Source organism: Sphaerothrix gracilis Ecp01 (assembly GCF_030405905.1).
Lineage (GTDB): Bacteria > Cyanobacteriota > Cyanobacteriia > Phormidesmidales > Phormidesmidaceae > Sphaerothrix > Sphaerothrix gracilis.
On sequence record NZ_JASATW010000001.1, the window covers coordinates 164,072 to 220,971 of the forward strand.

The 56,900-nt window shown below is 51.3% G+C and carries 56 protein-coding genes and 1 riboswitch (1 of these 57 cut by a window edge); of the genes, 23 read left to right on the forward strand and 33 right to left on the reverse strand.

Going from position 1 to position 56,900, the window contains the following annotated elements; all coding sequences use genetic code 11:
* Positions 1-585: 585 nt before the first annotated feature.
* Both QJQ48_RS00740 and QJQ48_RS00745 read right to left on the reverse strand, forming a co-directional pair.
* Entirely contained in the window at positions 586-930 is a 345-nt protein-coding gene (locus QJQ48_RS00740) for a hypothetical protein (protein WP_346289258.1), read from the reverse strand.
* 51 nt (positions 931-981) lie between these two features.
* Positions 982-2,112 (reverse strand): TRAP transporter substrate-binding protein, encoded by a 1,131-nt coding sequence (locus QJQ48_RS00745; RefSeq protein ID WP_346289259.1) that lies wholly within the window; start codon positions 2,110-2,112, stop codon positions 982-984.
* 585 nt (positions 2,113-2,697) lie between these two features.
* Here QJQ48_RS00745 and nuoH point away from each other — a divergent pair.
* The 5 genes from nuoH to QJQ48_RS00770 all read left to right on the forward strand — a co-directional run bounded on the left by nuoH (position 2,698) and on the right by QJQ48_RS00770 (position 6,625).
* Positions 2,698-3,816 (forward strand): NADH-quinone oxidoreductase subunit NuoH, encoded by a 1,119-nt coding sequence (gene nuoH / locus QJQ48_RS00750; protein ID WP_346289260.1) that lies wholly within the window; start codon positions 2,698-2,700, stop codon positions 3,814-3,816.
* A gap of 108 nt (positions 3,817-3,924) precedes the next feature.
* Positions 3,925-4,539, forward strand: a complete 615-nt coding sequence (gene ndhI, locus QJQ48_RS00755; protein ID WP_346289261.1) for an NAD(P)H-quinone oxidoreductase subunit I — start codon at positions 3,925-3,927, stop codon at positions 4,537-4,539.
* A gap of 73 nt (positions 4,540-4,612) precedes the next feature.
* Positions 4,613-5,227: an NADH-quinone oxidoreductase subunit J gene (locus tag QJQ48_RS00760; RefSeq protein WP_346289262.1), complete on the forward strand. Its 615-nt coding sequence runs from the start codon at positions 4,613-4,615 to the stop codon at positions 5,225-5,227.
* A 57-nt stretch (positions 5,228-5,284) separates the two neighbouring features.
* Positions 5,285-5,590 carry an NADH-quinone oxidoreductase subunit NuoK gene (gene nuoK, locus QJQ48_RS00765; protein ID WP_346289263.1) on the forward strand — a complete coding sequence of 102 codons (306 nt, stop codon included), beginning with the start codon at positions 5,285-5,287 and terminating at the stop codon, positions 5,588-5,590.
* A gap of 114 nt (positions 5,591-5,704) precedes the next feature.
* Complete coding sequence (locus QJQ48_RS00770) at positions 5,705-6,625, forward strand: NAD(+) kinase (RefSeq protein ID WP_346289264.1); 921 nt, start codon at positions 5,705-5,707, stop codon at positions 6,623-6,625.
* 20 nt (positions 6,626-6,645) lie between these two features.
* Here the strand turns inward: QJQ48_RS00770 and QJQ48_RS00775 are convergent, their stop codons facing one another.
* Both QJQ48_RS00775 and QJQ48_RS00780 read right to left on the reverse strand, forming a co-directional pair.
* Positions 6,646-8,055 (reverse strand): MFS transporter, encoded by a 1,410-nt coding sequence (locus QJQ48_RS00775; RefSeq protein ID WP_346289265.1) that lies wholly within the window; start codon positions 8,053-8,055, stop codon positions 6,646-6,648.
* Positions 8,056-8,225: 170 nt separating this feature from the next.
* Positions 8,226-9,101 carry a prephenate/arogenate dehydrogenase gene (locus QJQ48_RS00780; RefSeq protein WP_346289266.1) on the reverse strand — a complete coding sequence of 292 codons (876 nt, stop codon included), beginning with the start codon at positions 9,099-9,101 and terminating at the stop codon, positions 8,226-8,228.
* A gap of 172 nt (positions 9,102-9,273) precedes the next feature.
* Here QJQ48_RS00780 and QJQ48_RS00785 point away from each other — a divergent pair, with 172 nt between their 5' ends.
* The 6 genes from QJQ48_RS00785 to QJQ48_RS00810 all read left to right on the forward strand — a co-directional run bounded on the left by QJQ48_RS00785 (position 9,274) and on the right by QJQ48_RS00810 (position 15,683).
* Positions 9,274-10,815 (forward strand): pentapeptide repeat-containing protein, encoded by a 1,542-nt coding sequence (locus QJQ48_RS00785; RefSeq protein ID WP_346289267.1) that lies wholly within the window; start codon positions 9,274-9,276, stop codon positions 10,813-10,815.
* 39 nt (positions 10,816-10,854) lie between these two features.
* Positions 10,855-12,474: a helicase C-terminal domain-containing protein gene (locus tag QJQ48_RS00790; protein WP_346289268.1), complete on the forward strand. Its 1,620-nt coding sequence runs from the start codon at positions 10,855-10,857 to the stop codon at positions 12,472-12,474.
* Positions 12,475-12,550: 76 nt separating this feature from the next.
* A complete protein-coding gene (locus tag QJQ48_RS00795) occupies positions 12,551-12,766 on the forward strand; it encodes a DUF2839 domain-containing protein (protein WP_346289269.1) in 216 nt (71 codons plus the stop codon).
* A 318-nt stretch (positions 12,767-13,084) separates the two neighbouring features.
* Positions 13,085-13,429, forward strand: a complete 345-nt coding sequence (locus tag QJQ48_RS00800) for a DUF1815 family protein (RefSeq protein ID WP_346289270.1) — start codon at positions 13,085-13,087, stop codon at positions 13,427-13,429.
* 303 nt (positions 13,430-13,732) lie between these two features.
* Positions 13,733-14,620, forward strand: coding sequence for an alpha/beta fold hydrolase (locus QJQ48_RS00805; RefSeq protein ID WP_346289271.1), 888 nt, complete (start codon positions 13,733-13,735; stop codon positions 14,618-14,620).
* Between the two features lie 391 nt (positions 14,621-15,011).
* Positions 15,012-15,683 (forward strand): FHA domain-containing protein, encoded by a 672-nt coding sequence (locus tag QJQ48_RS00810; protein WP_346289272.1) that lies wholly within the window; start codon positions 15,012-15,014, stop codon positions 15,681-15,683.
* A gap of 81 nt (positions 15,684-15,764) precedes the next feature.
* Here QJQ48_RS00810 and QJQ48_RS00815 read toward each other — a convergent pair whose 3' ends face one another.
* Both QJQ48_RS00815 and QJQ48_RS00820 read right to left on the reverse strand, forming a co-directional pair.
* Positions 15,765-16,304: a DUF456 domain-containing protein gene (locus QJQ48_RS00815; RefSeq protein WP_346289273.1), complete on the reverse strand. Its 540-nt coding sequence runs from the start codon at positions 16,302-16,304 to the stop codon at positions 15,765-15,767.
* Positions 16,305-16,323: 19 nt separating this feature from the next.
* Positions 16,324-17,175, reverse strand: coding sequence for a M48 family metalloprotease (locus QJQ48_RS00820; RefSeq protein ID WP_346289274.1), 852 nt, complete (start codon positions 17,173-17,175; stop codon positions 16,324-16,326).
* A 177-nt stretch (positions 17,176-17,352) separates the two neighbouring features.
* Between QJQ48_RS00820 and QJQ48_RS00825 the strand changes: the two genes are divergently transcribed.
* The 3 genes from QJQ48_RS00825 (at position 17,353) to QJQ48_RS00835 (ending at position 20,326) form a co-directional block, all read left to right on the forward strand.
* Entirely contained in the window at positions 17,353-18,669 is a 1,317-nt protein-coding gene (locus QJQ48_RS00825; RefSeq protein WP_346289275.1) for a hypothetical protein, read from the forward strand.
* 232 nt (positions 18,670-18,901) lie between these two features.
* Positions 18,902-19,171, forward strand: a complete 270-nt coding sequence (locus tag QJQ48_RS00830) for a GlsB/YeaQ/YmgE family stress response membrane protein (protein WP_346289276.1) — start codon at positions 18,902-18,904, stop codon at positions 19,169-19,171.
* 144 nt (positions 19,172-19,315) lie between these two features.
* On the forward strand, positions 19,316-20,326 hold the full coding sequence (locus QJQ48_RS00835) for a YegS/Rv2252/BmrU family lipid kinase (protein ID WP_346289277.1): 1,011 nt from the start codon (positions 19,316-19,318) through the stop codon (positions 20,324-20,326).
* Positions 20,327-20,476: 150 nt separating this feature from the next.
* On the opposite strand, the gene QJQ48_RS00840 is transcribed toward QJQ48_RS00835, so the two are convergent.
* The gene (locus tag QJQ48_RS00840; protein WP_346289278.1) at positions 20,477-21,316 is read right to left on the reverse strand and encodes a Tab2/Atab2 family RNA-binding protein; all 840 of its coding nucleotides are present in this window, start codon (positions 21,314-21,316) and stop codon (positions 20,477-20,479) included.
* A gap of 2 nt (positions 21,317-21,318) precedes the next feature.
* Positions 21,319-23,514, reverse strand: a complete 2,196-nt coding sequence (gene glgP / locus QJQ48_RS00845; protein ID WP_346289279.1) for an alpha-glucan family phosphorylase — start codon at positions 23,512-23,514, stop codon at positions 21,319-21,321.
* A 628-nt stretch (positions 23,515-24,142) separates the two neighbouring features.
* Here glgP and trxA point away from each other — a divergent pair.
* Entirely contained in the window at positions 24,143-24,463 is a 321-nt protein-coding gene (gene trxA, locus QJQ48_RS00850) for a thioredoxin (protein ID WP_346289280.1), read from the forward strand.
* Between the two features lie 134 nt (positions 24,464-24,597).
* On the opposite strand, the gene QJQ48_RS00855 is transcribed toward trxA, so the two are convergent.
* The 8 genes from QJQ48_RS00855 to QJQ48_RS00890 form a co-directional block, all read right to left on the reverse strand.
* On the reverse strand, positions 24,598-25,914 hold the full coding sequence (locus QJQ48_RS00855) for an aminopeptidase P N-terminal domain-containing protein (RefSeq protein ID WP_346289281.1): 1,317 nt from the start codon (positions 25,912-25,914) through the stop codon (positions 24,598-24,600).
* 12 nt (positions 25,915-25,926) lie between these two features.
* The gene (locus QJQ48_RS00860; protein ID WP_346289282.1) at positions 25,927-26,724 is read right to left on the reverse strand and encodes an MBL fold metallo-hydrolase; all 798 of its coding nucleotides are present in this window, start codon (positions 26,722-26,724) and stop codon (positions 25,927-25,929) included.
* Positions 26,725-26,801: 77 nt separating this feature from the next.
* On the reverse strand, positions 26,802-27,437 hold the full coding sequence (locus QJQ48_RS00865) for an anthranilate synthase component II (protein WP_346289283.1): 636 nt from the start codon (positions 27,435-27,437) through the stop codon (positions 26,802-26,804).
* 26 nt (positions 27,438-27,463) lie between these two features.
* Complete coding sequence (locus QJQ48_RS00870) at positions 27,464-27,907, reverse strand: diacylglycerol kinase family protein (protein WP_346289463.1); 444 nt, start codon at positions 27,905-27,907, stop codon at positions 27,464-27,466.
* A gap of 164 nt (positions 27,908-28,071) precedes the next feature.
* A complete protein-coding gene (gene ybeY, locus QJQ48_RS00875) occupies positions 28,072-28,596 on the reverse strand; it encodes an rRNA maturation RNase YbeY (protein ID WP_346289284.1) in 525 nt (174 codons plus the stop codon).
* A gap of 21 nt (positions 28,597-28,617) precedes the next feature.
* On the reverse strand, positions 28,618-28,809 hold the full coding sequence (locus QJQ48_RS00880; RefSeq protein ID WP_346289285.1) for a DUF3285 domain-containing protein: 192 nt from the start codon (positions 28,807-28,809) through the stop codon (positions 28,618-28,620).
* 82 nt (positions 28,810-28,891) lie between these two features.
* A protein-coding gene (gene prfB / locus QJQ48_RS00885; protein ID WP_346289464.1) for a peptide chain release factor 2 occupies positions 28,892-30,020 on the reverse strand; the annotation gives its coding sequence in 2 pieces (ribosomal slippage) (positions 28,892-29,947 and positions 29,949-30,020; 1,128 coding nt in all).
* A gap of 296 nt (positions 30,021-30,316) precedes the next feature.
* Positions 30,317-31,042 carry a Bax inhibitor-1/YccA family protein gene (locus tag QJQ48_RS00890; protein WP_346289286.1) on the reverse strand — a complete coding sequence of 242 codons (726 nt, stop codon included), beginning with the start codon at positions 31,040-31,042 and terminating at the stop codon, positions 30,317-30,319.
* A gap of 105 nt (positions 31,043-31,147) precedes the next feature.
* Here QJQ48_RS00890 and QJQ48_RS00895 point away from each other — a divergent pair, with 105 nt between their 5' ends.
* The 3 genes from QJQ48_RS00895 (at position 31,148) to QJQ48_RS00905 (ending at position 33,928) form a co-directional block, all read left to right on the forward strand.
* Positions 31,148-31,345: a hypothetical protein gene (locus tag QJQ48_RS00895; protein ID WP_346289287.1), complete on the forward strand. Its 198-nt coding sequence runs from the start codon at positions 31,148-31,150 to the stop codon at positions 31,343-31,345.
* Positions 31,346-31,363: 18 nt separating this feature from the next.
* Positions 31,364-32,149, forward strand: coding sequence for an RNA polymerase sigma factor SigF (locus QJQ48_RS00900; protein ID WP_346289288.1), 786 nt, complete (start codon positions 31,364-31,366; stop codon positions 32,147-32,149).
* 186 nt (positions 32,150-32,335) lie between these two features.
* Positions 32,336-33,928: a peptide ligase PGM1-related protein gene (locus QJQ48_RS00905; protein ID WP_346289289.1), complete on the forward strand. Its 1,593-nt coding sequence runs from the start codon at positions 32,336-32,338 to the stop codon at positions 33,926-33,928.
* Between the two features lie 35 nt (positions 33,929-33,963).
* On the opposite strand, the gene smpB is transcribed toward QJQ48_RS00905, so the two are convergent.
* Together smpB and QJQ48_RS00915 are read right to left on the reverse strand one after the other, a co-directional pair.
* Positions 33,964-34,434: an SsrA-binding protein SmpB gene (gene smpB / locus QJQ48_RS00910; RefSeq protein WP_346289290.1), complete on the reverse strand. Its 471-nt coding sequence runs from the start codon at positions 34,432-34,434 to the stop codon at positions 33,964-33,966.
* Positions 34,435-34,453: 19 nt separating this feature from the next.
* Positions 34,454-34,720, reverse strand: a complete 267-nt coding sequence (locus tag QJQ48_RS00915; protein ID WP_346289291.1) for a YciI family protein — start codon at positions 34,718-34,720, stop codon at positions 34,454-34,456.
* Positions 34,721-34,804: 84 nt separating this feature from the next.
* Here QJQ48_RS00915 and thpR point away from each other — a divergent pair, with 84 nt between their 5' ends.
* A complete protein-coding gene (gene thpR / locus QJQ48_RS00920) occupies positions 34,805-35,368 on the forward strand; it encodes an RNA 2',3'-cyclic phosphodiesterase (protein WP_346289292.1) in 564 nt (187 codons plus the stop codon).
* Positions 35,369-35,428: 60 nt separating this feature from the next.
* Here thpR and gifA read toward each other — a convergent pair whose 3' ends face one another.
* The 8 genes from gifA to QJQ48_RS00960 form a co-directional block, all read right to left on the reverse strand.
* Positions 35,429-35,866, reverse strand: coding sequence for a glutamine synthetase inactivation factor IF7A (gene gifA, locus QJQ48_RS00925; RefSeq protein WP_346289293.1), 438 nt, complete (start codon positions 35,864-35,866; stop codon positions 35,429-35,431).
* Positions 35,867-35,911: 45 nt separating this feature from the next.
* A riboswitch (Glutamine riboswitch) is annotated at positions 35,912-35,993 on the reverse strand.
* A gap of 174 nt (positions 35,994-36,167) precedes the next feature.
* Positions 36,168-37,358, reverse strand: a complete 1,191-nt coding sequence (locus QJQ48_RS00930; protein ID WP_346289294.1) for a baeRF7 domain-containing protein — start codon at positions 37,356-37,358, stop codon at positions 36,168-36,170.
* Positions 37,359-37,421: 63 nt separating this feature from the next.
* The gene (locus QJQ48_RS00935; protein ID WP_346289295.1) at positions 37,422-38,945 is read right to left on the reverse strand and encodes a GMC family oxidoreductase; all 1,524 of its coding nucleotides are present in this window, start codon (positions 38,943-38,945) and stop codon (positions 37,422-37,424) included.
* Between the two features lie 54 nt (positions 38,946-38,999).
* A complete protein-coding gene (locus QJQ48_RS00940; RefSeq protein WP_346289296.1) occupies positions 39,000-40,580 on the reverse strand; it encodes an FAD-dependent oxidoreductase in 1,581 nt (526 codons plus the stop codon).
* Positions 40,581-40,998: 418 nt separating this feature from the next.
* On the reverse strand, positions 40,999-42,378 hold the full coding sequence (locus tag QJQ48_RS00945; RefSeq protein WP_346289297.1) for an aldehyde dehydrogenase: 1,380 nt from the start codon (positions 42,376-42,378) through the stop codon (positions 40,999-41,001).
* 208 nt (positions 42,379-42,586) lie between these two features.
* Positions 42,587-43,852 carry a methionine adenosyltransferase gene (metK, locus tag QJQ48_RS00950; protein ID WP_346289298.1) on the reverse strand — a complete coding sequence of 422 codons (1,266 nt, stop codon included), beginning with the start codon at positions 43,850-43,852 and terminating at the stop codon, positions 42,587-42,589.
* Between the two features lie 145 nt (positions 43,853-43,997).
* Entirely contained in the window at positions 43,998-44,741 is a 744-nt protein-coding gene (locus QJQ48_RS00955) for an HAD family hydrolase (RefSeq protein ID WP_346289299.1), read from the reverse strand.
* Positions 44,742-44,924: 183 nt separating this feature from the next.
* Positions 44,925-45,896 carry a 30S ribosomal protein S1 gene (locus QJQ48_RS00960; protein WP_346289300.1) on the reverse strand — a complete coding sequence of 324 codons (972 nt, stop codon included), beginning with the start codon at positions 45,894-45,896 and terminating at the stop codon, positions 44,925-44,927.
* Positions 45,897-46,191: 295 nt separating this feature from the next.
* Here QJQ48_RS00960 and QJQ48_RS00965 point away from each other — a divergent pair, with 295 nt between their 5' ends.
* Positions 46,192-46,587, forward strand: a complete 396-nt coding sequence (locus tag QJQ48_RS00965) for a VOC family protein (protein WP_346289301.1) — start codon at positions 46,192-46,194, stop codon at positions 46,585-46,587.
* A 69-nt stretch (positions 46,588-46,656) separates the two neighbouring features.
* Here QJQ48_RS00965 and QJQ48_RS00970 read toward each other — a convergent pair whose 3' ends face one another.
* From QJQ48_RS00970 to petB, 6 genes are all read right to left on the reverse strand, one after another.
* The gene (locus QJQ48_RS00970; protein ID WP_346289302.1) at positions 46,657-47,472 is read right to left on the reverse strand and encodes a tetratricopeptide repeat protein; all 816 of its coding nucleotides are present in this window, start codon (positions 47,470-47,472) and stop codon (positions 46,657-46,659) included.
* 27 nt (positions 47,473-47,499) lie between these two features.
* Positions 47,500-47,895: a hypothetical protein gene (locus tag QJQ48_RS00975; protein WP_346289303.1), complete on the reverse strand. Its 396-nt coding sequence runs from the start codon at positions 47,893-47,895 to the stop codon at positions 47,500-47,502.
* Positions 47,896-48,021: 126 nt separating this feature from the next.
* Positions 48,022-49,161 carry a glycosyltransferase family 4 protein gene (locus tag QJQ48_RS00980; RefSeq protein ID WP_346289304.1) on the reverse strand — a complete coding sequence of 380 codons (1,140 nt, stop codon included), beginning with the start codon at positions 49,159-49,161 and terminating at the stop codon, positions 48,022-48,024.
* A gap of 47 nt (positions 49,162-49,208) precedes the next feature.
* Entirely contained in the window at positions 49,209-50,195 is a 987-nt protein-coding gene (locus tag QJQ48_RS00985; RefSeq protein ID WP_346289305.1) for a GDP-mannose 4,6-dehydratase, read from the reverse strand.
* 133 nt (positions 50,196-50,328) lie between these two features.
* Complete coding sequence (gene petD / locus QJQ48_RS00990; RefSeq protein WP_346289306.1) at positions 50,329-50,811, reverse strand: cytochrome b6-f complex subunit IV; 483 nt, start codon at positions 50,809-50,811, stop codon at positions 50,329-50,331.
* A 94-nt stretch (positions 50,812-50,905) separates the two neighbouring features.
* On the reverse strand, positions 50,906-51,574 hold the full coding sequence (gene petB / locus QJQ48_RS00995; protein ID WP_346289307.1) for a cytochrome b6: 669 nt from the start codon (positions 51,572-51,574) through the stop codon (positions 50,906-50,908).
* Between the two features lie 528 nt (positions 51,575-52,102).
* Here petB and ctpA point away from each other — a divergent pair.
* Both ctpA and QJQ48_RS01005 read left to right on the forward strand, forming a co-directional pair.
* Positions 52,103-53,338, forward strand: coding sequence for a carboxyl-terminal processing protease CtpA (ctpA, locus tag QJQ48_RS01000; protein ID WP_346289308.1), 1,236 nt, complete (start codon positions 52,103-52,105; stop codon positions 53,336-53,338).
* A gap of 4 nt (positions 53,339-53,342) precedes the next feature.
* Positions 53,343-54,653 (forward strand): HD domain-containing protein, encoded by a 1,311-nt coding sequence (locus QJQ48_RS01005; RefSeq protein WP_346289309.1) that lies wholly within the window; start codon positions 53,343-53,345, stop codon positions 54,651-54,653.
* Here the strand turns inward: QJQ48_RS01005 and QJQ48_RS01010 are convergent.
* On the reverse strand, positions 54,583-55,278 hold the full coding sequence (locus tag QJQ48_RS01010; protein ID WP_346289310.1) for an MBL fold metallo-hydrolase: 696 nt from the start codon (positions 55,276-55,278) through the stop codon (positions 54,583-54,585). The two genes, QJQ48_RS01005 and QJQ48_RS01010, sit on opposite strands and share 71 nt — an antisense overlap.
* Before the next feature lie 318 nt (positions 55,279-55,596).
* Between QJQ48_RS01010 and QJQ48_RS01015 the strand changes: the two genes are divergently transcribed.
* Positions 55,597-56,900, forward strand: the 5' portion of a protein-coding gene (locus QJQ48_RS01015) for a site-2 protease family protein (RefSeq protein WP_346289311.1). 175 nt of this gene lie beyond the right edge of the window; the window shows 1,304 of its 1,479 coding nt (coding positions 1-1,304); its start codon is at positions 55,597-55,599; its stop codon lies beyond the right edge, outside the window.

Genomic DNA, 56,900 nt, shown 5'->3' on the forward strand with positions numbered 1-56,900 from the left:
GACCGACCACCTCAGGAAGTCTCTGTCATCTGCACAACCAATTGAATCGCGTCACCGTTGTCGACGGGCGATTTATGGTCCTACACGAAGCGGATCGTCGTCGCCTCCAATTGAATTAGTACGATAGAGCGATGTTGCGCCGATTACCTCGACGCGAGTTTGCGCAATAACGATTTCCGTGAGTCGATTTCAGAATGTCGGGCCTTTAAGAGCGCCGCCGATTATGCCGCCGCGAGCTTATGATACGCGTTTGCCGACTCCGTTTGAGTCTAAAGGCGGTTTAAATAGTCGTCACCGCCTTCAAGTTTGTTCTCTAAAGAGTCACCTTAGCATAGTTGCTCAAGTCGAAACGACTTAAACGAAAACTCCTGTTAGTCGATAACGTCGAAACTAGTAACCGAAACCGTTTTAAACAACGAGCGTAATCCTTCGGAGTTCTGTGATACTTTGCAGCAGTAAAGCACCCTTGACGATGACGACGATCGCCTCCAAATAACCGTGTCGCCTCGATACGAGTTTTGTTAAGCCGACGGCAACTGCCGAGGCGAGGCGAGCAAGTCACCGCCTACCGGTGCTCGACCGGATTTAGAGAACTATAACAAAAGCCGTCGCAACTACGATAAACAGCGGTGCAGTCGTGCCAGTGCCTACCAGCGAGGCATCCATAACATTTAGGCCAGCCACTATCTCATCTGCCGCATAGGGCGTGATCGTGAAGCGACCATCCGTGACCGTGCTGACGTGGCGACAAATAGCATCAACGCTGCCGAAAACAATATCAAGAGATTTAGGCCAGCTCGTGGCCATCCGCCACTGAACGAGCGGAGCGGAGCCGTCAACGGCAGCCGAATTGTTTTGAGCATAGCTCCGCTGTGCCAATAAACCTCCGCTAGCAGCAGTAGCAGTTCCCACGAAATGACGACGTTTCATAGTGTCTTGAGGCTTCCTAATGCGAGCAACAAATTTTGCCAAAGCCAATGATCAAAGCTGCAATAGCTGATTGTCCTCAAAAGCAAATTCAGCAAAGCTGAACTCGTTGATACGATTCCACTGAGAAATCTCTTGTTTGAACTTCCGCCACTGCTGATAAATTTGGCGGAAATCTGAGTTTGCCTCAGCCGTTTGCGCATAGTATTCGAGCGCCGCCGTATTAGCCGCCGCGAGAATTTCCGGGCTGTAAGACTTTAGCTGAGTGCCTTTAGCAATAACGCGTTTGAGCGCAGCTCCATTAGCCGCGTTGTAGCGAGATAGCATGATTAAGTTAACCTCCGCTGCTGCTAGGCGAAGCACATCCTGGTATTTAGCGGGCAGCTGTTGCCACTGCGCTAAGTTAACCAACACGTCTACTGTCTCTGAAGGACTCCACCAGCCAGGCTGGTAATAGTAGCTGGCAGCTTGGTCTAGTCCTAGACGCTCATCATCGTAGGGGCCAACCCATTCAACCGCTTCAATTTCCTGATTGGTTAAGGCCGCCACAATTTCATCAGCAGCTAGGACAATCACCTCGACTCCCAGCGATCGCATAATTTGTCCGCCCAGTCCTGGAATTCGCATTTTAAGTCCCTGCAAATCCGCTAGACGGTTCACCTCAGTATTGAACCAGCCACCCATCTGCCCCCCGGTATTGCCTGCCGGAAAGTTAATCACACCAAAGCCTGCGTACAGGTTTTGCATAGCCTCCAGCCCGCCGCCCTGAAAAAGCCAGGCATTCTGCTGCTGTGCCGTCAGGCCAAACGGAACACTAGACGAGAAGGCCAAAGCCGGGTTCTCTGCCAGGTAATAATGACTACTGGTATGGCCGCACTCAACTGTCTCAGCCGCCACGGCCTCTAGAACGGCCAGTCCCGAAGTGATTTCGCCAGCGGCGTAAGGCGTAATCGTAAACTGCCCTTCAGTAATAATGCTCACTCGCCGACAAAATAGCTCTGCCGCACCAAACATGATGTCTAGCGTCTTGGGCCAGCTAGTAGCCATGCGCCAGCGGATAGCTGGCGAGTCTGCCTGCGATCGAGAAGACGGTGTGGAGTTTGACCCAGTTTGCTGCTGACATTGGGCTAAGCCAAAACTAGCCACTCCGGCAGCGGCGGCTTGCGTGAATTGACGGCGACGCATAGATTTGACCAGAAACTATTACGGGTGGACTAGACGGAGCAAACCGACCTACTTGTATCTCATACAGAAATAACTGCCACCAACTGGAAATCAGCGAATTTACTCAGCTATAGTTTTCCCAACCATCCTGGGCAAATGACCGCCGCTGAGAAGTTCAGTAAAAACTTCATAGATGACGCTGTAGTTATCAGCTGCGTCTTTTTTACCAAAGTAGGCAAACCTAGTTATCTATTAAGATGGGTAAAGCCCTCTGGGATGGCTGCACTGAAGCGACAGCGTAACCCATGCGGATATTGGGTTTCGGGCCTCAACCGCAACCTACATTAAATTCCTGTTTAACTGTGCCTACCGACTCAAGCTCAGAGTCAATCATAGGCAGTTTATAAAATCTGGCTTGTACGCAAAGCTCTGAATTCTGAATAAAAATCTGATGCAGCAATCAGAGAATCTACGCAGGCAAGCCGACAAAACGTTTATGGCTTAGGCCCAATCTTCTTCCCTATGGCAGCCTTAGAAATACCAATCGGGGGATATACTAGGCCATAGACACAGTAAAAGAAACTTCATAAAGTAACTTTGATAGATATGGAGCAAGGAATTGATCTCCAAGGCACCTTCGTCAAAGCCTTGATAGACCTGGGGTTGCCCGCCGGCGCTGCAAAAGCTTTGTGGCTACCGTTACCCATGTTTTTGATTCTAGTTTCAGCCACCGTGAGCATTTTTGTCACGGTCTGGCTAGAGCGAAAAATTTCAGCGGCAGCTCAGCAGCGCATCGGACCTGAGTATGTAGGGCCGCTGGGTTCACTACAGGCAGTGGCAGACGGCTTGAAGCTTGTTCTTAAAGAGGACATTACCCCGGCGAAGTCGGATCCGCTGCTGTTTACTTTGGGGCCAGCGATCGTTGTCATCCCGGTATTTTTATCCTTCTTGATTGTGCCTTTTGGTCAAAACTTAGTGATCACCAATCTGGGAGTAGGCATCTTTTTATGGATATCTCTCTCTAGCATCACGCCGATTGGCTTGCTCATGTCAGGTTATTCGTCTAATAACAAGTACTCGCTGCTGGGCGGTTTGCGGGCCGCAGCTCAGTCCATTAGCTATGAAATTCCGCTGGCCCTAGCAGTGTTAGCAATCGTGCTGATGTCCAATAGCCTTAGCACGATTGACATTGTGCAGCAGCAGTCGAACTACGGCATCTTAGGCTGGAATATCTGGCGTCAGCCAGTAGGCTTTTTGATTTTTTGGATTGCGGCCCTAGCAGAAGCGGAACGCTTGCCTTTTGACCTACCAGAAGCAGAAGAGGAGCTAGTTGCTGGCTATCAGACCGAATATTCTGGGATGAAGTTTGGCCTCTTTTTTGTAGGGTCTTACGTTAACCTAGTGCTTTCAGCGCTGCTGGTAGCGGTTCTATATTTGGGTGGCTGGGATTTCTTTATTCCCGTAGAACTTATTTCTCGTTGGACAGGAATCAGCGAAAATACGGCTTGGCTACAGATAATTACCGCTTCTCTGGGCGTGATGATGACCTTGGCAAAGGCGTATTTGCTGGTCTTTTTAGCAATTCTGTTGCGCTGGACGGTGCCCCGTGTGCGCATTGACCAACTGCTCGATCTGGGCTGGAAGTTTTTGCTGCCCGTGTCTTTGGTCAACTTACTTTTAACGGCTGCTTTGAAGCTGGCTTTTCCAGTTGCCTTCGGCGGATGATAAGAGTCGTTGAATTTTTTGTTAGGTCAGAGTCTACATGTCAATCGTGTGGCTCAAACCAACAATTTTGTACACTGTAATCCCGTTGCAGAAGGGACTCTTTCAATAATGAATTTTCTTAAGCAAGTCGGTGACTACGCTAAAGGAACGGCCCAAGCCGCAAAATATATAGGTCAAGGGCTATCTGTGACGTTTGATCACTTACGACGGCGTCCGGTTACGGTGCAGTATCCCTATGAAAAACTGATTCCGTCAGAACGCTTTCGCGGTCGCATTCACTTTGAATTCGATAAGTGTATTGCCTGTGAAGTCTGTGTGCGGGTTTGTCCGATCAATTTACCCGTGGTGGACTGGGAGTTTGACAAAGCTTCTAAGAAAAAGAAGCTAAATCACTACAGCATTGATTTTGGCGTTTGTATTTTCTGCGGAAACTGCGTAGAGTACTGCCCAACAAATTGCCTCTCCATGACAGAGGAATATGAGCTGGCCGCCTACGATCGCCACGAACTCAACTACGACAACGTAGCGTTAGGTAGACTGCCCTACAAGGTCACTGAAGATCCGATGGTCACGCCTCTGCGGGAACTGGCCTACTTGCCCAAAGGCGTTATGGATCCGCATGAACTGCCTGGCAGTTCCCGGCGGGCGGGCAAGCTACCCCAAGAGATCTTAGAGGAGATGGAGGCTAAAGCAGGTAAAGAGGAATCTGCGGATACTCAGTAAGCGTAGCCTGACGTCACTTCTAGAGCATCAATTAGCAAATAACTTTCCAGCTATCTGTAAGGAGTCAACGGTTGTGAACTTAGCAGAAGGAGTGCAGATCGTCTCGTTTATGCTGCTAGCGGCAATGATGCTAGTGGCAGCCCTAGGCGTGGTGCTATTAGAAAATATTGTCTATTCGGCTTTTTTGCTGGGGATGGTTTTCATCAGCATTTCGGGCCTCTATGTTCTACTGAATGCGGGCTTTGTCGCGGCAGCGCAAATCCTAATTTATGTGGGAGCGGTCAACGTCTTGATCCTGTTCGGGATCATGCTGGTGAATAAGCAAGAAGCCTTCAAGTCCATGCCAAATGCCTGGGTCGGCAAGCTGACTACGGCTGCTGTTTGTGCTGGCTTGTTTACGCTGCTCAGCTCAATGGTGGTAGCGACACCTTGGGATATTTCTTCAGAAGTTGCAGCCGGCGATCGCTCAGTCATCCTGATTGGCGAACACTTTTTCAGTGACTTCCTGCTGCCTTTTGAACTGGCTTCAGTCCTGCTGCTCATGGCGCTGGTGGGCGCGATTATCCTAGCGCGGCGGGAATACCTGCCCGATGAGCTACCTGAAACAACGGCAGAAGTCTTCAAGCTGCCCGAAAAACCGCGAGAGCTGGCTGCGGCTAGCACCGCTAAATCAGAGCGCAGCAATTAAACTCCATAACTGCTGTATAAACTGCTGTATAGAAGATTAAGGGCTTACAAATTAACCATGACGCTTCAATATTATCTGCTGCTGGCTGCCGCTCTTTTTTGTATTGGCATCTACGGCCTAGTTACCAGCCGTAACGTCATTCGAGTTCTGATGTCTATTGAGCTAATGCTGAACGCGGTCAACCTCAACCTAATGGCTTTTTCTAACTTTTTAGATCCACAAGGGGTGACCGGGCAGGTATTTGCTGTGTTTGTGATCACGATTGCAGCGGCTGAAGCGGCGGTTGGCCTAGCTATTGTGCTATCGATTTATCGCAATCGAGACACGGTTGATATGGAGCAGTTTAACCTGCTGAAATGGTAGGCTGACTGGCCTGGGGAACTAACCTTTCCAGGATCGGGTAGTGCATGACTTACAGTACAGCCCCTGTCAGATCTGATAGGGTCTTGCCAGTGGTGAATTGAAGCCTAGCAAATCGTGCAGTTAAAGCAGGTCATTATTGTTCATAAAGCTGGGAATCGTCTCAGTCAGAGCTGGGCTGAAAAATGTGCTAAGCAGCTAGAGGCACGGGGCTGCAAAATTTTGATGGGGCCTAGCGGCCCTAAAGATAATCCCTACCCGGTTTTTTTGGCCTCTGCGACCCAGCCGATCGATCTGGCCGTCGTGCTGGGAGGAGATGGTACGGCCCTGGCGGCGGCGCGTCACCTGGCCGCAGACGGTATTCCGATTCTGGCCCTCAACATCGGCGGACATTTAGGGTTTCTGACTGAGTCCTCAGACGTTTTTGACGACTTTTCGGAAATTTGGCAGCGGCTGAGTGAAGATCGATTTGCCGTGGAGCGCCGCATGATGTTACAGGCGCAAATTTTTGCGGGCAATCGCACCAATTTAGATCCGGTGAGCGATCGCTATGTAGCGCTCAACGAAATGTGCATCAAGCCCGCCTCTCCCGATCGCATGATTACCTCCATCCTTGAAATGGAAATCGACGGTGAGGTAGTCGATCAGTATCAGGGGGATGGCCTGCTAGTCAGCACGCCCACAGGATCAACCGGCTACACGGTGGCCGCTAATGGCCCCATTGTGCATCCTGGCTTACCTGCCATCATTGTCACTCCAATTTGTCCCCTTAGCCTTTCTAGCCGTCCGGTTGTGATTCCTCCTGGCTGCGTCGTTAGCGTCTGGCCTCTGGCAGATACTGAACTCAACACCAAGCTGTGGATGGACGGGGTCATGGCTACCGCAATTTGGCCAGGGCACCGAGTTGATATTCGCACGGCTGAATGTACGGCTCAGTTCATCATCTTAAGAAAGAATCATTCCTACTATCAGACTCTCCGCAACAAGCTGCAGTGGGCCGGGGCCAGAATCAATTACGCCAACAATCACCGCAACTAGCGCTGGGCTGGCCCTGTCGGTCACCGCTCTCGCAGCTGCAGCAGGATTTCAGTGTGTACCTGGCGCGTGATGGGATAGTAGTAGGCAAAGATGAGGCCAACCGCAATGGCGATCGCTGAAATCGGGCCGATAATAATGCGAATCGTCCAGAGCGCCGAGTCAGGCTGAATTACAGCCGCTTCATCTGCAGAGGTGGCAATATAGCCAGCCCAGGCTAAGACCTGACTGGTAATAAAGATGGCCAGCGCAATCCCCATTTTTTGCAAAAAGACAACTGAGCTATAGAAAAGTCCTTCACGCCTTTGGCCGGTGTTAAGCTCGTCAAAATCCACTACATCGGGCAGCATTGACCAGGGCACTAGATACACGGTAGCGGTGCCGATGCCCGCGAGCACGCCTAGGCCGTACATCCAGCCTATCTGTCCTGGCTGAATTACAAAGAGCCCAATCTGAGCAACCACGATAAAAGGCGCGCCCAAAAAATAGAGCGTCCGCTTATCGCTGTGGCGACCAATCCAGTTCCATAAAAACGTCGCCGCTACGGCAGTTGCTTGAACAACCAGAGCCATCCAGACAAAATGAGACTTAGACAGCCCCATCCAGTCCACCACAAAGTACAGCAGCACCACAACTGAAATTTGCACCCCCGTCCACGAGAATAAATAGAGGCCCGCTACCCATAAAAAAGGGCGATTGCTGGCCGCAATTCGCACCTGCTGCCACAGGGGCAGGGTGGTTGCGGTGGCCATTTGAGGCCGATACTTTTGCACGAGGCGGTAGCGCTTATAGGTGCCCGCTACGCAGCCTAAAACGGCCAAAATCACCAAGACCGCACTGCCCAACCCAAGTAGCTGATACTGCCGCTCTGGCTCAGCTATCTGGGTAAAGAGAATCTGCGCCATAGCCAACGCAAAAATGCTGCCCCCAATGCTAAAAGCAGATTTGAAGCTAATCAGGGTAATCCGCTCATCGTAGCCCTGCGTTAGCTCCGCCGCTAGGGCAGAGAAAGGCAGCATGACGCAGGTAAAGCCAGAATAGGCCAGGATGGAAGCGGCAACGTAGTAAGCAAACAGCCCCCACTGACTAGTAGTCGCTGGTACACGCCAGCACAAGATACAGGCGATCGCTAGGGGAATAGCCCCTCCCAGCATCCAGGGATAGCGCCGACCTAACCGCGATTGGGTATGGTCGCTGAGCCAGCCAATCACCGGATCGCTCAGCGCATCCCACACTTTGCCGAGAAACATAGCGCTGCCTGCCAAAATGGGGCTAAGACCGGCGACGTTAGTGAGAAAAAAGATCAGAAAAAGAGCTGTCGTGCTGGAGGGAATTGCACCGGCAATTTCACCCGTTCCGTAGGCTAGGCGCGTCGTCAGATCGAGCTTTTCGGTAATTGGCTGAGCCGTCCCCTCCAGGCTGGGCGATCCCATATTGGTGTTGATGCTCCGAATAAAACAGGCTAAATACAGTTTGCCCTTCTTCTAGAGTGCCAGAGATAGATGAGATCTTGGCCGTTTGCTTTGAGAAAGTCACGTTTACGCCTAACTGAGTCGCGCTAAGGCTGAGCAAGCCGCTAGTAGCAGAGCTGACATCTGACGGTTTACCTAAGCTGTTTATCGACAGACAGGTCATTGAGAGGCTCGACGAACTGTGGTCGGGCCTGCTGGCTTTGCTGCAGCGCGGCCTGTAGCGCCGTCCAGTTCTGAGCAGTTATATGTTCAATCATTTGATCAAGCTGCTGGCGATAGCCGTGTAGAGCTTGCAGCAGAGCTGACTGGTTAAACTGCGCCATCATCAACCCCAGTTCTGGATTGCCGCCGCCAACGCGGCTAGTGTCTCTAAATCCGGAACTGGCTAGCTGCTGGGCTAGCTGTAGAACGGCAGCATCAGTTTCACTAAGGCAGGCTTGAATCAGCCCTGAACTGATCATCACAGGTAAATGAGAAATCCAGGCCACGGCGCGATCGTGAGTTTCAGGCGCACAGCGATAGGAATAGCAGCCTAAAGCCTCAACCACGTCTAAAACCAAAGCCATCGCTGCGGGCGGGGTGAGAGCCGTGGGGGTCAGGACATAGGGGCGCTGGTTAAACAGCCCCGCCTCCGCTACCGCAAGGCCCGCTGTCGCCTTTCCAGCCATAGGATGGCCGCCCACGAAGTTGGGCCAAACGGCACTAGCGGCCTCAACGATATGCGTTTTCACAGACCCGACATCTGTGATCACTGCCGAATGGGGCAAAACCAGTGCGAGCTGCTGGATGGTAGGGGCGATCGCGGCGATGGGCGTACAGACAAAGATCAGTTCAGCAGCGGCAACCGCTTCTAAAGATGTAGCAGCCGCGTCAACAACCCCTCGCTGCAGGGCCAGATCGCCTGTCTCAGCCCGACGGCTAATGCCAATCACCTCATGCCCCTGCTGCCGCAAATCTAAACCTAACGACCCCCCAATCAAACCCAAGCCAACAATTCCAATCTTCATGAGCAAAAATCCCAAAAATCTAATTCACGCTTCTCAGAAGGGCATGATAAGGCTCAAAGTCTCCGTAAGCACGCCATATTTGGCACAACGAACCCAGTTAACAGCCTCAGGCGATCGCTCCGGCTGAACTTTTCTACTCAGAATTCAGGCTCTACCGTTAATCGCAGGCGTCATGATGAAGGCCGAGGAACTATTAGAAAAATACGCTGCCGGACAGCGTCATTTTGAGGCAGCCCACTTAAACGAAACCCATTTAGTAGGCGCAACGCTAACCGAAATCAATCTCAAACGCGCCCAGCTCAACGTTGCCAATCTCAGCAGCGTTAATTTCAGCCGTAGCGATTTGAGCTACGCTCATATGAACGTCACTCGCCTCAGCGGTGCAAATCTAAGTCAGGCAAAACTGATTCAGGCCAGTCTCAATGTCTCAAATTTGATTCGCGCTATTCTAGTGGGCGCTGATCTCAGCGGTGCCTCTCTAATTCGGGCAGAACTGCTGCGAGCTGAGCTGAGCAATGCCAACCTGTGCCAAGCAAACCTGAGTGAAGCCGATTTGAGAGAAGTACGTCTGCGGTGGGCCAACTTGATGCAGGCAAACCTCGGTCGCGCCGACCTGCGCAACAGTATTTTAACGGCAGCTACGCTTAAGGCCGCTGACCTGCATACAGCCAATCTGAGCCGCGCCGATCTCAGCGGTGCTGTTTTAGTTGAGGCTAATCTCAGACACGCCAATCTGCGCTCAGCTAAGCTAGTCGGGGCCAATCTCAGAGGCGCTAATCTCCGCTGGGCTGATCTAAGCGGTGCCGACCTGCGCGAAGCCGATCTCACTGACGCCAAGCTTAGCGGCGCTAACCTCACGGGTGCTAACCTTTCCCAAGCGGACTTGTATAACACCAGTCTGGTTCACGCAGACTTAAGTCAGGCCAACCTGATTGCGGCCACCTGCGTCAACTCTAATCTGACGGCAGCTACCTTGACCGGCAGCAAGATACACGAAGTTGTTTTTGCTGAACTTAAAACAGCAGATTTGTCCTGCGACTGGGTTGATCTAAGTCCTACAGGCGATCGCAGTCAGCTACATCATTTTGCCAATTCCAGTGAGGCCGAGGGCTTTTTCGATCGGATACCGCCCCAGGTCCTTATCCATCTTGATGCGGCTTTAACACCAGCAGCGCATCTGAGTCTAGCTAAAGCCTACAACACAATTTCTCAACGCTTTCATCTGCTCAAGCAGCCACCCAATATTCTCATTCATAGCCGCAAAACAACCCTGACTTTTCAGCTACAACAAAATAAAGATCTTTTTGCCCTGGCTTATCTAGCGGCTCTACCTTTTCAAGATTATCGGGCGGTTGAAAAGAATCTCACCCATCTGATGCGGGCGGCTGAGCTGGAACTCTCTTCCAGCAGGCCGCTGCAGCCCTATGTGGCCAATCTAGCCCAGGAGTTTACCAATTTGGTGCAGCAGGCAGAAAGTACAGAATTTTTAAGCGCAGCCCAGCTGCCAAACTGGAAAGTACCGATCCAGCTCTGTCTGACAAACTCTAATCGACAGTGGCTGGAAGTTTATCAAAATTCCCGCTTTGGGGTGCGGGGGCCTCAACAAGACGACATGGGCTTTGCCATCTATCCCCGTCAGCATTTAACGCCTGCTTCCCTCAGCGTTATAGCGTTTATCCGGGAGATGCATCAGTCTCTCTCTGCCTGCCATTAACTGTTTCAAAGCCAGCAAAGAGCGCGCCTCAGCGGCTCGGTGACTACCTGCCTGCGAAAGGCTTATGCCACAATGGAGTTCATTGTGCCGTTTAATGTCACTACATTCGTGATTGAAGCAGAGGTCCATCAACGGCTGAGAGCCTTTTTAAGAGAGCAGGGCGAACCTTATTGGCCCCACCATCTGACAATGGCGCGGCTGGTCGCCAGGGCTTTCCGCTTAGGCCGTAGTGCGTTAATCCAAGCCGGTAGCTCATCGGCTTATCATGGACGCCACCGTTTGAGCTATCTCATGCCCAGCTTACTGTGGCCGGGAGCGGCTATTTTGGTCCTGCCAGAGGCGGTGCAGCAGCGCATTCTGATGGTGGAAATTCCGCGTCTGCGCCAGTGGATGCCAGCGACCAAGCCAGTTCAGGTAAGCGATCGCTGGCCTGACGAAAACTATCGGGGATTGTTGATCACCTCACCTGAAGCCTGGCTAAGCGATCGCCTCGGCGCTCAGACTCAGTTCCCTAGCAACATTCCGGTCCTGATTGATGGCGCTGATGATTTAGAAGCCTGGATTCGCCAGCAACTTACCGTCAATGTTGCTGGTGCCGATTGGGATAGTCTGATGCTGGCCTATCCTGACTGCCAAGACACCATTCGCGACATTCGAGTACAGCTTACCCGCACCATTTTCCAGCATCCAGAAAACCCCTATAGCTGTTACCTGCTAGAGCAGCCCGAACAGCAGGCCATCGGCCAGCTTTATCAGAGCCTGCAGCAGTCAATCACAGCTACAGAGCCGCTGCAGGCAGGAATGCCCATTCGCTGGCAGACATTTTGGCAGCAGTACTGGCAGCCCCACAAACTGATTTGGACAACCGTTAATCGGCAGCAAGGACAGTTTTGGCTGCACTGCGGCCCAGCCGAAATTAGTCCAACCCTGATGAAGGTTTGGGATCAGCAGCCTGTAGTGCTCATTGGCGCGGCTATGGATTTAGATACCCAGGCTTCTACCTACCGGCAGCGTCTGGGGTTAGCAGATTTAACCTGTCTCAAGTTTTCCCTAGATCGCCAGCAGGAAGTAATTCAGCTCTATCTGCCCGATCGCCTGCCTTTGCCCAACACGCGAGAATTTCAGTTTGCCCTGCGCCAGGAAATTCGCCAGCTCTTGACCCGCACAGCAGACAGCTCTGGTTTGAGTGTCATCCTGGTAAGCGATATGCCCCTGCAGTATCAGCTCGGAGCAGATTTGGCGGCTGAGTTTGGTTCTAGAGTCCAGGTTGAAAAAACCTGTCTAGATGACAATGGGGTGTTGGTGGCTAGCTGGCAGTTCTGGAAAACACACCAGCATTTGCTGCCTGCTCCCCAGCTCTTAATCATCACTACTTTACCGATTCCGTCATTGGAAAATCCGGCAGTCGCTAACCGAGTGGCCTTTTATAAGCGACAGCGCCAAGACTGGTTTCGGCTCTATTTGCTACCAGAGGCGCTTTCTGAACTACAAAGGGCGATCGCTCCAGTCCGAGAGCGGCAGGGCATTGTCGCGCTGCTAGACAACCGAGTTAACTATCGCAGCTATGGCAAGCAGGTTATTGCCGCTTTAAGCCCTGCTGCCCGCACCAACTATATCGATGTTAGCTGGTTGAATAATAGCTACAGCATCCTAGACTAGAGGTAGGATAGCTAATTTTCTCAGCAATCTTCGGCCTGAGTCGGAGTAGGCACAGATACTAATAGGTTATTTAACTATGGGAGAAGCCAAGCGGCGCCAAGAAAAGCTAGGCGAAAAATACGGTCAAGAGAAAAATATTTTGCCCTGGCTGCCAATTCGTAAAAGTCAAGCCGATCAGTTTGTTAAGTGGTCTACTAGAGGAGCTTGGGCTGGCATTGGCCTGATGATTGTCCTCTGGCTCCTGATTCGCTTCATCGGACCGGGCTTTGGCTGGTGGGAAATTGTTGACTAAAGCATGAGCTTTCTTATCGGTTTGTTGAAGTCTGTCTACAGTCTCAGGTCAAGTCTGTAGTTTTTAGGCTAGAACTAAGTGGGCACTCGCGCAGACAGCAGTGAATCATCAAAATATGATTGTCACACTAGATACTGACCTGACAGGCTATCAAACGTACTTTAAAGCAGAAGTTTTCAAGGAAAACGAGGTCATTGGGTGATCTAAGCAGTACGTTTCAGTGGGTGCACAATTGCAAAGTAACAATGTAAGCCAAAAAATTAAGAAAAAATTAAGCTTAAGGCTTACAATAGAGTGTGGTGATCCAGGAGGACAAGCATGTTCATTCGACTTGCAGAACAGCATCGCCAGCTAGTTCAAGATCTGGTTATGAACTTGCAGGCTCTGGCTATTGTATTAGAGAATCAGGGCTATTTAGCGTCTTGCTATACCTGTGGAGGGCAGATGAACAGCGCTTCCTTCATGGTAAGTCTAGGTGATAATCACCTTATTCGCTTCTTAGTCTCAGACTACGGTATTACTTGGACAGAGATGCGAGATGATCGCGAACTGATGAAGCTAGAAGGGGCAGAAGCCATCAGCCAATTGCAAGAGCTAGCTAATTTAGTCAAGTATCAGATCAATCCCTCCGACTATTATTTGGCAACGCTGCAGCAAGCATAAGCTGCCGTTTAGCGAAGCCAGCATCTTGCCCAACCACCCTAGTCTTTGTCTCTGAGGGCAGCCGCAGCAGAGTTAATCCGCCCTGCTGCCTAAATTGGTGCGTCTTGCTAGCTCACTAGCCGGTGCGGGATCAGCAGACGGGAAAAACGGTATTTTATGATACATTAGATACCTGTGGTTCACAAGTCCGCGCGAGCTTATGCTTGCCGCGCCAATACCCTCCATAGCAATGGTTGGCCGGTTCCTGTGACTGCTTAGACTCTGCTTTGGAAAATTTTCTTTTCTGAGATGAAGTAAAGCTCTATGGCTTACGCGATCAAAGCCGGTACTGGCTGGCAACACCAGTTTGTTCAAACTAATCAGGTCAGGCTCCACTGTGTGACCCAGGGTGAGGGGGAACTGGTCGTTTTGCTACATGGATTCTTGGAGTTTTGGTATTCTTGGCGACATCAGATTCCGGCGTTGGCCAAGCAGTTTCGAGTTGTGGTTCCCGACTTGAGAGGCTATAACGACTCTGACAAGCCTACAGGGGGATACGATCTCGATACCCTGGCACAAGATATTTATGGACTAATTCAGGAGCTGGGCTATAGCCGGGCTCACATCGTAGGCCATGACTGGGGCGGAACGATTGCCTGGCATTTTGCCCATCGTTTTCCCCACGCTCTCGATCGCTTAGCCGTGTTGGGCGCACCGCATCCCGAACAGTTTCGCCAAGCCGTTGTCAACAACTTTGATCAGCTCAAGCGTAGCTGGTATCTTCTGGCTTTACAGGTGCCGGCTCTCCCAGAATGGCTGATTCAGCAAAACCTGCGCAACTTTTTAACCAACGTGTTTCAGCGGCAAGCAGTCCGTAAAGGGGCTTTCTCGACTAGGGATACGGAACTATATCAGGCTGCATTGCAGAAGCCCGGTGCTTTAACAGCCGCTATGAGCTACTATCGTCAGTTCTTTGCGCCGCAAACCTGGCTAAAGCTTTGGCATAAGTCTCCCCTTCCTGTCACATCACCAACCCTAATTCTTTGGGGTGAGGAAGATAACTTGCTGAGTCATTCTCTATTAGAAGGGCTAGAGAAATGGGTTTCTGCGCCGCTACAGCTAAAGCAGGTTCCCAACTGTGGTCACTGGATTCAACAGGAAGTTCCGGTCACGGTCAGCCGAGAGCTGTTCAGTTTTCTGTGCACTGATTAGTCTAAACGGGTATACTGCTCAATATCAATTAACAATTTTGCCTGATATTGTTGATTTAGTTGAGCTAAGCATTTAGGCATCTGCAGGTAATAGTTTTACCCCAGGCTGACATTGGCTATGTAGTTAAGAGTTGTCTGACACCTGCGATAGCTGCAGATTGAGCTGGTAGCTGGTTGAAGCCACATTTAGGGTGCGACCCCGTAGACTGAGGCGAAGAGCTTTTTCAGCCATTTAGCTGAAACTCATCGCTAAAACGGCTGTTTTTAAATTAAGTTTACGGAGTTGATGCCATTGATCAGGAAAGCTTAGTGGTTACTGCTTATGCTTTGGGTCACAGTGAGTATCTCGGTTAATGTCAAACTCCTACTTTTCATCTGATTTTTCAGAAGATATGCGGCTTGCTTCTCAAAGTAATCGAGAAGTCCAAGAACGGCTAGAGCTCTTTCAGATATTCTCGAAAATTTACAGCCACCATCGAACTCTGCTGAACGACATTCTAGACTTAGAAAGCTCTGGTGGTAAGTCTTTGGCTCGATTGGGCCTGTTTTACTACATGCAGGGGGTAGTGCTAGAGCAAGGGGCTTATCTAATCACAAATCTGCTCGATGGTAAAACTCGCGCGCTACAGCAGCCTAGTCATATCTGGACGATTGGTCGCGATCCGCGTCAAGTGGCTATTATTTTGCGCGACAAACGGCTCTCTCGCTGTCATGCTGCCATTCAATACATACCGCAGCGCGGCTTTTTTCTCTCTGATTTAGAGAGCCGTAACGGTTCTTTTATCAATGGAGAACGGATACATCAGCAGCATTACTGTTTGAGCGATGGCGATCGCCTGCGTTTAGGCAGCATCACTTTCAGCTTTTTTATCTGCAATGACTTCCAATCAGTAGATCCGCCCACGGCACACTGCCGTCAGATGCTGCAAAACAGTCCAGGATTGCCTGCGTTATCCCCCAATGCCAGCGATCTTGACGATACAGACGAAGCGACTTTGGAAGGGACTTCCCCCCGTCTGCTAGATGAAACACTACGGCTTCCTTGGGATCGTCCTCTTCAATAACTTGAAACTGCCACAGTTGAAAGTCAACGTGAGCAACGGCCAATTTGGTTAAATTGATTTCAACTGCCAAGCCGCGAAATCTTACAGCAGACTGACCAGCGGCCAGGTTGTTAAAACAAAGATGACAACGGCAGCGATCGCTAGCAAGCCATCTACTAGATTGCCCAGTAGCGACCCTACCACCGTCCCCACGCTGGCCTTCAATGCCACCCGCACCCGCTCGCCTGACTCAAGCTGGCCCCGATGCAAATACTCGCCAATAAAAGCGCCGATAAAAGGGCCAAATAAGGCTCCTAGCAGCGGCCCGCCAAAAGGCAGCGCTGGCAGCAGCCCAACAACCCCTGCCACTAAGCCAATAATCGCGCCGAACATGCCCCAGCGACTAGCCCCAAACTGTTTAGCCCCCCAAAAAGTGGCTAAAAATTCAACTGCTGCGCTCAGAATAAGCAGCACAAAAACCACCACAATGGCCCAGGTAATGCCAGCAAAGTTGGTTGCCAAAGCCCAGACTAAAATTGAAACCAAAATTAGGCTGGCTCCTGGCATTCCCGGAATCAGCTCACCAATCGCCCCCACCAGCATGACGGCGACCAAAATCCAATACAGTAAAGCGAGATCCATCGTCTTACCTCAAAATCGGTTAGGGCAGTCGCGGTTCGACAAATTGGTCAAATTCCTGATCGCCTTCCTCTAGCTCCGGCGGCACGCCGCTAGGAAAATTCTCGTCAATCAGCTCCTCTAACCGCTGGATCCGGTTATCTGGATTTGGGTGGGTGCTCAAAAATTCTGGCGGGCCACCCGCCTCTCTGGCCTGATTGAGAATCGCCATCAGCTCCACAATGCCTTCTGGGTTATAGCCTGCTTCCACCATAAACTGAAAGCCCAAGCGATCGCTCTCTAGCTCATCTTGTCGCCCATATTGCAGGTTCACTAGCTGATTGACCGCCTGGGCTAAAATAGCCGCCTGTCGCGCCTGATCGGGGCTATCGCTGACGGTAATTCCCACCACGTTCACTAGCAATGCTCCAAGCTGCTGCCGAGCCAAATGCTCTGCGCCATGACGGGCCACCACATGACCCACTTCATGCCCCAGTACCCCCGCTAGCTGAGCCTCGTTTTCTAAACGATCCAGCAGCGCTGCTGTAATAAAAATTTGCCCCCCCGGCAGCGCAAAAGCGTTGGTGGTTTCAGTATCTCGCAGCAGGTGAAACTCGAAGGGATAAGGAGACTGATCGGCTTCTGACTGCTGCACTACCGACTGCCCAACTTGATCAATATAGGCTTGCAGTTGCTGATCGGGATATAGGCCGCCATGCTGAGCCATCATTTCCTGGCTGGCCTGCTGTCCTAAAGCTATTTCCTGTGCCGGCGTCAGTTGAATGCGCTGCTTTTCATCAGTAATCGGATTATCCGAAACGTTAGTAAAGTAGTTGAGCAGGCCAAACAGCCCAAAGATCAGACCGATGACCAAGCGAATGAGAAGTCTGCTCACGCCGATTTTAAATTGACACAACCTGGCGCAAAGTATACGACACCCTGCTGCTTCCTGGATCCGTCATAGGGCAGGTCAACCGCTAGGGAAATCTAAGGTCTGTCAAATAGTCGATTCTAGATTGCGCTTAGACTGTTAAGGTCTGGATGTTTCTTTAGCGATCGCTACTTTTTCAGCATGACCACTCGGCTAGACAGAGCCAAACAGCTCAAGCAGGAACTACAAGATTTTGTTTTAGAAGCAGAGGGTGAGCTAGCTGTGGCGCTAGAAACTTTTGCCGCCGAGCAGCTCAGAGGCAAAAGCTCAGATGCCTATCAGCAAGAGCTGGTGATGGATGCGTTTCCTTCTGAGGGGCAAGTGGGCGATCGCACGCCAATCGATCTGTTTATTTCGGAGCGTTCAGAGCTGAGCGCTGAGGATCAAACTCTTTTAGAAAGCTGGAAGCACAGCTTTTTGGGTCTGTTTGAAATCAAAGCCAAAACCGACCGCCAGATGGAGCTAATGAACTGGCTTACAGCCAAGCATTACACCATAGCATTAGCGGCTAACAGTGAGTCGGCCCAGCAAAAACGCTTCAAGCCCGGCGAAATTCTGCTGAGCCGCATTGCTCCCCTCAACGCCGAAAGCTGGATGCTGACTGGCCCCTGCATTCTTAAGGGGCAACTAGGCAAGCCCAAGCTAGCCGTCGTCGTCGGCGAATTCAAAGATAACTATCGCTCTGCTCTTTACAGCGATGCCCCTGATCTTTTAGAGGAAGCCTGGCAGTCGGTGCAAAAGTATCACGATGAGTTTTTAGACTTCTTTAAAGCTGACGAAGTGACCCTTTCTGGCTACGAACTCAATAAAAAAATTCAGGATTTTCAGGAGACAAGTTCCCAAAAGCGGCTAGCAGAGGCAGGGATTGATCAAAATAAGTCATTAGCTGAGATGGCTGACGAAGCTGGTTTAGAGGATGAAGATATAGAAGCCGTGTCTGAGTCCTTGGGAGTTGGCGCCAACGTCGTTGCCAAGACCATCAAAAATACTCAGGCCAGCAAGATGGTTATGCCCAAGGCAGAGCTGCCTTCCCATTTGAAGCGCGCTGAACAGGTGACAGTGCTGGCAGATCCCCGTTGGGGCCAGCAGTTTGTTGTCAGCTATGGCAAGTTTCAAACGCTGCTTAGCTCAGATGAAAACCCGGCAGCGGCTCAGACCCTAGCGCTGCAGTGGCTCAAAGATCCAGAGATTACTGCTTTTGCCTGGCATCGCCTAGCCCAGCGGTATCCAGACTCCCTAGAGTCTACGCTGCAGCAGGCATTGGATCGCCCTGACTTCAAACTGAGCAATCTAGATGCCCTCTTAGAAGAGTTTGGCAAGCGCACAACGCCAGAACTGCCTGAGATTGCTAGCGTGCCGATTCATTTGCATAACCTCTTTCAAGAGGCGATCGCTGAGCTAGAACCGCCCAAATCCAAGAAAAAATCGAAGAAAAGTAAGTCGAAAGGCTTTCAATAAGGGAGCAAACTATCAGGGGCAAAGCTAATATTTCTTACAAAACATCAGCAGCCTAAAACCAATCAGAGACAATAGACATAGAATACCGTTAGCTGCAAAGAAATTCTCTCAAACTCAGTCTTTCGTACAGGTGCAGCTATATCTACTGGCAGACGCAACAGCCCCGTAGATTTCATAAACTAATATCAAGAACGGAAAACAGCATAATTACAGTAGAAAGGAGCCGAAATTTATGAATATTTTAGCTTGGATTATTTTAGGTTTGATTGCGGGTGCTATTGGTAAAGCCATCTATCCTGGACATCAGGGTGGCGGTATTTTAGCGACCCTATTGTTAGGTATTGTAGGTGCCTTTATTGGAGGTACGATTGCAACGCTGCTGACGACGGGCAGCCTGCAGTTGACGGCAGCTTCACTGAGTATCCCAGGCGTTATCCTGGCGATTATAGGCGCTATCATCGCCATCTTCCTTTGGGGCCTTATCAGCCGTCGGACTGCCTAGTCCACTCGATATTGTTCACTAATTTCTAGTTTTTAACGTTTGTAAAAGCTAGTTAGCTTAGAGTCTCTGCTGCTGTTTTTGCAGCGGGGGCTTTCTGCTATCTAGACACTGTCTGAGCTGTTCTATAGACAACTTTGATATGCGATGAGTCAACGAGTTCACCTAATTTTCAATCCGGCCTCCGGTCAGGGTGATGCAGATGCGGAGTTATCCGAAATCTGTTCGGCCTTGCAGACTAAGTTTGAGCTATCAGTTTCCAAAACAACGCCCGAAATTGAGGCTGAGTTTTTAGCTCGCAAAGCCCTAGAACAGGGTGCCGAAATTATTGTTGTCTCTGGGGGAGATGGCACCGTTTCAAGTGTGGCCTCAGCCCTAATTGAGAGTGGAGCCTATTTAGGCATTGTTCCTAGAGGAACGGCTAATGCCTTCGCTAAATCATTAGAAATTCCTGAAAACATTGCTGCGGCCTGTGAGGTAATCTTGGAAGGTGCTCAGCAAAAGTTAGATATGGCGCTCTGCAACGATCGCCCTATGCTCACAATAGCTGGAGTGGGCTTTGAAGCTGAAGCGGTCAACCGTGCCGATCGCGAAGCCAAGAACAAGTTTGGCCCCCTTGCCTACTTCATAGCTAGTCTGCGTGAAATTCGCAATTTTGAACGTTTCCAAGTGGAAATAGAAACTGAATCAGGTCAGATGCAAGCCTCAGCCGCTGCCGTTACAATTGCCAATGCAGCGCCAGTAACTTCAGTATTAGCTCAGGGACCCGATGAGATTAAGGTAGATGATGGCCTGTTAGATATCACAATTGTTGCGCCTGAAAGCGCATCGGACGTTCTAATCGCTTCCTACGAACTGTTACGCTCGGCTATTACGAATGATCATGCTCAGCGAGAGAATATCGGGCACTTCCGAGCCAAACAGATCAAAGTTAGCACTGACCCAGCACAAAAAGTTGTTTTAGACGGTGAAATGATAGGAACAACGCCGATTGAGGTGAAGTGCTTACCTAGCAATTTAACTGTCTTTGTGCCTGCGTCAATAACTGAAACGTCAGACGAAAAATTCAAAAAAAAAAGCACCCGAGTGACGCTAGCGAATAGAATGCACCACTGGTGGCATAGCTGGACAACAGATGAGGCAGCAGATAAGGAATAGGGAGTTTATAACGAACTCAGAAGCAACGGACTCAGAAGCCAGAGAGGGATCAGTTTAGGCAGTAGACACTAGCTGTGAGCGCATTTTGACCCGGTACGGACAGGCGATTCACAAGCAATGTTCTCCTTAGCCTGAGGATGGCTATAGCGCTCAAGGCGGGTCTTGCAATAGCCAAAGTCCCGTATAGGTCACGCCAGAATCGTCAGGACGCACTAGCAGAAAGTGAAGTCCTTGACTCTGTTGCTTGCGCTGTTCAAAAGTGCCAGCCGCGATCGCTACTTCTGCGTCTGCAAAAGTAGCCACCACCCAGCGATTGACTAGGCCAGCCTCCAGGATCAGACCGTCCGGGCTGCCGGGAATATAGCTTAAGGAAACAGGCTGAGCGGTCTCTAGCCAGAGCGCTAGCGGCATTGACTGCCGCCCACCGTCAATTACAAGGCCGGGAATCAGAGCCGTGCTGGCTAGGCCACGCTGTAGGGGCAGTAAGTCGCCGGGCAAGCTGAGGATAGGGATAGGTTCAGCGGCAAATTCTTGAACAGCCTGAGCGGCGATCGCGGCAAACCGCCACTGGTCACCCCAAAGGTTTTCTGGCAGGGGCAGCGGCGGCGGTCGATCGAGCGCTAGCGGCTCATAAGCTTCCTGACTGTAGTTAGGCAAAGTGGGATACCACTGGCGGCGCTGCAGCAGCCAGCGCTTAAGAGCGGGTATATGGCGGGTGGCTATGACTGGAACCTCAAGGGACTCGCAGGCTGTCTGCATCAGGCTGAGACATTGAGGCCGAAAGACAGCGATCGCCTCTGGTTTTTCAGGGGACTTGGTCAGGGCGATCGCCAGTTGGGCCTGCAGCCAGCTAGCAGTGGCCTCAGCCTGCGGACAAGTCGCCCCAAACGTAAAGGAAAAAGCTGCATCACAGATAAGCAGTTCCCACAGCGGCTGTCCGGCTGGGTCGCGCAGAGGTCGGCGGTAAAAGTCGGCTTGCCAAAGGGTCACGGCTAAGACACAGCGCTCGCTAAGATCGGCTCCGACTCTACCATTGTTTCAGGCGCATAGATTTGAGCAACATACTCTGCCACCATGCGATCGCTATTAAAGATAGGAGCACAGGTGCGAATCGAGGCTTTCATCATCCGCAGCCAGCCTTTCGGAATTCCCTGACCGTTGCGATCGTAGTAGAGACGGGCCATATCCTTTTGCAAAATCTCATAGAGAGAATCGGCATCAATTTGATCTTGGGCCACCTGATCGCTGGTGCCAATATCTTTGCCAATTGTCCAGCCATTGATACCGCGACCGCTAGCGTCTTCCTGATAGCCTTCACACCACCAGCCATCCATGACACTACAGTTAATTCCCCCGTTGAGTGCTACCTTCTGGCCGCTAGTGCCAGAGGCTTCCAAAGGCCGGCGCGGATTATTGAGCCAAACATCTACGCCCTGAATTAACATCTTGGCCGTATACATATCGTAGTCTTCGATAAAAGCCACGCGATCGCGCAGCGCTGGGTGGCGGCACCACTCCATCAGCCGTTGAATAATTCGCTTACCCTCATCATCAGCCGGATGGGCCTTACCCGCGAAAATAAGCTGTATGGGCCGTTTGGCATTCGACAAGATTCGCACCGAGCGATGTAGGTCTTTGAAAATCAAATAGCCACGCTTGTAGGGGCTAAAACGGCGCGCAAACCCTATCGTCAAAGTCTCTGGATTGAGCAAACGATCAACGGCGGCGATATCAGCCGTTGCTTCTCCCCGCGCCTGCCGGGACTGACGCGCCTTAGAGCGGGCATAGGCAATCAGGCGCTCTTTCAAAATGCAGTGTCGTTTCCAGAGTTCCTCATCGGGAATAGCGTCAATCTGAGCCCAAATTTCTTTATCAGAGATCCGCTGAGACCAAGCCTCGCCCAAATACTGATCGTACAGATCTGCCATCAGTGGTGCGGTCCAAGTGCGGGCATGAACCCCGTTGGTAATCTGCCCAATCGGGACTTCAGTCTCGTCTTTTTCGGGATAAAGAATGCTCCACATCTGTCGGGAGACTTCTCCATGCCGCTGGCTGACCCCATTGGCCGATCGCGTCATTCGCAGCGCCAGCACCGTCATGCTGAACGGCTCCCAGGGATCTCCTAGCCGCCGCGCTCCCAAAGCTAAAAACTGCTCTCTAGAAAGCCCAATCTGCGGCCAGTAGTCAGCAAAGAAGGAGTCCATCAAATCGGCTGAGAACAAGTCGTTGGCGTTGGGTACCGGCGTATGAGAGGTAAAGACAGCCCGCGATCGCACCAAATCTTCCATATCGTAGAAAGAGCCGCCGCTCATTTCCATCTCAGTTCGCGCAATTTCTAGAAGCGCAAAGGCCGCGTGACCTTCATTGAGGTGATAAACCGAGGGTTCAATCTCCAACACCTGCAGGATGCGAATGCCACCAATGCCCAGCAGCACCTCCTGCGCCACCCGCGTCTCCTGATTACCGCCATAGAGATGCCCTGTCAGTGAACGATCCACCGGGTCGTTGTCTTCGCGATCGGTGTCCAGCAGGTACAGATTGACCCGGCCAATCCGGGCCAGCCAAACCTGCACTCGCACAGTGCGCTGACGAATACGCAGCTTGATTGTCACCGGCTGACCAAACTCATCACGCACCAGCTCCAGCGGCATGTGCTCAAAGTCGTTGTTATCGTAATATTCCTTCTGCCAGCCGCTGCGGTTTAAATGTTGTCGAAAGTAACCCTGGCGGTAGAGCAGGCCAATGCCAATCATAGGCACGCCTAAGTCAGAAGCAGACTTGAGGTGATCACCGCCTAAAACTCCCAGGCCCCCGCAGTAAATCGGCAGAGATTCATGAATACCAAATTCAGTACAGAAGTAGACCACAGGCTGATCTAAGGACAACTGAGGCGCTACGCGATGACACCAGGTATCCTGCTCTGTCAAATAGGCATCAAACTGAGCCGCCAGCGTTTCTAAGCGCTTGAGATAGCGAGGATCTTCTGCCACTTGAGACAGGCGCTCATAGGCAACTGACTCTAGTAGCTCCACCGGATTGTGATTGCAGCGCTGCCAGATAGTAGGATCAACGACGCTAAAAAGGGAAAGACGCTCCGGAGTCCAGCTCCACCAGTAGTTATAGGCCAGATCTGCCAGTCGCCTCAATGGAAATGGCAACCGAGATCTCAGTTGAGAAATTGGATTCATCGCGTCGAACTCCATGAAAGAAGAGGGTGGGGTAGAAAAGTGAGCGCAACTTTCTTCAGCGATCGCTCTGCACTGAGAAAATACTCAAAAAGCTTCAATAGGTAGCAGCTTAATCTGTAAGGCTTGCTCTCAGCTTGCACAGAATAACTCTGCAAAAGCTATCTCGATTATGAACGCTAAGGCAAGCTACCCTACGGAAAGTTCTTGAGATTTCAGGTTTCTAGATGACTTTTTTCAGCTTCAGTAAAGCCTTGCAGGCTTTTTTCAGCTCGGCGTCTAGTTCTAGAGATTTTCAAACCGTTTGAGTAGATCTCTCGAGAGTCGTCTGTAGTCTATTTAAACCTAACGCTTTAATTTTTCCGGCTTAGCAGCGTATCCGACCTCACATTTATTCCTCAACGGGCAAGAGCGCAGCATCTAGACGGGCTGAGCTGGGCAAAACACTTCTATCAGCAGACTCTAATCTCTATCTTGAGTTTGTTGCTGAGTTAGGCAGGTTTTGGAGCTTGAGAACTAAAGAGGCGACTGTAAAGAAGTTTATACAGAATTGTATAGTGCTTGGTGCAGAGGTCGCGGTTTTGGCTATGGTAAGATTCTGAATGGATAGCAGAAGCAAGGATTTCTAGGCATGTCAGCCGCACAAGTTACAGATTCTACGTTTAAGCAAGAGGTACTTGAGAGCGACGTTCCGGTCTTAGTCGATTTTTGGGCGCCTTGGTGCGGTCCCTGCCGGATGGTTGCTCCCGTTGTCGACGAGATTGCCGAGCAGTATGCTGGGCAAGTGAAGGTCGTCAAAGTCAATACTGACGAGAACCCTAGCGTTGCCAGTCAGTATGGTATTCGCAGCATTCCCACGCTGATGATTTTCAAAGGCGGGCAGCGAGTAGATATGGTTGTTGGAGCGGTTCCTAAAACAACTTTAGCGAACACCCTAGAGAAATATCTCTAGTAATCTTGCTTTAGCAGCAGCGCTGCTGGCTCCATAGATTCCGAATCAGCTAAAGCAAAATTTTTCAAATCTAAGCCCTAACCGCTAGCGACTAGGGCTTTTTTGCATGGCCAACAAAGCTGAGAACAATTCCGTTATCGATCGCCTTCCATTGCCGCGACTGACTTGGGTACGTCTGCCGTCAATACCTCATGGCCGGTCTCAGTTACCAGCAGGTCATCCTCAATCCGAATACCGATACCGCGCCAGCGATCGCTTACCTCTGGCTGGCCCTCAGCCGGCTCATAATAGGGAGAAATATAGATACCTGGTTCTACTGTCACCACATTGCCAGGGGCAAAAGGCTTCCAAGTTTTATCAGCATTGCGCAAAATGCCCACATCATGGACATCAAGACCTAAAAAGTGGCCAGTGCCATGCATGAAGAAAGCTCTGTGCTGTTTATTCTCAATCAGCTCATCTACGTCACCCTGCAGTAAGCCTAGGCTAACTAGCCCTTCGGTGATCGTGCGGGTAGCGGCATCGTGAAACTCATTGAAGGCTTTACCCGGCTGTACCTGAGCGATCGCCTTAAGCTGCGCTTCCAGCACCAGTTCATACAAAATCCGCTGTTCTGCAGAAAACTGGCCGCTAACTGGAAACGTACGGGTAATATCAGCGTTGTAATAGCCATAGGCGCAACCGGCATCAATTAGCAGCAGGTCATCTGACTGGAGCTGCCGCTGATTTTCAATGTAGTGCAGAATGCAGGCATTTTCACCAGAAGCCACAATCGACGGATAAGCAGGCCCCATACCGCCTTCACGGCGAAAGATCTGCTCCATTTCCGCCTGAATTTCGTACTCATACAGTCCCGGCTGGGTCATTCTGCGGGCAACGTTGTGAGCTTTAGCGGTAATGGCGATCGCCCGACGCATCAGCGCCAGTTCCTCTGGCTGCTTCACCCGCCGCATAGCCTGTAGCAGCAGCTTGGTATCTGCGATCGCAACCGGGCCCGTACCCCGCTTAGTGTAGGTTGCTAGCAGCCGCTGCCATAGCTGTAAAATTTTCTGATTGAACTCTGTATCTAAGCCCAGATGATAATAAAGGCGATCGGCTTTCTCTACATACTGGGGCAGCTTTTCGTCAAGTTCCTCAATTGAATAGACCTCATCGGCTCCATACAGCTCTTTAGCCCGCTCTACTCCCACCCGGTACCCTGTCCAGGTTTCTTTAGCCAAATCTTTCGGCTGCACAAACAACACAAATCGGTGCTCTTCGTGATGGGGGGCTAGCACCGCAACAGCCTCTGGCTCATTAAAGCCGGTTAGATAGAAAAAATCGCTTTCCTGCCGAAAAGGATATTCGACGTCATTATGCATAACTGCCATTGGCGCACTGCGAAAGATGGCCGTCGCGGTGCCTATTTGCGCCATCAAGTCAGTCCGCCGCTGGGAATAGTCAATCTGCATGGACTCTAAACTCTAAAACCGATACTTAAATACCTGAACCTTAGTTCCTGTGGTGGGTAGAGCACTGGCTCGCACCGTCAGCGAGTCGCCAGTCCCCTGGCTCACCTGCGCGGCAGGGAGAGTTTGCTGCACTAACGCCAAAAAGTTATCTACTGGCTCAATCGGACAGTCTTCTGGATCAACGCCGTCAGCCGCAGCAGTTTGATACTGGGTTGGAATCGCTAGCTTGGGATTGAGGGTCTGAATAACGCTAACCGCTTCTTCAGCGTTATAGGCTTTAGGCCCTCCGCCTACGGGCAGCAGCAGCACGTCCGGTCGTCCGATTAGAATTTGCTCTTCTACACTGATGGGAGCCGCTGCGCCACCCATATGTACAATGTTGATACCGGCCTGATTCCAGCGCCAGACGACATTATTGCCAAAGCGGCGTCCGCCTTCGCGATCGTGATTGGTCAAAATTCCCTGAATTCGCAGCGGGTCTAGCTCATAAATGCCCGGTTCGGCCAGCAAGCGTGGATTGCCGGATAAATCATCTACCCAGCCTTCATCAAACAAGCGACTGCTAATCAAAACTAGATCCGCCGCGGCTTGCACAGACCGATAGCCTGCGGTGCAGCCAACCGGACGAAAAGGATTTACCAGGATGCGCTGTCCGCCACCTGTGAACAGAAAAGCGCTATGGCCTAACCACTGCACCGTCACAGCACCACCAGATTGAGCCTGCCAAGTTTGCCAGTGTGACGTCAGACCCAGTCCAAATGTGGCTAAAAAAGTCGCTCCTGCGTAGCGAACTAGCTGTCGCCGTTTCATAACTCTCTCCTCTCCCAAATTGGCAGACTATTGAAATATAGGGCTATTCTGCAAATTCTCGCACAATCGCTGCTATGTTATTGCCCGATTGCAGACAGTTGCTGATTTGTCTGGGCCTCTGAGGCGGGTAGCGACTTGAGGAAATTGCGCAGTAACAGCTTACCGGGTTCTGTCAAAACGCTTTCAGGATGGAACTGAACACCCTGAACGTGAGAATACTCACGATGACGCACCCCCATAATGGTGCCGTCTTCTACCCAAGCCGTAATTTCTAGCGTTTCGGGGCAGCTCAGGCGATCGATGACCAAGCTATGATAGCGAGTTGCCGTAAATGGATTATCGAGTCCGGCAAAAACGCCAACGCCTATGTGATGCACCTGTGAAGTTTTGCCGTGCATCAAAGTCGGTGCCGCAACCACCTCACCTCCAAATACCTGACCAATTGCCTGATGACCTAAACAAACGCCCAGAATTGGCATTGTCTGGCCCAAAACACGGATAACCTCTGCCGAAATCCCTGCTGCTTCTGGACGCCCCGGCCCCGGTGAAATCACAATACCAGCCGGACTTAGACGCTCAATATCGTCCAGGGTAATTTGATCGTTCCTAAAGACCTGAATTGATTGAGCTAGCGGAAACTCAGCGCTCAGCTCGCCTAAATATTGAACCAGATTGTAGGTAAAACTATCGTAATTGTCGATAACCAAAAGCATGGTTTTCTCACCTAGCTAAAGCTGATCTAAAAACGGGCTAGTAAAGGGGGAACTAAAAGGCACCCAGCGACTAAAACAGAGGCCAACGCTGAAATCAAAACAGCCGCTGCGGCGCAGTCTTTGGCAATTTTAGCTAGCTCATGATAAGCCTGCTGTACTGTCAAATCCACAACGGACTCAATAGCCGTATTGACTAATTCCAAGGTTAAAACAGCTCCGCTGGTCAAGCCCAGAACGGCAATGCTGGTTGCGTCAAGCCGCAGCCAAAGACCTAGCCCTATTGCTAGAGTTCCGACTATAACGTGAATGCGAAAATTCCGCTGAGTTTGAAAGGCATAGGCTACACCGTTCCAAGCAAACCGAAAACTCGCCAGCAGGTTGGAAGCGACCTGCCAAGCCATCTCGCGGTCTGGCTGAGATAGCTTGGATGAACCATCTGAAGCTTGTTCTAGTTCTTGAGACACAGGCATGGGAATAGCATCTGGGAAAATATCTTCAGGCTGCAGAGAATTCAATCACGGTACCTCTATTTAGCAGAGTTGACTGAGAAAGCGTCTGACCGCATCCTGATGAGTTCACGTTACAGTATGTAACCAAACGGCTTGCTGTAACAACTTTAACCTGAAGTTATAGGTTAGCCATGACTAATATCTGCAAGAACTAATGCCTGCAAGAGTTGTTGCTGCTGAAAAAGCATTTGATCTAGCTGTACTTCGTCTGGATGATCCCATCCCAAGAGATGCAGCAGGCCGTGAGTTGCCAGCCAGGCTATTTCCCGAATGAGAGAATGGGCCTGCTGCTGGGCTTGCACCGCCGCTGTCTCCAGGGAAATGACGATATCTCCTAAATAAAGTGGCTGGCTGATTAAAAAATCCGCTGCTAGCGGGGCTTTATCTTCCAGGGCCGCAAATGCCAGAACATCTGTGGGTACAGCTTTAGAACGGTATTGATGATTAAGCTGCTGAATTTGGCGATCGCTCGTCAACTGCAAACCAACTTCATACGCTCCAATAGGCGATCGCTGCGGCTGTAGCTGCTGTATCCAGATTTGAAACCAATCCTGCCAGGGTAAATCTGGCACCGCCTGACCGTCTAAATCCTCGATCTGAACGGCAACTTCAATTTGGATCTGGGACGGGTCGATGAGAGCTGACTCCATAAGCGCGGTATTTCGGGTTAACTATCGAGTCAAATAGGCCAGTCCGACCAGTAGCGACAGTAGCCCTACTGTCGTTAAGGCAAAGTGATACAGCGACTTGCCTCCTTTTTTAACCATATTGCGCATGGCTAGCTTGACGTAGCTGGGAGGCGGACTGGACTCTGAGGCCGGAGCGTGAGTCGGAGTTGGAGAACTGGGTGAAGTGCCACTCATAGATTCAGAAAGTTAGGAAACTGTAGGGACAGGCTCGCGTATTTTTCTTATGCTAACCCTTTCTCAGGTCAACCCTGGGCCGCTAAGCTTCCAGGGCTGGGCTTTCAACTAGCTGATTTTCCTGCCGCAGACTGGCCTGAATAAAAGCGTCAAGTTCACCCGCCATTACGTCATCAACGGCTGTGGTTTCAACGCTGGTTCGCAGGTCCTTTACCATCTGATAGGGGTGAAAGACATAGTTGCGAATCTGATTGCCCCAGGCGGCTTCTACCATGTCACCGCGAATATCAGCGACGGCTTTAGCCCGCTGCTCTTGGGCAATAATTAGCAGCTTGGCCTTCAACAGGGCCATTGCCTTTTCGCGGTTTTGTAACTGCGATCGCTCCTGGGTGCAGCGCACGGAAATGCCTGTCGGCAGGTGCGTGATTCTTACCGCTGTCTCTACTTTGTTGACGTTTTGACCGCCAGCACCGCCAGAACGAGAAGTTTTAATCTCTAGATCTTTTTCAGGAATTTCGATTTGAATATCTTCTGCCAAAATAGGCATCACTTCCACGCCGGCAAAGCTGGTCTGGCGCTTGCCATTGGCATTAAACGGTGAAATTCTCACCAGCCGATGGGTGCCCTTTTCATACTTGAGATAGCCGTAGGCATAGCGACCATGCACCTCTAGCGTGGCCGACTTTAGCCCCGCCTCATCGCCCTCAGAGATCTCAACTAAATCAACCTTGTAACCGTGCTGTTCTCCCCAGCGGGTATACATCCGCAGCAGCATCTCGGCCCAGTCCTGTGCATCTGTGCCACCTGCTCCAGCATTAATAGCCAGCACGGCACCGCTTTTATCGTAGGGGCCAGATAGAAGCTGCTGTAGTTCCCATTGATCAAGGGCCTGAGTCAGCTGATGCACGTTTTCCTGGGCCTCTGCTAGCAGGGCAGCATCACTATCTTGCTCTAGCAGCTCTAAAATCGCTTGGGTATCTGCCAGACTGGTTTGCCATTGCTCCAGTTGCTCCAAATGAGACTTGCAGTCGTTCAGCTCTTGCAATAGCTGCTGGGCGCGGCTTTGATCGTCCCATAGCTCAGGCTGAGCTGCGGCCTGTTCTAGATCCTTGATTTTGGCCTGTAATGCGGGGATGTCAAAGATACTCCTGAGTTTTACCCAGGCGATCGCTTAACACGTCAACGTCTTTCTTGATTTCTAAAGCTTCCAGCATCTTACTTACGTAAACTCTTTATTAGCAGCCAGTAGGGTGGGCAGTGCCCACCTACTACTCAATCGGCCTTTTGTAGTGGCGCGACACGCTTAAAATAGTACAAATTATCAACAGGCTCAAACCCTTGAATTCGGTGCGTTACGCTACGCTAACAGCACACTACTTAATGCACTATTTTAGCTGTGTCGCGCCAGTAGGTTCGGTTAGCGCTAGCGAAACCCAACCTACAGTTACTCACAACATTAAAGCTGACAGACCAGTAGGGTGGGCAGTGCCCACCCTACTCAATTGGCCTAGTCGCGGTTGACAGCAATTAGCAGCCGCAGGATGAAGATAAACAGGTTGATGTAGGTCAAATACATCGACAGAGCTGCCGGTAAATACTGCTCGTCCTTATAGGTACGCGGCAGAATATAGAAGTCAACAACCGCAGCGCCAACAAACAGCAGCACCCCAATGGCCGAAATAGCAATCTCTAGAAACTGAGGCGTTTGGCCACCGAATATAGCAAAGAGAAACTGTCCTACCAGCACAACGATCAGGGCAATCATGCCTAACCCGACCGTTTTGGTTAAGGCAATGCCGTCTTCATCAGAAAGGTTAGAGCCAATCTGCCGAGCCGCAATAAAGGTAACGCCACAGCCCAAAGCGGCAAACCCAATGCCGGTCATGCCGACCCCAGAAGTACTAAGGGCCACATAAACTAGACCGCTCAGGGTATAGCCTGAGAGCAAACTGTAGGTCGCTAGCAGCGGCAGAGCAGTTGAATTGTTGCCCTTTTCAGCTACGCCTCGCGCTACGAAGAACAAAACCAGTTCAGCAACCAGCGCCATCCAGAAAGTAGGCATAAATATACCAGGGTTAGTTGCAAGTACCTGGATGCCACCAAAGGTGCCTAAGGCTGTCAGAATTAGCCCACCCCCGACATAGGGCAGGGCATTAGCAACGACGTTCGGCCCTACGAGAGAGCGCCCATTGGCCTGCCGAAAGGCTTCCCGTAGATTGCTTGTGTTACTCATATAAATTTTCCTCAGTATGACTAAATGGTTTGTTCAAGCAGTTTATGAGTTCTATCTTTTGATTTTATCGAAAACAAACGGCTTCAATCTAGCCGCAGATACCGAATGAAGCTATTCGGTCACTCGCAGCTTTTAATTCAGCCGCATCACTACAACGCCTTTAGCAAGTTTCCGGAAAGATTAGGCTCAGTAATTCTGCGGATTCATGGGGCTGTGAGCAACCGCAGTACCGTAGAACAACGATGGTTTTGGTATCGTCCCCTACCCAAAATGGAAGCAACAAACGATGAACTCGCTCGCTAAACAAGGTACTCCGCAGATATGACTAGTCAAACTGCCTCTCTCCGCTCCCGTGGCATGGAACTGCTGGTTGCTTACAAGCAAAATCCCTCTATCCCAATGCGCAACCAGTTAGTGAAGCTCAACACTGGCCTAGTCCGCAAAATTGCTCATCGGGTCAGCCATCAGTGTTCTGAACCCTACGAAGATCTTGAGCAGATTGGCTATCTCGGTCTTATCCGCGCTATTGAGCGATTTGATCCGGCTCAGGGTTGTGCTTTCAGCTCTTTTGCTGTTCCTTATATTCGCGGCGAAATGCTGCACTTCCTGCGCGATCGCGGCACTGCTGTTAAGATTCCCCGTCGCTGGCAGGATCTACAAAAGGAAGGGCAAAAAAAGCAGATGGAGCTGCTGCGTCTGTTAGGCCGTCAACCCAGCGATGCCGAAATGGCCGCAGCGCTTGCAGTTTCCGTTCAGGAGTGGCGCGAGGTGAAACTGGCTAGCAAGAACCGTTCTCCCCTGAGCCTTGACGCCACCGTTTGCCAGCAAATGGACGCAGCCATCACGCTAGGAGATACTCTGCCAGATGCCCACTATCAGCTTTTGCAGGCTTTAGAAGAAGACCGTCAGCAGCTACAGCAAGCTTTGAACCAGCTAGAAGGCAAAACCCGCTCTGCTATTGAGTTTGTTTTCTTCAAAGGTCTATCGCGCAAAGAAGTGGCTGAGCAGATTGGCGTTAGCCCAATGACCGTTACCCGTCGGATTCAGCGAGGTATCGAGCAAATGGTGGCTTACCTGCAGCCTCAATTGGCTCAGAGCGATTCCTAAACTGCGCCCGTTTCTAATACATCTCTCCTCTCAGCTAATATCCTCTATTGGGGGAGCCTCTAGCAGGCTCCCTTTTTTTGCGCTTTTGACTCGCTGCCTAACACCTAGAGCTGGAATCAGGATAGGGGCTAGATCTGATAGGCTGATGGACTAGGGCAGCAAGCGGGGCGGATACGGAGGCTAAAAATGGGCCAAGAGAATATTCAATCTGATCGAGCTGATTCGCTAGCGTTTGGGCAGTTGCAGCAGCAGTTACGCGATCGCTGGCTGTCTACCGACTATTTTGATCCGCAGCCACGAGAGATTCTAGTCATTCCTTCGCTGAGTTTAGATCAGCAAGAACTACAAAAAATTGAGGGCGTTCACCACTACGAAGAACGGCTACTCTTTGCTCTAATTCGCCTGCGCAATCCCCGTACTCGGCTGATCTATGTCACCTCTCAGCCGCTTCACCCCAGCATCATCGACTACTATCTGGAACTGCTGCCCGGTATTCCCAGTTCCCATGCCCGTAATCGCCTAAAGCTGTTTGCCACCTATGATGCTTCTCAAAAGCCCTTAACGCAAAAAATACTGGAGCGGCCTCGCCTCGTCGAACGTATCCGCCAGTCCTTGCACACTCAAAATGCCTACATGACCTGCTACAACTCTACACATTTAGAGAAAAAGCTTTCCCTAGAACTAGGTGTCCCTCTCCTCGCAGTCGATCCAGACCTTTTAGATTGGGGGACGAAAAGCGGCAGTCGTCGTATTTTTGCCGACTGCGGCCTACCCCATCCGGACGGTAGCCAACTGGTGCACACGCGGCGAGATTTGGCCACGGTGAGCGCTGAACTGTGGGAACGGCAGCCACACCTAAAGAGAATGGTGATCAAGCTGAATGAGGGCTTTTCCGGCGAAGGTAACGCTTTGCTGTCTTTGGACCAGCTTGCCGAGGTGGCCCCCGGCACAGCTAGCCATCAAGAACGCACTGCACGTTTTTACGAACACCTATCAAGCCTGCGGTTTCAGTGCATGACAGAGCACTGGGAAAACTTTGAGCAAAAAATTCACGACTTGGGTGCGATCGCGGAGGCATTCGTGGAAGGAGACGAAAAGCGATCGCCCAGCGTCCAAGGTCGGGTAACGCCTTTTGGAGAAGTAGAAATGCTCTCAACCCACGACCAAGTTCTAGGTGGCCCTGACAACCAGGTCTTTCTAGGCTGCTCGTTCCCAGCCGATGCAGCCTATCGATTAGACATGCAGGCGATGGGCCGTCAGGTTGGTGAGCAGTTAGCGGCTAAAGGAGCAATAGAGCGCTTTGGCGTAGACTTTATTGCTGTGCGACAGCCTGAGGCTAAGTCCGGTTGGGACTTACAGGCCATTGAAATCAACCTGCGCAAAGGCGGGACGACCCATCCCTTTATGGCCCTGAAGCTGCTGACCGACGGCAAATACGATCCCCACGATGGCATTTTTTATACGCCCCAGGGCCAGCCTAAGTACTATCAGGCATCTGACAACCTGCAAAAGGAAGCGTACCGGGGTCTGCTTCCCAGCGATTTAATGGATATTATTGTGGCTAAGCGGCTGCACTTCAACTCCATCGCGGGCACCGGAGCTGCCTTTCACCTGATGGGTTGTCTATCAGAGTATGGCAAGCTGGGGATGACGGCAATTGGCAACTCACCGGAGCAGGCCGAAGAAATTTACCAAAAAGTGACCCAGGCGCTAGACGAAGCCTGCGGTGAACAAGACCCGGTAGAAAGTTTTGAATCTGCGGATACAACCCAATATTAAATCCCAAGACGCTGAGCGTCCTTCAACAGGATGCCTTAGGCATTTTTCAGCGCCCGCTCAATCTCCCGCTTCTCCTGCTTGCGCTTCAGGCTTTCGCGCTTATCGTGGAGCTTCTTACCGCGAGCTAGCCCCATCAGGACCTTGACCCGTCCATCTTTTAAGTACATTTTTAGCGGCACTAGGGTCAGCCCTTTCTGCTCTGTTTGACCAATCAGCTTGCGAATTTCTTGCTTATGCAGCAGCAGCTTACGACTACGTCTAGGGTCGTGGTTGTAAGTCTGGGTGGTCATAGAGTGGGGCGAGACATGCACATTGAGTAACCAAGCTTCCTCATTACGAATTAGGCCGTACCCATCTCGCAAATTGACCTTGCCGGCCCGAATCGATTTGACTTCAGTGCCCACTAGCTGAATTCCGGCTTCATAAGTTTCTAGAATTTCGTAGAGATAGCGGGCCTGTCGGTTGTCGGTGATGACCTTGTAGCCGCCACTAGAATCTTTTGCCATATCATCTGCTCCTCGTCACTTACTCAACCACCACACACCACTGATGCAGTTCGTACTCAACGCAGCCATTAGCAATCAGCGGATCGCGCTGCACAATCGCTTTTGCCTGCTCTAAAGAGTCCGCCTGAAACAGCAACATGCCACCGCCCCGTTCAGCCCAGTAGCCGCTGCGAGCTTCGTGCCCCTGACTAATTAGCTTGCGAACATACTCAACATGGGCAGGCACGTGTCGATCGAAGGTGGCTTTATCGACAATGCCTTTTTCTATTTTGGCAAACCAAGGCATGGAGAATCTGACTTATCCGAAACAGAGTAATAGACTAGGCTTTTAGAAGCAGCAACTCAGTCTATCAAGCCCATTGTATGTTGTATGGAAAACGACCTAAAACTTCGCCGCTTTTTTATTGCGTTGCTGCCACCCACTGCAGTACGAGACTATGCCAACGAGATTAAGCAGCATTTTAGCGATCGCTACCAGAGCCGCGCGGCTCAAAAATCGCCGCCCCACATCACGCTGCAGCCCCCTTTTGAATGGCCGATGGCTGAGCTGAACCGTCTAAAGTCCGTTCTGACTACATTTGCCGCTCAGCAACCCTCTGTGCCTGTCAGGCTGTCAGGCTTTGGCGCTTTTCCGCCACGGGTCATCTATATAGACGTGCAGCATACAGATGAGCTTATGGCCTTACAAACTCAGCTCTCTCAGCATTTAGAGAAGCAGCTCAATATCGTTGATACCCGTTCCCAGAATCGTCCTTTTCGGCCTCACCTAACAGTAGCCTTCCGCGATTTAAAGCCGAAGGCTTTTCGGCTAGCTTGGCCCCGCTTTGAAGCGAAGTCAGCTGAGTTTGCGTTTAAGGTATCCCAGCTTACCCTGCTAATTCACGACGGTAGGCGCTGGACAGTGGCTAGAAATTTTCGTTTTGGCACCACGTAAAATAGCGGCAGAGAAGTTTTCTCTGCCGCTAAAGGCTGCGTTAATCAGCCACAAGAGCATTTAGCTCATAGTTGCGCGGCTGCGATCGTAGGTTGCCCAAAAGCTAGGATGGACCTTGCCTTGGATATGATTCCAATACCGAGATGCGGTTTCTGGCAGACCCACTTCTGCGGCTAGGCGACCCAGCATCGTTTGCTGACGACGCTTGACGTTGCTGTGATGGTTCATCATGGCTAAACGAGCGCGATCGCCGACTGCACCAGTCGCAGAAGCCACAGGCTGGGCCGCAGGCGTCGCTTCAGGCTGCTCGACAGCTTCACCAGTCTTGTAAGCCACACCACGATAGACTAGGTCTAAGGTGGGCTGATGAACAGCGGCTTTAGCCGGGTTGCGGAATCGAATATCGACGCCGCGATATTTGCCGCGCTCAGGAGCAGTTTCAGCCTGAGTCGCGGGCGGAGTATAGTCGTAAGTTACGCCACGGTAAGTTAATTTCATGGATTCGCCTCCATATCAACGTATTGTCTCACTGTGTCAATGTGAGGCGCGTTCCTTCAGGGAGCGACCCCTTACTTCCGTCTCTTGGCAATGACTTAAAACAGCTTCAAGCCAAAAGATGAACGATTTGCTTTGTCTTTCTGTATTGTATGTTACCGTTTCGCATTTTGCCAAGGCAATTTAATACGGTTTTCCACCGAAAAAGACAAAATCTTAGCTAAAACCTCCACAAGACTGAACTTGCGGAGGCTTGAAAGTGAGCTTATCTCTATCCAAAGAGTGAGATTAGCTAGAGATGGGGCTACGAACTAACGGTAGCAGTTTGTCCTACGTTGGTGGGATAGCGCAGGACAGCGGCTAGCGGACTTTTAGCTGGCATCTTGTCAGCCGTCATCAAGTAGACCTCACCCCCCTGCAAAAAGGTACGAACAGCGGCTAGATCAGTTAGGTCAGTAGCTTCTGGAGTTCTTTCCTCTAGCAGCGTGACCGTATTGGAGTTTGGCTCAAAAGCGCCCCATTGCTGATGTCCAGCCTGGACGAAAAGGGCACCTACCTGACCGTAGTGAGCCGCTGGAATGACTTCTTGCATCTGGGTGACGGCTTGCCCCGTGCCTGACAGCTCATTAAAAGACGCTAGTGCCTGGGACTGGAACTGCTCAAAGTGGGGCTGAACTACCTGCCATGCTTTGGCATGTAGTTCTTGATGGCTGAGATTGTCAGGATTGCCCTCAACGCCTGTTTCTAAAACTTTGCTGTAGTCGCTGACCTCACGATACATGGACTGTATACGTTCAACCCCAGCCAGAACTAAAGGAGCTTGTTCTTCGTGCAAGAATCCTTGGAGGCCATTGTTAACCTGCTGCAGATAGCGACGAACTTCGTTTTTGTCATCGGTTGTGCCGACGCCTTGACCGTGATATACCGGCGAACCACCACCTGCATTGGTGCTGTGGAACTGTAGCTGCTTTTCTGGATCGTCGTACTGTAGGGCTTCTGCTAGGCTGCCAGGAATATCTTCAAGCATCACTTCAGCGATCTGGTGCTGGGTCGCCTGGAACAGTCTTAGCTGATTTTCGCTCAGGGCCAAGATGAAGAAAGTACCGTCATTGGCAAACAGCGGCATCAGCGGCTTCAAGTAGAAGCGATCGCTCACGACTGTATGCTCTTCAAATGAAACTGGCAGACGGTAATAGCGGAAAAAATTGGGCGCGATAAACATCGCCAGTCCCTGGCTCTGATTTTGCCAAAAGCGGCTAGTTTCGTTCATTTCAAAGGCATAGGGCTGAGCTGGCTCCAGCAAAGCTTGAATTTCAGTGCCTTGCATGCCCAACTGCTGGAGCTGTTCTTCTGCCTGTCTAAGCTGGTTCTTCAGCCGAATCGGATCTTGGCGAATCTCTTGGCTGGCCACATGTGTAGGAATGTAGATAGACACTGCAGGCGACTCAGCCGTTTCAAGGATAGATTTTAGGTTTGCTTTTGAAAGTAAAGTCATAGTCTTTATCGTTATTACAACAGGCTTTGCAGGTGTTGCCTGCAAAGCGATCGCTGGGTGGACTCATTCCTCAAGCTGAGCTTTGAGATGATCGGCCACTCGCAGCGCATTCGCCACCAGAGTCAATGTAGGATTCATTGCCCCCATAGATGGAAAAAAGCTGGCATCGACGACATAGAGATTGTCTACATCGTGAGTACGGCAGTTGATATCGAGCACGCTGCTGGCCGGATCTTGGCCAAACACACAGGTACCTACTTGATGCCAAACCACCGCCGACTTCATGGTCTTACGCCAGAACATAAAGAATCCCAGTTCGCGCAGGTGATCTTCTAGAACATGGATTAAATCAGCATGGGGCTGAGTATTATTGGGCCGGTGGTGTACCGTAATTCGCCCCTGATGATCCACGGTGACTCGGTTCTCGTAGCGAGGTAGGTCTTCAGTGGTCACCCACCAGTCTACGGAGTGAGCAGCCAGATATTGCAGCGTTTCCACAGGCATTTCAGTGGGGGCCATGTGCTGTAACCGCTGCCACACAGCCTTACCCGTGAGCTGAATTTGGCCCAGCGGATAATCCTGGGCTGGCCCTTTGAAGTAGTAGTCATGAATGCCCAAAGTTTTTTGGAAAACAGTGGGGTTGGGTTCATCCGCTACGGAAATTAGGGCCGAATGATTGTGAAACATCAGGTTGCGGCCCACCAATCCTGAAGAGTTGGCTACCCCGTCAGGGTGCTTGTCATTGCCTGAGCGCAGCAGCAGCTTGGCAGAGTTGATGGCTCCACAGGAGACAACTACAGTGTCAGCGCTAAAGGACTGAAGCTGACCGTTCAGCTCAACCTCTACGGATTCGATCCGCCGACCGGATGCATCCGTTTGCAGGCGGGTCACGAGGGTATGAGTTAGCAATTGGACGTTCTCATATTGCCGCGCCGGATCAACGCAGGCAATCTGGGCATCACACTTGGCATCCACCAGACAGGGATAGGGATCGCAGGTTTCGCAGCGAATGCAGGGACGATTTTCAGGATGCTCTTCGTCCCGGTTAAGCGCTAGGGTGAGGTGAACCGGATTGAGGCCGCGATCGCGCAGTTGGTCAGCTATTTGCTGAATGCGAGGCGCATGGGCAAAGGGGCCGTAGGGGTATTCCGCCGACATGGGCGGCTCTGTCGGATCTTCGCCCCGCTGGCCGTGAATTTTAAATAGGCTTTCGGCGCGGGTGTAATAAGGCTCCAAGTCGTTATAGGTCAACGGCCATCCGGGAGAAACGCCGTCGTAATGCTGTAAATCTTCAAAGTCCTCCTGCCGCATCCGCTGCAGGGCGGCCCCATAGACCTTGGTATTGCCACCAACAAAATAGTGAATTTCCGGACTAAACGCTGTTCCATCCGGCTCGTACCATTTTTCATCAGCCTGATAGCGCCGCTCTAAAAAAACTGCGTCAGGATTCCAGTTGTCTTTCTCGCGTGGCAGATAGCCACCCCGCTCTAGAACCAGAATACGCTTACCCGTGGGGGCTAGGGCATAGGCCAGAGTTCCACCGCCAGCCCCGGCACCAATGATTAAGATGTCGTAGTGATTGTGCATGGAAAAATCGGAGTTAAGGAGCAGACGATAAAAGCTCTACCCGGTCGGCAAACCTTAAGCAGCAAGGTGACCTACCCAGTCGTACTCGCCCTGACGCAGTTGGTCTACAGTGGGCATTTTTTGTAGCCGCATCAGTTCGCTGATAGCAGCAATATCGCGATCGCGGTTGATTCCAGCCACGGCCCGCACCTGATCGCCTTTAATGTAAAACGCTAAAAACTTTGGTTCGGCCAAATCGCCGTGATGCAGCACCTCATCCCAGTCTTCAGCATGACCCACATAGCGCAGCTTCAGGTCAAACTGCCCTGTCCAGAAGAAAGGGAGGCTAGTAAAGGGAATTCGCTGGCCGACCATGTTACGGGCTGCAATACGACCATGTTGCTGGGCCAAACGCCAGTGTTCGATGCGTACAGGTTCCCCGGTTTGAGCGCTCGGAAAACGGGCAATATCCCCAGCGGCATAAAGCCCTTCGGTAGCTTGCAGGTGAGCATCAACCGGAATGCTGCGATCGCTCTCGTGTAGCTCAATTCCCGCAATCATGTCGGTGGCGAGTTCAATCCCGACGCCGATCACAACTAGATCGGCAGCGAGGCGATCGCCGTTATCAAGCACAGCCGCCTGAACCGTGCCCTCTCCTTCAAACCGCTCTATCTTGTGGCCTAGCTTGAAAGTGACGCCCTTTTCTGCGTGTACTCGCTGAAACAGCTTACCAACAGCCTCGCCCAAAATAGACTCGAAGGGAACCTCATCTGGCGCAACCACAGTCACGTCTAATCCCTGCTGGGTCAAGCTAGCAGCCACTTCCATACCAATAAAACTAGCCCCTAGCACAACCGCTTTCTGAGCCTGCTGAGCAGCGGCTAGCAGCGCCTTGGCTTCCCCTGCCTGATGCAGCGTAAAGACATTTTCTAAGTCGGATCCGGGTAAATCCAGCTTGCGGGCTTTGCCACCGGATGCGATCAGCAGCGCGTCGTAGCTGAGGGTTTCACCATTGCTAAAGGTCAGCTTTTGGGCCTGAGTATCTACCTGAGTGACAAAGCGATCGCTAAGAATCTCAATATCATGCTGCTGATAGAAGTCCTCCGAGCGCAGCGAGGGCGGCGAAGAGGGCGAATCACTCTGCAGGTACTTTTTACTTAAAGCGGTGCGATCGTAGGGCAGTTTAGACTCAGCCGTGATCATCTGTACTTTGCCCTTGAACCCAAGCTGCCGCAGGGTTTCAGCCGCCGTGCTGCCTGCGGCTCCTGCCCCCAGTATGACGAAAGTTCTAGCGTCTGCATCAGGGTCATAGGCTGCCATCTTTGGGATTCGCTGGGCGGGTGCCGACTCTGGCAAGTTCACCCAAACAGTGTCTCCTTCAACAAAAGCTGCAAAGCTAGGCAAGCTGTCTAATCCCGGTGGCTCTAGCTGATCGCCTGTTTGCACATTGAAACAGGCATTGTGCCAAGGACAAACCACGCGATCGCCGCTGAGAACACCCTGATCGAGCGGTGCGCCCAGGTGGGTGCAGTGCGCTGCGATCGCATAGACCGCATCTCCTTGGCGGGTTAGCAGCAGCGGCGTGCCCTCAACCTTAAAACGTTTCATTGCGCCCGGCTGAAGCTGATTTAGTTCGCAAGCCTTATGTTTTGACATACCAGTCGTAGAGTTTCGGATTGGAGTGAATATAGATTTAAATATGAGCAAGATAACCTTCCGCTTATTGACTTGGCGATCGCTCAGTCAGAAAAGCGGTTAGATATTAGAGGCTTTCGCTTTGAACAGCTACCTTTTCAAAGGTGTCACAGCAAAGCTTTGAAAATTAGCTCACAGCTAGCTGCCTGTTTCCTGCCTGGTCAAATTAAAGTCAAGAGCAGCAGAACTAGCCTAAAAAAGTAAATGTAATATCTAAAGGTTAGAAAACTTTAGCAAAGCCTGATTCCCTCTTAAGTTATAAGTTGTAGCTTCAGCGCTCTCCCGGTACAGGCCCAAACTGTCAGGAGCAAGCCCACATCACGATTTTTTGAATTGCTAAAAGTATTCGCTTGCGGCTAAGACAGCATTCAAGCCAGCTTCAGCTAAACAGCTTTTTAACCCACTTCAGCTTGCCTTCGTAGGGGGGGTAGCGCACCGGCAAGTCTAGCCAAAACGGCTTTTTGAGAATGCTTTTGGAGTGAGTGAAGGTGTCAAAGCTGGTTTTACCGTGATAGGCTCCTAAACCGCTGTGCCCAACGCCGCCAAACGGCAAATTGGAAATCGCTACATGGGTAATCGTTTCGTTGAAGCAGAGTCCTCCAGAAGAGGTTTCCTGCTGAATTCGCTCTTTATCCTGACCGCTGTTGCCGAAGAAATAGCAAGCTAGGGGTTTGGGGCGGGCGTTAACGAAGGCGATCGCCTCATCAAGGGTTTCGTAGGTCATCACCGGCAAAATAGGGCCAAAAATCTCCTCCTGCATAGCTGGATGAGCGGGCGTAACCTGATTGATCACCGTGGGAGCGATGTAGCGGGTTTCTGCCTCCGTCTGGCCGCCAACAACCAGATGTCCTTGTATTAGCCCTGAGAGGCGCTGAAAATGCTTGTCGCTGATGATGCGGCCAAGGTCAGGACTCTCCTGAGGCTCAGAACCATAAAATTCCTGCAGCGTAGATTTGATAGCCGCTGTCAGTTCCGGCTCAATCTGCTGATCCACCAAGAGATAATCTGGGGCAATACAGGTCTGCCCTGCGTTGAGAAACTTGCCCCAAACAATTCGCTTCGCCGTTACCGCTACATTGGCGTCTGCCGCCACAATGCAGGGACTTTTACCGCCAAGCTCTAAAGTGACCGGGGTAAGATGCTTGGCTGCAGCCTCCATCACCACCTTACCGACGTGGGTACTGCCTGTAAAAAAGATGTGGTCAAATGGCTGCTCTAGTAGCTCTTGGCTGGTTTCTACGCCGCCTTCAGCAGCAGCAATATACTCCGCCGGAAATGTCTTATCAATTAGCTCTGCGATCGCCTCTGACGTTTTCGGCGCAATTTCAGACGGTTTAACAATGGCACAGTTACCAGCGGCGATCGCCCCTACTAGCGGCGTCATCGCTAGCTGAAACGGATAGTTCCAAGGACTAATAATTAAAACAACGCCCAGAGGTTCTGGATAAATCTCGGCTGAGGCCGGTAAAAAAGGCAGCGGTACGCCTACCCTCTGCGGTTTCATCCAGCTTTTGAGATGCTTTAGCGCATGGGAAACTTCACCCGTGGCACTTAGCTCAGTTGTGTAAGCCTCAAAAGGCGGTTTACCCAAATCATCTGCTAGCGCTTTGAGCACGGTTGTTTGGGCGGCAGCGATCGCCTCTTTTAGCCGCTGGAGCTGCTCAACACGAAATTCTCTAGGTTTGGTCTGACCTGAGGCAAAAAACCGTTGCTGCTTGGCGAACAGGTCGGCAACAGCAGAAGTTGCTAGCTGAGTCATGAGCAGAATTAGAAGAAAGAGCAGGACATTGAAATCCTCTTCTCAATCTTAACGAGAGTTCAGATTCTGCGCAGGCAAACTTCTTTGCGCTGAAACAGCTTCCGCATTCAGCTCGAGAAGTCAAACTCGCGGCAGACAGCAGCGCAGGGATAGCTAGCTTGGATCACTGCGCTGTTGAAACGGCTGTATCTCACCTAGTCTGAAAGAACTAAACGCCAGAAGCGGCTAAATTTTCACTCAGCGTCTGCTTCAAAATAGCCGCCTTGTCCGTTTTTTCCCAGGGCAGATCTAAATCAGTACGGCCCAAATGGCCGTATACGGCTACTTCCTGATAAAACCGACCGCCTCGCTGCGAAGGTAGATTTTGCAGGTCGAAAGCCTGAATGATTCCCGCCGGACGTAGCTCAAAATGCTTTTGAATTAGCTCTAGCAGCTTCTCTTCGCTGACTTTACCCGTCCCAAAAGTTTCGACGAAGATGCTGACGGGGCGCGCTACGCCAATAGCATAGCTCAGCTGCACCTCGCACTTCTCTGCTAGCCCAGCCGCCACAATATTTTTAGCAACATAACGGCAAGCATAGGCAGCGCTGCGATCTACCTTAGTGGGATCTTTACCAGAGAAAGCACCGCCCCCGTGACGAGAATAGCCCCCATAGGTATCTACAATAATCTTGCGTCCAGTCAGCCCTGAATCTCCCTGCGGCCCGCCAATGACAAACTTACCTGTAGGATTGACCAAGAAGCGGGTGGCATTGTCAGGCTTAATCTCGATGTCATCGAAAACGGGAAGGACGACGTGAGACCACAAATCTTTTTTAATGCGCTGCTGGATCAAAGCCTCATCAGCCAGATCGCCAATAGTTGCTGTGTGCTGAGTTGAGACTAAAACTGTATCAATGCCAACGGGCTTACCGTCTTCGTAAAGAACAGTGACCTGCGTTTTGCCATCTGGCCGCAGGTAGGCCAAATCACCTGTTTTGCGTACAGCCGCTAAGCGCCGAGAGATGCGATGAGCCAAGCTGATCGGCAGGGGCATGAGTTCCGGTGTCTCATCACAGGCAAAGCCAAACATGATGCCCTGATCTCCAGCCCCAATGGCATCAAGGGCCTGATCGCTAGACTGTTCGCGGGTTTCGTGAGCCTGATCAACGCCTTGGGCAATATCTTTGGATTGCTCATCTAAAGCCACCATCACAGAGCAGCTATCGGCAGAGAAGCCATTGTTAGTGGGATCGGTATAGCCAATTTCGGCAATCTTTTGACGCACTAAGTTGGCGTAATTAACCTGCGCTTTGGATGAAATTTCACCCGTAATTAAAACTAAGCCCGTATTGACAACCACTTCAGCCGCGACTCGGCTGCTTGAGTCCTGTGCTAGTAACGCATCTAAGATTGCGTCAGAGATCTGGTCACAAATTTTGTCAGGGTGTCCTTCAGTGACTGACTCGGAGGTGAACAGGTAACGACGAGACAAGGGCGTATCCTCTCTTTACAGGGGTTGCTGGGTTGACAATAAATTGGCTTATGGTTTTAGGCGGGTTCTCTAGCTTAGCATCAGACATCAATTCAGTATATTCGCAAACTGTTTTAGCGCCTAGCGCTTTGTTTGAGCGGCAGACTCAAGCGCTGATCTGCAGTTGATCAGGATGGTGAATCAGACTGTCGGGCATAGCTAGGCGCACTGGCTGGCTCCAGCCCCAGTTAACCCCGATGAAGCCAGCGGCACCTGCCTGCTTGGCCATGAGTAAATCGCTCGTCGCATCTCCCACGGATAGAACCTTCTGAGGTAGTATGCCCAAGCGATCGCAGGCTGTTTGAAAAAAAGCAGCCTCAGGCTTGGCTAAATCAGGGCGATCGCTACCTAGCATAAGATCTATAACATTGGTCAGCTCATAGCGAGTCACAAAGGCGCGAATATTGTCGGTAGTATCGGCGGAGAGAATGCCCAGCTTTAACCCGGCCCGGTCAAGCCTTTGCAGACAGTCACAAATACCTGCTAGCGGCGGCGTGTAGTCCGCTTTCGAGAGGGTGTAGCTATCCGCTTCCATAAAGGCAGATTGCACAATCTCCAGCGACTCAGTCCAACCCTTACCCGTTTCAGCAACGTAGGCCGCCGCCGCAATTTCGTTCTCCCGCCGACTGCCTACCGCCATGAGTCCAGCCGGATTAAGGCGATCGCCATCCACGCCAAACGCCATTAATAAGGGTTCTTGAACCCCCGGCACCTGAGCATCAATCAGGCGCGATCGCTTTTGGGCTAAGCTCCTTAAAAAGCCTTCCGCATCAGCCAAAGTGCCATCTTTATCAAAGAAGACGGCCTCTATATCTGGAAACTGACGGTCGGGACACTCAACTGTTGCCACAATAAATCCTGGTTTTTGCTTTAGTCAGCCTACCGCATGAGTTGTCTGCGTAGGGTGGCCGCACAGTTCGCGATCGCATAAAAAAGCGTAGGGTGGCCGCACAGTTCGCGATCGCATAAAAAACAGGAGAGAAGTAAAACTTCCCCCCTGTCAGATTGAGAACTTGTTTGAAATAGGCAGAGCCTATTCAGTTGCCAAAACGGCTTCTTCTTCGTAAACAGCTTCATCGCCCGCCTCAGCCGCCGCTTCTTGCTGGGCCTGCTGTCTCATTTGTTCGCGGTACTTCTCGGCCATTTCTTCAGCCCGGTCATAAACCACGTCTGGATTTTTCACCATGTCACCCGGTTCTGGCTCTAGCTGCTTCGTCGAAAGCGAGATTCGGCCTCGCTCAGCATCTAGGTCAATAATCATGACCTTAATTTCGTCGTTCACGTTGAATACGCTGTGGGGCGTATCGATGTGATCGTGGGAAATCTCAGAAATGTGCAGCAGTCCGCTGACGCCGCCAATATCGATAAAGGCACCATAAGGCTTGAGGCCGCGCACCGTACCGATGACTACCTCACCCACTTCGAGGCGGTTCATCTTCCGCTCAACGAGCGCCCGTCGGTGGCTAAGAACCAGACGATTGCGCTCTTCATCCACTTCTAAAAACTTCAGTGGCAGCTCTTCGCCGACTAAATCTTCCTTGGGCTTGCGCGTACTAATGTGAGAACCAGGAATAAACCCACGCAGCCCTTCAATCCGAACCAAAGCCCCGCCCCGGTTGGTCGCAAATACGTCTGAGCGAACAGTAGCATCTTCGGTTTGAAGCTGACGCACCCGATCCCAAGCCCGCATGTACTCAATGCGGCGAATGGAAAGGGTAAGCTGACCGTCTTCATTCTCGTCGGTGAGAATAAAAAATTCTCGCGTTTCGTTCGCCTTCAAAACCTCTTCAGCATCGTCTACCCGGTTGATAGACATTTCCTGAATGGGAATAAATGCTGCTGTTTTTGCACCAATGTCAATCAGAGCACCTCTCGGCTCAATGCTGAAGACAGTCCCTGGGACAATATCGCCCGGGCTGAAGTGATAGTCGTACTGGTCTAACAGTGCCGCGAAGTCTTCATGTGTAAAGCCGATTTCAATATCTTTCGTTTCCTGATTGACCATGCTAATTGTTTCCTACTGTTCTCTCCGTGACTGAGGTCTCCTTCAGATGCATTCACCAGTTGATAAATGCGCAGCTTATACTTAACACAAATCGTAGCTCAGAGAACCAGAGTTTGCGCTAAGGAGTTTACTTTCCCACAAGATTTTTCATTATAGCTGAATTGTGGAGGCAAGCTGCGAATCAACTGAGGGAATTTGGCTAGATTTTTTCTGGATTTGATAGGCGCTGGGGCCTAAGCTAGCCGTAGCCGCACCAAATCAAAAGCCTGATTGTTTTTTAAGTGATTGTTTTTCCATGAATATTCAAACAGCCCAGACCCGTCTGCTCGTGCAGGACATCGCAGCCTGCTTTCTTTTTTATCGGGACATTATGGGATTTGAGGTAGTCATGAATGATGTGCGAGACGGCTACGCAGAGTTCAAAGCTGCCAACTTACAGTTAGCCTTGTTTCGCCGAGAAGAGATGTCAGAGATTATCCACACCACTGAAAAACCGCCCGAAACAGAGAGCCAAGATCGAGTAGCCCTGATTTTTATGGTGTCTGACTTAGATCAGACTTGCGAAAAACTGAAGCAAAAAGGGGTGCCATTTGCCTCAGAACCGATGAAGAATGCCAACTTTGATCTCAAAATTGCCTACATTCGCGATCCCGATGGCAATTTGATCGGCTTATTTCAAAATTTGGCCTGATCTGGTTTGACAACAAGCTGGCCACAGTATCAGTACCGACCCCGATCTCACGCCCTAACGGCTGATGAACTATCCCAGCTTCAAAAACTTTTCTAAAGCCGTAATCATGGCTGGCGGCCAGCGCCGCGTCTGGGCTACCCAGTTCAAATCTTGGTAGCGCTTGTCTAAACCCACGGCAGCGACCCAATTGCTTTCTGCCTCTCCTCGCTGTCCCGTATTCCACAGGATAGCCGTTAGAGCCGCTCGCACATCAGCAAATTGAGGATACCTGCGAACTAGATTGCGGAGCTGCTGCAGAGACTCTGACGAATTGCCTGTTTGGTAGAGCGCTAGGGCATAGTTGGCGCGGGCTAGGGCAAAATCAGGAGCTAGCTCTGCCGCGTTCTGATAGTCAGCGATCGCCTGTTTCCAGTTTCCCAGCCCCGCTTCTGCATTGCCCCGATTGTTATAGGCAGCCGCATCGTTAGCGTCGAGGCTAAGTAGAGTGTTGTAATCAGCGATCGCCTTGTGCCATTCACCTAGTCCTTCGTAGGCTGCCCCTCGGTTCAAATAGGGATCGGGTTCTTGAGGGGCTAGTTCAATAGCGCGATTAAAGTCAGCAATGGCGGCCTCTAGCTGATTTTGACTAACTCTGACGTTGCCGCGATTGCTCCAGATAGCGGCATTTTCCGGCAGCAAATCCAGGAGCTGAGTCCAATACTGATCGGCCTGCTGAAACTGACCTGTTTGAGTTGCGGCAAAAGCCCGCTGTCGCAGGCGGGCAATCGCGTCAATTTGCTCAGCCGAGAGCTGGTCGAGGTTAAGAGAAGCATAAACCTCAGCTAAAACAGGTCTACCACTCAGTCCTAAAATTAAAATCAACGCAACTGCTAGCAAAAAGCGCATAGGGCGATCGCCTAACTCTCTTCTTAACTATTTTTCTGAATCAGCAGGCGGCAGTTCAACCGCTTCAACATTGACTTCAACTGCATCAATGTCAATAGTACCTTCAGGAGCGGCCCGCTTGAATTCACCGGCTTCTGCTTTAAGCTGAGTGCCGCAGCTGAGGCAGGTTGCCTGCATACCGCTGATCCCCGATACCTCAGCCTGACAGACAGGACACTGGGCTGTCACCAGGTTGCGACGCAGCCACCAGCGAAATCCCAAAAACGCTACCACCGGGGCCAAAATTAGCAAGGCAATAAGAATAACAAAAGACTTAACCAGCCATCCTAATCCCAGCGCACCTAACAGCCAGACAGCGGCAAAGAGCGTTATCCAGCAGCCTAATCCAGAAAAATTGAGCTGTCTAAAACCATTCTGATTCACGACAAAGTCCTGACGAAAAGTAAATCCACGAACAAATGCGTTCGGTTCCTTCAGGATAAGACAGCATATGGACTCACAGACAGTCGTGAATTACCTACCTTAATGGGGGCAGCCTCTCAGATCGCCTTAGGAAGTCGCTATCAGCGATCGCAGGCAGGAAACTAAAGCCTCATGACTGAATTTTGCCAGCGTTTCCTGTCTCAGCCAGTCACCCTTACAGCGGCGATCGCCTCCTTTAAGAATTTCAATACAGGCAGCGGCTACTGCTGCTGCATCCCGGTGAGGTACCTGCCAGCCCAGGCGGCCATCTTGCAGCGGATCGGCAGAGCCATCGCTATCCCCCGACAAAACAGGCACACCGCAGGCCATCGCTTCTAGATAAACAATGCCAAAACCCTCTTGAGACGGCATCACGTAAGCATCCGCTAAACGATAGTGATCCACTAGCGCTTCAGTCGGCACAAAACCGGCAAACACAACCTGCTCAGCAACCCCCAGATCCGCGGCCAGACGGGCTAAACGGGGCTGGTCGTCTCCTCGACCAATCACTAGGTACTTCACGGTTGGAAAAATCTGAGTGATCTCTGGCAGAGCACGTATCGTAATATCCACACCTTTGTAAATATCTCCTGACCATAGACGAGCCACCGTCATCAGCACCCGGTGACCTTCGAGCTGATACTTTGCTAATAATTCTGATGACTTAGCTCCCGGCGTAAAGGCTTGCCCTTCAACGACACAGGGCACCATATCAACTCTGCTGGGATCAAGCTGATTGGCAGCACAGGCTTGGTCACGGCTATAGCGGCTAATTGTCCAAATGCGATTGGCGGCCTGTAGTGCTCTGCGATCGCCAAGGGATAGCGGATACCAGACCTCTTTGCCGTAGGTCAGAACCGTGTAGGGAATATTGAGTCGCTGACAGAGAAAGGCGATCAAGGGCGCTAGGCGAATGTGGCCACAAAAGACTCGCGTTGGACGGTGCTGCATCAAATAAAGCCCCAGCGCAGTAACCAGCCGCAGACGGCCTAAAACGGCGGGCGCTGTCTTTAAGTAGCGAAAGTTTAGCGAGCTGTTTTGAAAAGGATTGGGGCAGTTGGGACCATCTCGTAGTAGAAAAACAGTCGCCGCCGGAGCCTCAGGTACGGCTAGATAAGCTCTGAGAATATCCCGGATGTAAGACTGAATTCCACCTTCACATTCAAAAATCTCTAGAAAAGCAAAAACGTAGTGGGGGTTGGATGGGGAAGCCGAAGAGTTTGCCACCGGATGAATAAGAATTTTGACACAGCAACCTGCGATTAAACGTGCCCTTAGGCAGACTGTAAGGTCACAGCGCCTGACTGCAGGCGAGCTAGATCAGCCTGAACCATTTTTGCCATCAGCGCCTCAAAGCTCACTTGCGGCTGCCAGTTGAGCTTTTGTTGAGCCTTAGTAGGATTAGCAACTAGCTGGAAGTGTTCGTCCGCTCTCAGCAGAGTCGGATCAATTTCTACATATCGCTCCCAGTCAAGATCAACGCTGGCGAAGGCGGTTGCCACCAAGTCCCGCACCGTATGCAGGTAGCCTGTACCGATTACATAGTCTTCTGGCTCCTCAGCCTGCAGCATCCGCCACATCGCCTCCACATGGTCGCCAGCATAGCCCCAGTCTCGCTTAGCGTCTAAGTTGCCCATTTTTAAGCGATCGCTCAAACCCAGCTTAATGGCAGCCGTGGCCAGGGCCACCTTGCGGGTGACGAACTGCGGCGGACGCCGGGGCGATTCATGGTTGTACAAAATTCCGCTGCAGGCAAACAGACCGTAGCGTTCGCGGTGATGGACCATCGTCCAGTGAGCATGGAGCTTAGCCGCGCCGTAGGGATTTTTGGGCCGAAACGGCGTTGTTTCTGACTGGGGTGACTCCTGCACCTGCCCTAGAATCTCGGAGCTGCTGGCCTGATAAAACCGAGTCTCTAGGCCGATCTCTCGGATAGCCGTCAGTAAGCGAGTTGCGGTTCCGGTAATTAGATCTAGCGTTCCTAGCGGATCTCGCCAAGAATCTGGCACGAAGCTAGGGGCAGCCAGATTGTAAATTTCATCGGGCTGGAGCTGCTGCACCGCCGTCCTTAGTGCTTCGCTGCTAGTGAGCGCCACTGAGTAGATATCTACCTGACTGGCTAGCTCATCTAGCTTGGCAACGCTGCCCTGACGCTCCGGCGGTACCAATCCCACCACCCGATATCCCTGGCTGAGCAGCAGCTGGCTGAGGTAGTAACCGTCTTGACCCGTAATTCCAGTAATGAGGGCAGTGCGCGTCATAGAGTTTATTAGTGCGGTAACGCTAGAAAAATACGTATAAAAATAACTGCCTGCTTAGGGTTCCCAAAGGCAAAGCACATTCACCAAGGAGCCAAGCAGGCAGAGAATCTTCTTCAGTTTTGAGTATTCCTGATTAAAACAAGCCCAGGGTTAAAGACTCATCAATGGGGAAAGTAGCGCCAATTCCGAGCCATAGGGTAACAGCGGTTCCGAACAGGAAAACTGCCGTTGCCACCGGGCGGCGGAAAGGATTCTGAAACTTGTTGATGTTTTCAATGAAGGGGACCAGAATCAGCCCTAACGGAATCGCAGTCATGGCCGCAATTCCCAACAGCTTGTTAGGCAGAATGCGCAAAATCTGGAAGGTCGGATAGAGATACCACTCAGGCAAAATCTCTAGCGGCGTAGCAAACGGATTAGCAGGTTCGCCAATCATGGCAGGATCCAGTACAGCTAGGGCTACGCAGCAGGCGATCGTACCGGCGATAACGACTGGGAAGATATAGAGCAAGTCGTTAGGCCAGGCTGGCTCACCGTAATAGTTGTGACCCATGCCTTTTTTGAGTTTTTCTCTCAGTTGCGGATCACTGAGATCGGGCTTCTTGAGTGTTGCCATATTTGAAAATTTGTCTCCTTCGCAATTAGACAGATGAGGTCAGGGAAATGACCAGCCTCAGTTGAGCGCTGGTCAAAACCAAACAGCCTATACCTTACAAGGGACCAGAAATTCCCTGCTTACGAATCATCAGGAAGTGCAAGAGCATGAAGACTGCAATCAGCCAGGGAAGCACAAATGTGTGCAAGCTATAGAAACGAGTTAGAGTTGCCTGCCCAACGCTGGCCCCTCCTCGCATCAGCTCAACAATTGACGCTCCCACAACCGGAATTGCTCCAGGAACACCCGAAACAATCTTTACAGCCCAGTATCCTACCTGATCCCAAGGTAGAGAGTATCCGGTCACACCAAACGTCACGGTGATAACCGCCAAAATGACGCCGGTGATCCAGGTCAGCTCGCGAGGCTTCTTGAAGCCGCCTGTCAGATAAACGCGGAAAACGTGAAGAATCATCATCAGCACCATCATGCTGGCGGACCAGCGGTGAATGGAGCGAATCAGCCAGCCGAAATTGACTTCTGTCATCAGGTACTGGACTGAAGTGAATGCTTCAGCGACAGTAGGCTTGTAATAGAAGGTCATGGCAAATCCAGTGGCAAACTGGATGATGAAGCAGGTGAGAGTAATGCCGCCCAAGCAGTAGAAGATGTTGACATGGGGCGGAACATATTTGCTGGAAATATCGTCAGCGAGTGCCTGAATTTCCAGCCGCTCATTAAACCATTTGTAAGCCGTTGAATCAGTGACTTGCTTAGTAAACATGAAGCGGGCGCGTATGGATATTTATGCCGTCAATAGCAAATGTAACATAGCACAAAGTAAAGATGAGCCTAGACTGCCGGGGAATCTCAGCTAATTTAACCCCCTTTTTTATATGGACGAAGCTTAAACAAACCGAACTCAATGCTTACAGCACTACCGCCTAAAACCGGGGAAAACCAGGTAGACTAAGCTAAAAGAATTAGATAATTTTGCAAAACTTTACATAAGTCTGGAGCTTTTACTGGAATTATCGCTGCTCATGTTCAGTCGGCAGTTCAGTCAACGCCGTTGAAACCGTCTTTTTGGCAGACTTTTAGCAGCTTAGGCTGACTCTCTGGCCAGTTCGACATGTATCATCCCGTTTCTATAATCAGAAAGTTTAAGAGAGATTTCGCTGCGCTGAGCCAGGTTGCAGAATAAGGAATAGTAAGATTTTTGACTTTCGTTGTGTTGGATCAGTAGCTCTAAATAGGGCTAAGCGCTCAGACATTCGCGATTTTCAAATCGCCGGTTTATTTCCCCTTAAATATGAGAAACCCTTTTGTAAAATCCCTGCTTTGCTTTTTGGTAGCGTTTGTGGTCTGGTTGGGGCCTCAGACTCCGGGGGCATTCGCGGCCAATGGTGAGCAGCGGTTTATTTCGGAAGTCTGGCGCATTGTCAGCCGTGCTTATTTAGACGAAACCTTTAACCATCAAAACTGGTGGCTAACGAGACAGCGATTTTTGAGACAGCCAATGGCCGATCGGGAAGCTGCTTATCAGGCTGCTCAAGACATGCTGGCTTCTTTGGACGATCCCTACACACGCTTGCTAAAGCCAGATCAGTATCGCAGTTTGCAGACTAGCACCTCAGGTGAGCTAACGGGGGTAGGATTACAGATTACGCGAGATGTTGAGCAGAAGTTCTTGAAGGTAATTGCGCCAATTGAAGGATCGCCCGCGGCTCGATCTGGGGTGCAGCCTCACGATCGCATTTTGCAGATAGATGGCACTCTTACTGATAGTTTCACCTTAGACGAGGCCGCCAGCCAGATGCGGGGGCCAGTAGGCAGCCAGGTCAATTTGCTGATTGGGCGGGAGCAGCAAGAGTTTGAGATTACCCTAGTGCGCGATCGCATTACCCTCAATCCGGTTTTCGCCGATCTACGGGTTCAGCCAGACGGTCAGCGGGTAGGCTACATTCGCCTGAGCCAGTTCAACGCCAACGCTGTTGAAGAGATTCGAGAAGCTGTGATGTCGCTGGAGCAGCAAGGAGCCGAGGGATACATCTTGGACTTGAGAAACAATCCGGGGGGACTCTTGCAGGCTGGCATTGAAGTAAGCCGTCTCTGGCTCGATCGCGGCACTATTGTCTACACCGTCAACCGTCAGGGCATTTTTGATAGCTTTGCCGCTAGCGGTTCAGCCTTAACTGAAGATGCCTTAGTGGTTTTAGTTAATCAGGGAACAGCCAGCGCTAGCGAAATTTTAGCTGGCGCTCTAAAGGACAATGGACGAGCTGTTCTAGTAGGCGACATCACATTCGGCAAAGGGCTAATCCAGTCACTGTTTGATCTTTCTGACGGTTCAGGACTCGCGGTGACGGTTGCCAAGTACGAGACGCCCAATCACAACGACATAAATAAGCTAGGGATTCAGCCGGACTACAGAGTGCCCCTAGAGCCAATTGATAGCGAACAGGTTGCCACCACAGCAGACACGCAGTACCAGGCGGCTCTAGACGTGCTGCGGTCTGCTAACGCTGTTGTAGCCGAGGCGTCCTAAGGCTGTGCGTACCTATCACGATCCGCTACACGGAGCCATTACGCTAGATCAGGCTGATGCAGTCGAAGCTTTACTGATCCAGCTCATTGATACTCCCGCCTTTCAGCGACTGCGGCGAATCCGCCAGCTAGGACCTGCCAGCCTGACTTTTCATGGGGCTGAGAGTTCTCGCTTCACCCATTCTCTAGGGGTAATGGCGATCGCGCGGCAGGCATTTGATCGCCTAGCTCACCGCTATGAGATCCTGCGCCCCCACCGGGCGACGGTTCTCTGTGCGGCATTGCTACATGATCTAGGACACGGCCCTTTCAGCCACACAGCAGAAGAAGTTTTTGGTAGCCATCATGAAGTGTGGACACGGCGAATTCTGCGGGAGCATTCGCCCATCACTCAGCTACTGGAGCAGTTTGCGCCCAGCCTCAGCCGCGATATTGAGCAGGTCTACGCCCATCAGCATCCAATACCGCTGGTTTGGCAGCTCGTGTCTAGCCAGCTCGACTGCGATCGCCTAGACTACCTGCTGCGCGACAGCTACTTCACGGGCGCTAGCTATGGCCAGCTTGACCTAGAGCGTATTCTGCTAGCCATCGACTATGATCCGCTCAGCCAGCAGCTGGTAGTTGCTTACAAAGGCCTAGCCGCCATTGAACACTATTTGCTAGTGCGCTATTTCATGTACGCCCAGGTTTATAACCATGCTAAAAACTTGGCGGCGACCTGGATACTGGAGCAGGCTTTCATTCGAGCTAGAGAGCTGCTATCGCAAGAGAAACTCGATGCCGATGCAACTGTTCAGTCCTGGCTACAGCAAAAGGTGCGGGGCCTGTCTTTAGCCCAGTACTTGGCGGCTGATGATGTGGTCTTCATGTATCATCTACAGCGCTGGCAGCGCGGTGAAGACAGCCTCCTAGCCGATCTATGCCGTCGCTTTTTAGACCGGGATTTATTCAAGGTTTTAGAGGTGACGCAGTTAGCACCTGGCTCGCAGCAGCAGCTTTTAGAACAAATCGCAGAATCTCTACGCCAGCGATCGCTTGAGCCAGAGCGCTACAGCGGCTTGCGCCAGGTTTGGAGCCGAGGCTATACCCTGTATCAGCGGGGTATCAAGCTGAAAACAACCACAGGACTGCAGGAAATTAGCCAGCTTTCTCCCCTGGTAAAGACCCTGATTCAGCCAGTTCAGCGCACCTGGCTGATTTATCCCGCCGAGGTGACAGCACCGCTAATGCAGGCCATGAGCCGCTTCAAATCGGTACCTGAGCCGCTCGTAGCGCCGTCAGGTCAAGCGCCTGTAGCTTTTGATAAGCCTGAGTAACCGTTCCGGCTCCTCGCAAAAATCCGGTATTGGCCCCCGGACAGATATGCTGCAGCGTCTCCGGGCTGAAGCAATCCAAGAGGTGCTGCAGGCTCAGTATCTGACGCGGCCAGTGAAACGTTTTAGAAAAACGCAGAGGCTGCAGCGCTCCCGCCGAGGTGGGTAGCAAGTGGCGTCCCGTAAATAAGATGCCGCTGTAGCGCTGATGATAGAGACAGGCCGAGCCGGGCGAATAGCCAGGAGTCCAAATAGCCTGGCTGAACTCACTCAGGGCGTAGGTATGATGAAAGGTCTGGGGCGACAGGTTGGGCAGCAGATAGGCTTCTTGTTCCTGGATTAAAACCTGGCACTGCAGGGCTTTCACAATTGCTTTGACCTGGGCGATCGCGCCGCGATGGGTCAAAAACAGCCAGCGCACGCCCCCTTGAGCCAGCAAGAAGTTTTGGGTTGATTCTGTCCAAGCCGGACAATCCACTAGAATGTTAGCGGCTTGATCTGAGGAGTCATTTCCTACAATAAAGTAAGCGGTTCCTCCCATCGTTTCGCGGTTGGGTGGAAAAGCAAAAACGTGATCCAAAACGGGGCGGGGAGCTTTGGGTAGTCTGAGAGGATTTGAGGCAGTCATCTTTTTTCCTGAAATAGCTTTTGGGAGCTGACGCCGCGCCTTGAGGCAAAATTCTTGAGACGACAGATTCCCTGTCGGGGAATTGCTGAGTGAATGACTCAGTGGATTGGGTTGAACCAGTTGTGCTGGTAGAAAACTCCAATCAGGATTCAGCGCCACCAGTTTTTGCTGTTTGAGAGTGGGTTTGGCAAACTGAGCTTAGGGAGGTAACGGCTGATCACCAGTCAATCCTCTCATTGCTTAAGCTTATAAAGCCACTGAAGCCGCAGCTTAACATAGTAAACTTCAGTTTCAAGAACGCCTGAGTGCAACCAGCCCATGCTGCTTTTTTGGTTAGTTTTATTAGGAGTTTTCACTTACTTTGTGGTCCAGCGCAGCGTAATCAATATTACGCGGACGCCAATTTGGATTCTTTGGTTAGTGATGATGACGCCTGCCTTTGTTTTGACGGCATGGAGTCTAGCTCAGGGGGAAGATCAGCCGCTGCCAAATGGACTGCTGCTGAGCTTGTTCATTGTCTGCCCGGTCGTTTACTGGCTGCTAATTCAGTGGGGACGGCAACCTAAGCCCAAACCAAATCAGGACAGAGCGTTGCCGACAACGGCCCAGAGTGAGAATCAGACCTCAGCCGAAGCTCGGCCAGCTCTGCGTCCGATTGATAAAGAAGAGGAAGCCAGCTTACAGCACTGTTTTCCCTGGTCAGTCTTTTACCTCCAGAATATTGAGTATCGACCCCAGGCGATGATCTGTCGAGGTCAGCTGCGCTCATCTCCCCAAGTCGCCTATAAAACAGTGCAAGAGAACATTGAGTCTCGATTTGGCAGTCGTTTTTTGGTGCTGTTTCAAGAGGGTCTCAATGGCAAGCCCTATTTTGCGCTGGTTCCCAACCCACAGGCAAAGGCCACTGGCAAACAAGACCAGCCCTTGACCCGTCCTGGCTTAGCGATCGCCCTATTCGCCATTACCCTGCTGACCACTACCTCGGTTGGAGCGCTGATTATTGCCGGGGTTCCTGAAGATCAGCTCCAGAGCGATCCTGCCCTGTTTCTGGCCGGACTGCCCTATGCCCTGACGCTGATGGGAATTTTAGGAATTCACGAATTGGGTCACTATTTGACAGCGCGGCGCTATCGCATTCAGGCAACCCTGCCTTACTTCATCCCTGTACCCTTTTTTCTAGGGACATTTGGCGCTTTTATTCAACTGCGATCGCCAGTGCCCAATCGTAAAGCCCTATTCGATGTTGGCATTGCTGGCCCCCTGTCGGGCTTCGTAGCTACCCTGCCTTTGCTGATCTGGGGCCTCAGCCAGTCCGAACTGGTAACAATGCCAGACGATGCCAGTTTGCTAAATTTTCAGGCGCTTGATCCCGGTGCCTCAATTCTGCTGGCAATTTTGAGCAAGCTGGCCTTAGGGGCGAGCTTGGGCGCTGAACAAGCCATTCGACTCCACCCGGTTGCGGTGGCAGGCTGCCTGGGCCTAGTGGTGACGGCGCTCAACCTCATGCCCATCGGCCAGCTAGATGGCGGCCACATTGTTCACGCCATGTTTGGCCAGCGAACCGGGGCCGTTATTGGACAGGTGGCGCGGCTGCTGGTACTAGGGTTAGCCCTAATTCATCG

Coding starts and splice junctions, on each gene's coding strand:
- QJQ48_RS00740 (WP_346289258.1), bottom strand. CDS start 930: ATGAAACGTCGTCATTTCGTGGGAACTGCTACTGCTGCTAGCGGAGGT.
- QJQ48_RS00745 (WP_346289259.1), bottom strand. CDS start 2,112: ATGCGTCGCCGTCAATTCACGCAAGCCGCCGCTGCCGGAGTGGCTAGT.
- nuoH (WP_346289260.1), top strand. CDS start 2,698: ATGGAGCAAGGAATTGATCTCCAAGGCACCTTCGTCAAAGCCTTGATA.
- ndhI (WP_346289261.1), top strand. CDS start 3,925: ATGAATTTTCTTAAGCAAGTCGGTGACTACGCTAAAGGAACGGCCCAA.
- nuoK (WP_346289263.1), top strand. CDS start 5,285: ATGACGCTTCAATATTATCTGCTGCTGGCTGCCGCTCTTTTTTGTATT.
- QJQ48_RS00775 (WP_346289265.1), bottom strand. CDS start 8,055: ATGGGATCGCCCAGCCTGGAGGGGACGGCTCAGCCAATTACCGAAAAG.
- QJQ48_RS00780 (WP_346289266.1), bottom strand. CDS start 9,101: ATGAAGATTGGAATTGTTGGCTTGGGTTTGATTGGGGGGTCGTTAGGT.
- QJQ48_RS00785 (WP_346289267.1), top strand. CDS start 9,274: ATGATGAAGGCCGAGGAACTATTAGAAAAATACGCTGCCGGACAGCGT.
- QJQ48_RS00795 (WP_346289269.1), top strand. CDS start 12,551: ATGGGAGAAGCCAAGCGGCGCCAAGAAAAGCTAGGCGAAAAATACGGT.
- QJQ48_RS00800 (WP_346289270.1), top strand. CDS start 13,085: ATGTTCATTCGACTTGCAGAACAGCATCGCCAGCTAGTTCAAGATCTG.
- QJQ48_RS00805 (WP_346289271.1), top strand. CDS start 13,733: ATGGCTTACGCGATCAAAGCCGGTACTGGCTGGCAACACCAGTTTGTT.
- QJQ48_RS00810 (WP_346289272.1), top strand. CDS start 15,012: ATGCGGCTTGCTTCTCAAAGTAATCGAGAAGTCCAAGAACGGCTAGAG.
- QJQ48_RS00815 (WP_346289273.1), bottom strand. CDS start 16,304: ATGGATCTCGCTTTACTGTATTGGATTTTGGTCGCCGTCATGCTGGTG.
- QJQ48_RS00825 (WP_346289275.1), top strand. CDS start 17,353: ATGACCACTCGGCTAGACAGAGCCAAACAGCTCAAGCAGGAACTACAA.
- QJQ48_RS00830 (WP_346289276.1), top strand. CDS start 18,902: ATGAATATTTTAGCTTGGATTATTTTAGGTTTGATTGCGGGTGCTATT.
- QJQ48_RS00835 (WP_346289277.1), top strand. CDS start 19,316: ATGAGTCAACGAGTTCACCTAATTTTCAATCCGGCCTCCGGTCAGGGT.
- glgP (WP_346289279.1), bottom strand. CDS start 23,514: ATGAATCCAATTTCTCAACTGAGATCTCGGTTGCCATTTCCATTGAGG.
- trxA (WP_346289280.1), top strand. CDS start 24,143: ATGTCAGCCGCACAAGTTACAGATTCTACGTTTAAGCAAGAGGTACTT.
- QJQ48_RS00855 (WP_346289281.1), bottom strand. CDS start 25,914: ATGCAGATTGACTATTCCCAGCGGCGGACTGACTTGATGGCGCAAATA.
- QJQ48_RS00860 (WP_346289282.1), bottom strand. CDS start 26,724: ATGAAACGGCGACAGCTAGTTCGCTACGCAGGAGCGACTTTTTTAGCC.
- QJQ48_RS00865 (WP_346289283.1), bottom strand. CDS start 27,437: ATGCTTTTGGTTATCGACAATTACGATAGTTTTACCTACAATCTGGTT.
- QJQ48_RS00870 (WP_346289463.1), bottom strand. CDS start 27,907: ATGCCTGTGTCTCAAGAACTAGAACAAGCTTCAGATGGTTCATCCAAG.
- ybeY (WP_346289284.1), bottom strand. CDS start 28,596: ATGGAGTCAGCTCTCATCGACCCGTCCCAGATCCAAATTGAAGTTGCC.
- QJQ48_RS00880 (WP_346289285.1), bottom strand. CDS start 28,809: ATGAGTGGCACTTCACCCAGTTCTCCAACTCCGACTCACGCTCCGGCC.
- QJQ48_RS00890 (WP_346289286.1), bottom strand. CDS start 31,042: ATGAGTAACACAAGCAATCTACGGGAAGCCTTTCGGCAGGCCAATGGG.
- QJQ48_RS00895 (WP_346289287.1), top strand. CDS start 31,148: ATGAAGCTATTCGGTCACTCGCAGCTTTTAATTCAGCCGCATCACTAC.
- QJQ48_RS00900 (WP_346289288.1), top strand. CDS start 31,364: ATGACTAGTCAAACTGCCTCTCTCCGCTCCCGTGGCATGGAACTGCTG.
- QJQ48_RS00905 (WP_346289289.1), top strand. CDS start 32,336: ATGGGCCAAGAGAATATTCAATCTGATCGAGCTGATTCGCTAGCGTTT.
- smpB (WP_346289290.1), bottom strand. CDS start 34,434: ATGGCAAAAGATTCTAGTGGCGGCTACAAGGTCATCACCGACAACCGA.
- QJQ48_RS00915 (WP_346289291.1), bottom strand. CDS start 34,720: ATGCCTTGGTTTGCCAAAATAGAAAAAGGCATTGTCGATAAAGCCACC.
- thpR (WP_346289292.1), top strand. CDS start 34,805: ATGGAAAACGACCTAAAACTTCGCCGCTTTTTTATTGCGTTGCTGCCA.
- gifA (WP_346289293.1), bottom strand. CDS start 35,866: ATGAAATTAACTTACCGTGGCGTAACTTACGACTATACTCCGCCCGCG.
- QJQ48_RS00930 (WP_346289294.1), bottom strand. CDS start 37,358: ATGACTTTACTTTCAAAAGCAAACCTAAAATCTATCCTTGAAACGGCT.
- QJQ48_RS00935 (WP_346289295.1), bottom strand. CDS start 38,945: ATGCACAATCACTACGACATCTTAATCATTGGTGCCGGGGCTGGCGGT.
- QJQ48_RS00940 (WP_346289296.1), bottom strand. CDS start 40,580: ATGTCAAAACATAAGGCTTGCGAACTAAATCAGCTTCAGCCGGGCGCA.
- QJQ48_RS00945 (WP_346289297.1), bottom strand. CDS start 42,378: ATGACTCAGCTAGCAACTTCTGCTGTTGCCGACCTGTTCGCCAAGCAG.
- QJQ48_RS00960 (WP_346289300.1), bottom strand. CDS start 45,896: ATGGTCAATCAGGAAACGAAAGATATTGAAATCGGCTTTACACATGAA.
- QJQ48_RS00965 (WP_346289301.1), top strand. CDS start 46,192: ATGAATATTCAAACAGCCCAGACCCGTCTGCTCGTGCAGGACATCGCA.
- QJQ48_RS00970 (WP_346289302.1), bottom strand. CDS start 47,472: ATGCGCTTTTTGCTAGCAGTTGCGTTGATTTTAATTTTAGGACTGAGT.
- QJQ48_RS00985 (WP_346289305.1), bottom strand. CDS start 50,195: ATGACGCGCACTGCCCTCATTACTGGAATTACGGGTCAAGACGGTTAC.
- petD (WP_346289306.1), bottom strand. CDS start 50,811: ATGGCAACACTCAAGAAGCCCGATCTCAGTGATCCGCAACTGAGAGAA.
- petB (WP_346289307.1), bottom strand. CDS start 51,574: ATGTTTACTAAGCAAGTCACTGATTCAACGGCTTACAAATGGTTTAAT.
- ctpA (WP_346289308.1), top strand. CDS start 52,103: ATGAGAAACCCTTTTGTAAAATCCCTGCTTTGCTTTTTGGTAGCGTTT.
- QJQ48_RS01010 (WP_346289310.1), bottom strand. CDS start 55,278: ATGACTGCCTCAAATCCTCTCAGACTACCCAAAGCTCCCCGCCCCGTT.